The organism is Acinetobacter sp. S54, assembly GCF_016624945.1.
Classification (GTDB): Bacteria; Pseudomonadota; Gammaproteobacteria; order Pseudomonadales; family Moraxellaceae; genus Acinetobacter.
In genome coordinates this window covers 1-40,999 of record NZ_JACVUI010000019.1, presented here as the reverse complement: position 1 = coordinate 40,999, position 40,999 = coordinate 1, and the positions used below count along the sequence as shown (strand labels likewise).

Below are 40,999 nucleotides of genomic sequence, written 5' to 3'. Positions count from 1 at the left end.
CGAACCAGGGACCTGCGGATTAACAGTCCGTCGCTCTACCGACTGAGCTATTGGAGAATCTGATGCGCATTCTAGGCATATCTTGGGATTAGGTCAAGGGTAAAAACCTAAAACGACATTCAAGTGATTTATTTATCATCAAAACAGATGCTTATGCTGTTTTATTCAACAAAATTATTGTTTTTTAAGCTCTGGAGTTTTTGATTAAATAAAAAAAACCACCCTATATAGAGTGGTTTTTAGGAAAAATAAAAATTATTTTTCTACGCCTGCTGGTTGTCCAGCAAGTTTAGCATTTGCATAATCCCAGTTTACAAGGCTTTCAAGGAAAGTAGAGATATATTTAGGACGTGCATTACGATAGTCAATATAGTAAGCATGTTCCCAAACATCAATTGTCAATACAGCAACTTGACCATGTGCAAGTGGAGTATCAGCATTTGAAGTCTTAGTAATAGAAAGTTTACCATTGACTTCATCAGCTACTAACCAAGCCCAGCCAGAACCGAATTGGGTGGTTGCTGCTGTCGTAAATTCTTCAGCAAATTTTTCGTAAGAACCAAATGCTTCATCAATTTTTGCTGCAATTGCACCCGTCGGTTTACCGCCACCATTTGGAGCAATAGAATTCCAGTAAAACGTGTGGTTCCAAACTTGCGCAGCATTATTAAAAATACCCGCTTTAGATGCATCACCAGCAGAAGCTTTGATAATTTCTTCTAAAGTTTTACCTTCAAGATCAGTGCCTTTGATCAAGTTATTTAAATTAGTCACATAAGTTTGATGATGCTTATCATGGTGAAATTCTAAAGTTTCTTTAGAAATATGTGGCTCAAGTGCATCATAAGCATAAGGTAATGCAGGTAAAGTAATGGTTGTCATGTTCCAATTCCTTGCGTTAGCTGGGTAATAGAATTAAGTGGCTTTATTGTAAATGATTATTTATGCAAAAGGTGATCGTTTTAAATAACAATACACAATAAAGCCTTAATTAATACGTATATATAAATACATGTAATAAATACGTCTTAAATCGGATTATTCAACTCGACATAGTGATGTTCGATTGAAAAATGATCAGCTATTGCCTTTGTTAAACGTTGAACGCCATAACGTTCAGTTGCATGGTGGCCACAGGCAAAATAATGTACATTTAGCTCCTGTGCTTCATAAAACGTTCTTTCGCTGACTTCACCAGATAGATAGGCATCGCAGTTTTGTAATGCGGCTTTATTAATAAAGTCCTGCGCAGCGCCTGTGCAAAAACCGACTTTCTGAATGTAGGGTTTATTGGCAGGTAAGTGAACAATATTAAAATCAAAACAATGCTGTAATTTTGCTTGAAAATCTTCAGGGGATAATGGGGCTTCTAAATAACCAATATTTCCAATGGGATGACGTTCAGTGCTGTCTAAGGCTTCAATATTATTTAGTTGTAGAATTTCTGCAATAGCAGCATTGTTGCCTAAAACGGGATGAGCATCCAATGGTAGATGATAAGCGACTAATGAAATGTCATTTTGAATCAATTTTTTTATCCGATTTCCACGCATTCCTGTAATGGGGTACGGTTCGCCTTTCCAAAAATAGCCATGATGAACCAATAATAAATCGGCCTTAAGCTCAATAGCTGCGTCTACAGCAGTTTCAGATGCAGTAACAGCGCATACGATTCGCTTAACTTCTTTTTTTCCCTCGATTTGTAAACCATTCGGGGCATAATCTTTAAACTCAGCGCTTAAAAGTGTTTGATCGCACCATTGTATAATTTCATGTAAATTTGCCATGAATCATCCGACTTTGAATCATTCCAGTGAAGTCACATCAAAACATATTTTTAATAGTAACTAAAGCTAGACAAATCTTTTTTACCTTTTTTCAGTTATCTATAAGCTTATGCTTTACAATAAGTAAACTCTTTTTTCTTCAATAAATTAAATCAAACTTAGAGGATGTAAACGTGCGTCGTGCTTTTACATGGTTACCGTGGATACTTCTCATCATTGTCATTATTAGTTTTCTTTCGTGGCAAAAATTAAATCAGCCGAAAGCTCCTGTGGCAGCCGATGGCGTAAAAATGCCCGCTGAAAATGTCAAACCTTTAATTGATACTTCACGTGCGGGTGGGGTGGTTTCATATAGTGCTGCTGTAAAAGTAGCTGCGCCTGCAGTCGTTAATATTTTTACGACCCAAAAAATAAAGCAGGCTGCCAATCCTTTAATGAATGATCCAGTTTTTCGCGAATTTTTTGGAAATCAGTTGCCTAAGCAACCCAATCAGGAAAACGAAAATAGTCTGGGTTCTGGTGTCATTGTGCGTCCAGATGGGTATATTTTGACCAATAATCATGTAATTGCACAAGCTGATCAAATTGTTGTCGGACTCAATGATGGCCGACGTGCTATTGCTAAAGTGATTGGAACCGATCCAGATACAGATTTAGCAGTGATCAAGATTGAGCTTGATCAATTGCCAGTTTTACCGTTTAAATTAAGTGGCAATGAAGTGGGTGATGTTGTTCTGGCGATTGGTAATCCATTTGGTGTGGGCCAAACAGTGACTCAAGGTATTATTTCTGCAACAGGTCGGTCAGATTTGGGTATTAACACCTATGAAGACTTTATCCAGACAGATGCTGCTATTAACCCAGGCAATTCAGGTGGTGCATTGATTGATGTTGCAGGAAACTTGATTGGGGTAAATACTGCGATTTTTTCTCAGTCTGGTGGTTCTCTTGGTATTGGTTTTGCCATTCCTGCGCAAGTTTGTCAGCAAGTCCTAAATTCGATTTTAAAAGATGGTCGTGTGATTCGTGGTTGGTTAGGCATTAGTCTGGTTGCGCCAAATCAGGATCAGGATGATGTTTTAGCACCACGTCAAACTGGTGTTGTGGTCGCGGATGTGTTGCGTGGTGGCCCTTCGGATCAAGCTGGTGTTAAAGTAGGTGACAAAATATTGAAAGTGAATAATGAAGTAATTGATTCAGCATCACATTTAATTAACTATGTTGCTCTACAAGCACCTAATACTTTGGTAAAACTAGAGGTAGAACGCAATGGGCAGACCGCGACACTGGATGTCAAAGTAGGTGAGCGTAAAAACCAGAACCAAAGTTCACAGTATATTCCATTGCCAAAACGCTAATTTAACATGATAAAAATAAGCCTCATCATGAGGCTTATTTTTATAGGGTTGGATTATTTCTTGCGACGTCTAAACACAGGATGTAAAACTGCTGTTTCCTCTATCGCAGTTTCATTTTCTACTTTTTCATTTTTTGCTTTCTTCTTCTTTTTTTTCTTTTTCTTAGGCTCATCTTCAACTTCATCACCATCTTCGATGGCTTGCCAGTATTCGAGTTGTTCCATTACCACAGCGTAAATAGAGCCTTTGCTATAGCGACCTTTTTTATCAAGGACACCTACGGGTCGTGCCATCAAAATTTCTAGAGCTTGATCAATGGTTTCAATGGCATGCACATGGAATTGACCTGCTTCTACAGCTTCAATGACATCTTGACGTAACATCAAATGTTGCATGTTTTGACGTGGAATGATGACACCCTGTTTTCCAGTCAGACCTTGTAGTTTACATGCATCATAGAAGCCTTCGATTTTAGCATTGACACCACCAATTGGCTGAACCTGACCCAATTGGTTCATAGAACCAGTAATTGCCCATGATTGATCAATTGGAATTTGGCTAATCGCAGAAATTAATGCTGAAAGTTCGGCAACAGTTGCACTATCACCATCTACTTGTCCATAGCTTTGTTCAAACGCCAACGCCGCAGAAAAATGTAAAATCTGTGAACGACCGAAATGCGCCTTTAAAAAGCTCGACATCAGCAAGACGCCTTTGGCATGTAATGATCCACCTAATTCTACGCTGCGCTCAATATCCAAAATATCACCGCCGCCTTGATAAACGGAGGCGGTTAAACGTGAAGGCAGGCCAAATTCAACATCTGCATAATGTATGACAGAAAGCGCATTAATCTGACCCAAGCGATGACCTTGTGTTTCAATCAACTGGGTGCCACGTGATAAATCTTGCCAATACAGCTCACGTAAATAACCCAAGCGATATTGGCGATGATGTAAGGCTTGATTGACATGTTTGTCCGAAACCGTTTTGTCACCTGCGGTAAAAGCATGGTGATGTGCTTCACGAATCAAATCACCCAATGTAGAAGCATGTAAAGACAATGAGCTTTGGTCTTCTGCCTGACGGCTTGAATCAGTTAAAAGAGCAGATAATGCTGAACGATCAAAAGGCAGTAATTTATCAACTTGGACATAATCGGCAATAAGCTGCATGTATGCCTGCTCATTACTTTCATTGCGTTGTAATGTGTCAGTAAAATCGGCTCGAATTTTAAACACACTGCCCAGTTCAGGTTCTACTTCTAAAATTTCATAATAAATTTCAGGCTCTGCCAATAAAACCACTTTGATATCAAGTGGAATTGCTGCGGGCTCAATTGAAATACTACCTGTCAAAGTCAACATATGTTCAAGTGAGGACAGTTTTAATTGACCAGATTTTAAAGCACGTTTAAGTCCTTGCCATGCATAAGGTTGTTCAAGCAGTTGTTCGGCTTCCAACATTAAAAAACCACCAATAGCTTTGTGCAATGAACCGGGGCGAATCAGAGTAAAATCAGTTGTAATAGTTCCATTTTGGGTTAACTGCTCGACATGTCCAAGCAGGTTATAGTGCGTTGGAAAATCTTCAAAAATAACGGGTGCGCCTGCATTTGGCTTATTCGTGACAATGGTATTAGCTTGGTAGCGCGCTGGAACGCGATTAAACAGGGCAGGTGAAAAATCATCTTCCTCTTGCGCTAAAATCGTTTCAACATTTTGAATAATATCTTCGGCGTAACGCTGTAAATAATCTTCTAAACCCGCCACGCTCTGATTTTTTTTAATCAATAAATCAATTCTAGGTAAAACGACTTGTTTTGCAATGTCACGATTAAGTTCAGACACTTGATCACGTGCATCGTCCTCCAGATCACCTAGATGCAATCCTAAGCGTTCCAGCTTTTTATCCATATAACGCATATTGGATGCAATTTCAGCACGCTGTTTGGTGCTTAATGCATTGATTTCATTTTGAGTCATTTCCTGAACCTGATCATCTTTGACATGTACAGGCACGAAGCAATGTTCTTCATTACGTGAAATCAATTTTAGATCAAGCGTTTCACCTTCTTTGGTGAGCTCAACTAAAGCTTCCTGCTGTTCATCACCTGTTTCTTGGCGAATTTGTTCAATACGATTGTGATAGGTTTCAGCAGTAAAACGTCGTTCAAGTTGTTTTAATATGGTTTGCCAAGCCTGATGCAAGGCATTTTGAAATTTTGGACCCTGACCTGCTGGAAAACGTAAGGCAAGGGGCTGTCGTGCATTTTTAAAATTATTAACGTAAACCCAGTCATCTGGAGTTGGCATATTTTTAGCGTGTTGCTGGAGCAAACGCTTGATCATGGTGCGTTTACCTAGGCCTGCTGTACCAACTGCAAAAATGTTATAACCTGAATATGGAAGGGATATACCAGCTTCTACAGAAGCGCGTGCACGATCCTGACCCAGAAAATTATTCAGTGGTTTGAGACGCCGCGTCGACGACGGAATTTTTTCCAGATTGGTAATATGGGTGAGTTGTTCAGATTTTAAAGTTGTCTTTTCTAGTGTCGTTTTAATCTCAGTTCGCTCAAATGCTGATGGTAGATTATTGCTTTTTAGAGTTGTCGCTGTGGTCGTGGTTGAAGATAAAGTTGAAGCCATTTGATCGTGTCTTTGGGTCACAGGTGAAATCCAAAAAATAAACTAGAAGTAAGATTTAAAGGTATACAGGTTTAGGGCAAAATATCAAGCTTCGCAGCATTTTTTCTCAATTTAAATGACAAGCTTTTCACAAACAATATTGAAAGCTTGGGCATAACACGATTGAATAGGCTGTTTTATAAAATCTTTGGAAAATAATAACCGAATGACCACACAAACTACTGGATGGAAAGCTGCTTTTAACGCCTTTCTTGATCGCCGTGCCTTGATTATGTTGTTTCTGGGATTTTCTGCGGGTATTCCAATTCTGCTGATTTTTTCAAGTTTATCCCTATGGTTAGGGGAAGCAGGAATTGATAAAAGTGCCGTGACTTTTTTCAGTTGGGCTGCATTAGGTTATTCTTTTAAGTTTGTGTGGGCGCCATTAATTGATGAACTTCCAGTTCCATTTCTCACCAAAACATTAGGTCGTCGTCGTGCTTGGTTGCTTATTGCACAGTTACTCATCGTTGCTTCTATTTGTATCATGGCATTTTCAGATCCCTCTCTGGGACGAAGTTATTTGATTCAAATGGCTGTTGGCGCAGTATTGCTCGGTTTTTCGGCAGCGACACAAGATATTGTGATTGATGCTTATCGTATCGAATTAGCCGAAACTCAGATGCAAACGGTTTTAGCATCAACCTATAACGCAGGTTATCGTATCGGGATGATCGTGGCAGGCGCAGGAGCTTTGTTTTTAGCAGCTTATTTAGGAACTTCCAAAGGGAACTATATCTATGAAGCCTGGAAATATACCTATTTAACTATGGCTGCTGTGATGTTAGTGGGGATTATCACAACGCTGATTGTGCGTGAACCGCAGGTCAATCGAGTTTATAAAGACTATAAACGCAGTGATTATTATCGTTTAGTGTTTGTTTTTTTTGTTGCCGTAGCAACGTTTGTAGTGACTTATATCTATTCCGGAAATATTACTGATTTAATCGCTAGCGCCGCCAATATTACAGATACTGCTGCTTTATTTGGTCTTGAAGCATTGCGCTTTTTAACGGCCACTGCCTGTGCATTATTGATGGGCTATGTGTTAGTGCATGCTGGTGTAGTCAACAAGCAAATGGCCAAAGAAACGTGGGTCGCCCCCATACTAGATTTCTTTAAACGTTATGGTGTCAAATTGGCATTGGTGTTGCTACTTTTAATAGGATTTTATCGAATTTCAGACATCATTGCAGGTGTCATTTCTAATGTTTTTTATCAGGACTTAAACTTTAGTAAAGAACAAATTGCTGAAGCTGTGAAAGTTTATGGTGTTATTTTCAGCCTTATTGGTGGTTTTCTGGGTGGTTTACTTGCACAGCGCATGAACATTATGAAATTGATGTTTGTCGGTGCAGTTCTTGCCAGTTCTACCAATTTGATTTTTATCGGTCTAGTTAAATCAGGTCAACCTTTGGCAGATGTGCAGATCCATGTTGGATCACATCACTATACTGCTCAAAGTGATGAAGTGGGTTACTTTAAAGTGTCGATTCCAAATCAGGCTTTATTGGAAAATCATCACATAAATGTTCAAAGCCAGTTTGCACAAAATCAGCCCGATTCTATTTCTGTGGATTTACCTTACTTAAGCACTAACGTGGTTGGGCCTCAAATTCAACTGTTGCCCATTACCAGTGATAATCAACTATCTATACAAGAACTGAAGCAAAGTGTGGTGGTAAGAGGGCAGCTTTCGGGACTGAGTTCTGATCAGTTAAGTGCAGAACAACCTATTGCATTAAAGCTAGATGGAAAAAGCTTTAATGCAAAACTTGATGCGACAGGCGCATTTAGTGGAATTATTGATCATCAATCTCTAAAAAATTCACAGAGCAAAGTTATTACTGTGGAAGCGCTGTCACCAGTTGGTCAGGTTATGGTTCGCACTCAACGAAATTATGCCCTTGCTCATTCAGGTCAGGTACAGACATTGGATATTGAACTTGAGCCAATTGCTCCAGTTCAGACCGATTCAAGTGGAAGTACTGAACTCAAAGGCAAAGTAATCAAACCTTATAGTTCTACGTGGCTTTACTTTGCTATTATTGTCGATAATTTGGCCTCAGGGTTGGCAGGTGCAGCATTTATTGCATTTTTGTCTAGTTTGACCAGTGTTTCTTTTACCGCGGTTCAGTATGCTATTTTCAGTTCGTTGATGACATTGACTCCTAAATTATTAGGGGGGTATTCAGGCACCATCGTGACACATATCGGCTATCCTAAATTTTTCCTCATGACGACACTCATTGGAATCCCAATTTTAATTTTAGTGGTTTGGGTTGCAAAATTGTTGAGAGAACATCAAGCACTTGAACCAGAAAATACAAATGAATAAGGCTTGGTTTTATATGAGTCACAAGTTAAATCTAAAGAAATTGCTCTACGCAAAGTTGAGGCTGTTTTAATTGGGCTAAAAAACATATAATAACTCAGTGTATATTATTGATTTAAAAGCTAAGTTTTTAAATAAATACTGAACATTTTATTTGAAAACTGGCTTTATCAAGTAAGCTCGGTAACATGAAAATTTATTTCTTGGTAAATTTCATTTATCGGACTTTGTTGTGAGTGACCTACAGGATGTAATGCAATGTTGAAATTACTGGCTCTGGATCGTTTTACCATTTTATTGATTACCATGGTTATTCTGGCAAGTATTATTCCTGTGTCAGGACATACTGCCAGTATTTTTGAAGTGGTAACCAATGTTGCAATTGCGATTTTATTTTTCTTGCATGGGGCTAAGCTCTCAAGAGAAGCGATTGTGGAAGGTATCTTGCATTGGAAACTCCATGTGCTGGTTTTTGCCTTTACTTTTGTCGTATTTCCATTTCTGGGTCTAATGGCAAAACCAGTCTTACTTCCTGTATTAGGGCAGGAATTATACTGGGGCTTTTTGTTTATGTGCTTCTTGCCCTCGACAGTTCAGTCGTCTATTGCCTTTACTTCCGTGGCGAAAGGTAATGTTGCTGCAGCAGTGTGTAGCGCATCGTTTTCAAATTTAATCGGTATGTTTATTACGCCTGTATTGGTAAGTTTTTTTATTTTTGGGCAGTCTAAACATAACTACGATCCAACCGCATCTATCATACAAATTACGTTGTTATTGCTGGTTCCGTTTATATTGGGGCAAATTTTGCGGACATGGATTTATCCGTATATGCAAAAAGTACCCAGTATTGTAAAAACCTTTGACCAGGGCACTATTTTAATGGTGGTGTATGGTGCTTTTAGTAGTGCCGTAGTGGCGGGTTTATGGCATCAGATTAACTTACTAACATTGTTTTATCTTGTACTGGCATGTTCAGTTTTACTTACGATCATCATGCTTCTTGGATTATTTATACCTGTTTGGCTTGGATTTAATCGTGCAGATCAGATCACTATTTTTTTCTGCGGTTCCAAAAAGACACTGGCGAGTGGCGTACCTATGGCACAAATTCTGTTTAGTGGACAGCCTTTAGGTATGATTGTATTACCAATTATGATCTTCCATCAGATTCAATTGATGGTGTGTGGCGTCATTGCAAACTATTGGTCGAAAAAGCATGAACCTGTAACCTCAAAAGATAAAACGGTATTGGAATAATTCGCTATCTTGGTTTTTTTAGCGTATAATCTGCCCACTTGTTGTGCTTAGCTCTGACGGATTCGTCTCGGTGGGCCAAGAGAAATGGTCTGTTGTGGTGTTGATCTGCTGCGTTGTCTATTTTTAGTTGACCAGCCTTTCCTCAATTTAACATTCTTTTTGAATTGTAAGTTGAGAGTGATCAATTGCGATAACAGCTTAAGCCTTTCTTCAATTAGGAGTAATCGACCATGCGCGCCGATATTCACCCAAAATACGAAACATTAGTTGCAACTTGCTCGTGCGGTAACGTGATTGAAACCCGTTCTGCTTTAGGTAAAGAAACTCTTTATCTTGACGTATGTTCAGCTTGCCACCCATTCTATACTGGTAAACAAAAGAATGTGGACACTGGTGGTCGTATCGACAAATTCAAACAACGTTTTGCTGGTATGTCACGTTCTATCAAACGTTAATACTAGAAAATCTGAAACGAAGAATTTATCTTTTTTCAGTTTTCCAAAAAAAGAACCGCAAAAGCGGTTCTTTTTTTATCTGAGTTTTGTCGAAATTATTCGTCAGGATAAGCTACTTTTTTGAGTGCTTTAATATCTGCCTCTGGTGAACATAGCGAGATAAACTCATACCCATATCCACGTAGTAAATGACCTTTACGTACTGCAATCCATGTAGTGTTTAATCCAAAAATATCAGTTTTAATTTGTTTTAGTCGATAATCACGCTCTGCATCATAAGCGACGTCATTGACAATCCCAACCCCCATGCCTAGTTCCACATATGTCTTAATTACATCGGCATCGAGTGCGGACATGACAAGGTCAACATCAATACCCGCATCTTCAAAGGCTCTATCAATTTTAGAACGGCCAGTGAATCCGCCGTGATATGTAATAATTGGAAAGTTGGCTAAAGCTTCCAGTGAAATTTCTTTTTCCTGACTCAGGGGATGACTTTGCGGAACAATAATACTGTGTTGCCATTGATAGTATGGAACGCTGGCTAAATTTTCTTCAGTAGTGAGAGATTCCGTTGCAATACCAATATCAGCTTCGCCCTGAAGCAGCATTTCTGCAATTTCAGTTGGGCTGGCTTGTTGCAAAATCAAATGTACTTTTGGAAAAAGCTTTTTAAACTGATTCACGATCGGTGGAAGTACATACCGCGCCTGAGTATGTGTAGTTGCAACGGTCAGTGTGCCTTCATCGACTTTATTAAAGTCATCGGCAAGACGCTTGATATTTTCAGCATCGACCAACATTCTTTCCACGATACCCAATAATGCCTGTCCTGGTTCTGTAAGACCCAGTAAGCGCTTACCTTTACGGATAAAAAGCTGAACACCAAGTTCATCTTCTAAATCTTTAATATGCTTACTCACACCTGATTGAGAGGTATAAAGCGCTGCCGATGCTTCGGTTAAATTAAAGTTTTGACGAACAGTTTCTCGTATGATTCTTAATTGTTGAAAATTCATAATTTTTTATCTCTCTTTTGAGGATGCAACACATCCCCAAATTGAATCTAAGCGACTTGATCGGCAAATAAATGAAGTTGGGAAGCACTGACCCAAACACTCTGATTGGGTCTGAATTGATGCTGTCTTGCTTCTTCAGGGCTTAATGCGATTTCAATCAGATGCCCTTGACGATCCTGTAATTCGGCAATCACTTTTCCAGCAATCCATACTTCACGTACAAAAACAGCTTCAATACTGTTTTCATGAGGTTGGGCATGAATATGTAACTCATCTGGACGGGCAAATGCAATCACTTTACCGTGTGGTGTTTGAGCAATTGAAGGCAGAATGATTTTATTTTCGCCAATATGCACTACACCATCATGATATTCACCATCAAAACGATTGGCTTGACCTAAAAAGTCAAACACAAAAGGAGTTAAAGGCTTTTCATAGACTTCACGAGGTGAACCGATTTGTTCAACATTACCTTTATTCATGACAATAATTTGATCAGCGACTTCAAGTGCTTCTTCCTGATCATGGGTCACAAAAATAGAGGTGATATGTAGTTCATCGTGTAATGTTCTTAGCCAGCGACGAAGCTCTTTTCGCACTTTGGCATCTAATGCACCAAAAGGTTCGTCCAGAAGCAATACACGAGGCTCAACAGCTAACGCCCGGGCAAGAGCAATACGTTGGCGTTGACCACCTGACAATTGAGCTGGGTAACGATCTGCCAGAAAACCAAGCTGAACCAGATCAAGCAATCGGGTTACTCGTTTTTTGATTTCAGCTTCATTAGGCCGGGTATTACGAGGGCGAACACGTAAACCGAAAGCAATATTGTCAAATACGGTCATGTGGCGAAATAAAGCATAATGCTGGAATACAAAACCCACTTGACGTTCACGTACATGCACATTAGTTGCGTCATTACCTTCAAGTAAAACCTGACCTGAGTCGGCCGATTCCAATCCCGCAATAATACGCAGCAGGGTAGTTTTGCCACAACCCGATGGGCCAAGTAATGCCACCAGCTGTCCTTCTGGAAAATCCAGAGAAATATCTTTTAGTGCGTGGAATGCACCAAAGTGTTTTTCAATATTTTTAACTTGAATACTCATTGATCATTCCTCAAGAAGCTGCTGAATCATTTCGGTTGTTCTATTTTTCCTGACGAATTTCTACCCATGTTTTTAAAATCAGGGTAATAATTGCCAGAAAGGCCAGTAAAGATGCCACGGCAAAAGCTGCACTATAGGTATATTCGTTGTAGAGAATCTCTACATGTAAAGGTAAGGTATTGGTTTCACCACGGATGTGTCCTGAAACAACTGAAACCGCACCAAACTCACCCATTGCACGTGCATTACACAGAATCACACCATACAGGAGCCCCCATTTAATGTTGGGTAAAGTGACTTTCCAGAAAGTTTGCCAACCTGAGGCTCCTAGTACAATTGCAGCTTCTTCTTCTTCAGTGCCTTGTGCTTCCATTAAAGGAATCAATTCACGTGCCACAAAAGGTACAGTAATAAATACAGTGGCAATTACAATTGCAGGTACGGCATACAAAATTTTAATATCATGATCCATCAGCCACGGGCCGAACCAACCCTGCATACCGAATATAAGCACCAACATCAAACCTGCAATTACCGGGGAAACTGAAAATGGTAAATCGATCAGTGTGGTTAAAATAGATTTGCCACGAAACTGAAATTTTGCCACTGCCCAAGCCGCAGCAACACCAAACACCACATTCAGGGGAACGGCAATCGCAGCAGTGAGTAACGTAAGTTTTACCGCAGACAGTGTATCTGGGTTAATCAAGGCATTCACATAAACATCGACGCCTTGACGAAAAGCTTCTACAAACACCAAAACCAAAGGCAAAATGAGGCAGCTTAAGAAAAAGATTAAAGCCACAGTCAATAGGGTATAACGTACCCAAGTGGGTTCACGGGTTGAATCACGTGATTGTAATTTTTCAGCAAGAGCATTGCTACTGGTGACTAAACTCATTTCACAGTTCTCCCTGTACGACGACTCGCCCACGCCTGAATTAGATTAATGAGAAGTAAAATCACAAAAGAAATGACCAGCATCACAACCGCAATCGTCGTTGCTGCAGGGTAATCATATTCTTCCAAGCGAGAAATAATCATTAAAGGTGCAATTTCAGTTTTAAAGGGCTGATTACCTGCAATGAAAATAACAGAGCCATATTCACCTACACCTCGAGCAAAGGCTAAGGCAAAACCAGTAAGCAATGCCGGGAGCAAGATCGGGAAGATAATTCTACTGACAATTTGCCAGCGATTTGCGCCTAATGCAGAAGCTGCTTCTTCGAGTTCTGTCTCGATATCAGAAAGTACCGGCTGAACTGTTCGCACTACGAATGGAATGCCAATAAAAATCAAGGCAATGGTAATCCCGATTGGTGTATAAGCTACTTGAATACCAAGCGGTGTCAGATATTGACCAATCCAGCCAGTAGGTGCATATAAAGAGGTTAGGGCAATACCAGCAACGGCAGTAGGCAGTGCAAATGGTAAATCAACTAATGCGTCAATCAGGCGCTTCCCAGGAAAGGTATAACGCACCAGACACCATGCCAGTAGAGAACCAAAAACTACATTGACTAAAGCTGCAATAAGGGCAGTACCAAAACTAAGCTGCAATGACTTGAGGATTCGTTCTGAACTCAATATTTCCCATAAACCATCCCAACCGACACCAAACGATTTAATAAAAACGGCAGACAGTGGAATAAGTACTATGAGTGATAAATACGCTAGGGTAAACCCTAGTGAAAGACCAAATCCTGGCAGCACTCGGGATCGCTGCGACATGAGAACTCCTAAAGAGTACGCCTGCCAAGTAGCAGGCAAATCGAAAAAGTGATAAAAAGTTAAATTGCGTATTTGATCATTGAATGTTGATCAGAGTAAGGCACTATTCTATGAGGCTGTTTTTCCTCAAGAATATAATCAAAAATTTCTGGAAAAGGTCCAAAACCTGATGCCACATTGATATGACCAACTTGCCCAAGATTGACAGGTTTAATCTGCCATGCTTGAGCGAGACGCATGGCATCATCAAAATGTAACCATGGATCATTTTCACTAATAATGAGTTGAGTCGGCACATCAATACGTAACTGATGAAAGTAATCTGCATAATCATGGAGACTATTTCGGGCAAAGCCAGCTTCACCAAAGCGTGCAGGATTTGCAGGCGCAACCAATGTCAGATGTTTGACTTTTTGTCTTAAATTCGGATATTTCGCCAGCGCAGCCACACTGGTCAAACAACCAAAGCTATGTGCAACAACTTGAATCGGCTGATCAATTGAGCTCAATGTTTGCTGAAATTGTTCTACCCATTCATTTAATACAGGATGGTTCCAGTCTTTTTGTTGCACACGAGAGCAGCTGATCAGTTCACGTTGTAACCATGATTGCCAGTGTTGATATTCACTACCACCAACACCCGGAACGATAACTGTATGTACCATGACGCTGCTCCCGATAAACGCTGATTATTTCACGTTGTTTTCTTTTACGATTTGATCAAAAATGCCGCCATTATCAAAGTGCTGCTTTTGTACTTTGGTCCAGCCACCAAATTCTTTATCAATCGTGACCAATTTAAGTGGTTTAAATGTGCTGCTATAACGTTTTAAAATGTCTGCATTACGTGGACGATAAAAGTTTTTCGCTGCAATATCCTGTCCTTTTGGCGAGTAAAGGAAGTTAAGATAAGCTTTGGCTAGATTTTCATTGCCATCTTTTTTTACATTCTTTTCAACAATTGCAACGGGTGGTTCTGCCAAAATTGAAAGAGACGGAGTAATGATTTCAAACTTGCCCGGTTGTTCGCGCTGTGCTAAATAGGCCTCGTTTTCCCAAGCCAGTAATACATCCCCAATGCCACGTTCAGCAAAAGTTGTGGTCGCACCACGTGCACCTGAATCAAGAACTTTGGTTTGTTTATAAATCTGGCGAACGAATTCCCGTGCTTTAGCGTCAGAACCATATTGATGTTTCGCCCATGCCCATGCTGCTAAATAGTTCCAGCGTGCACCGCCCGATGTTTTTGGATTTGGTGTGATAATTTCTACACCTGGTTTTACAATATCGGCCCAATCTTTAATACCTTTTGGATTGCCCTTACGAACAAGGAAAACGATGGTGGATGTATAAGGGGTAGAGTTTTGCGGAAATTTCTTTTGCCAGTCAACAGGTAAGAGTTTTGCTTTTTCAGCAATTTCATCGATATCTGCTGCCAAAGCCAAAGTCACTACATCAGCTTGTAAACCATCGATTACCGCACGGGCTTGTTTTCCTGAGCCACCATGAGATTGTTTGAAATTTACATCCTGACCGGTACGCTGTTTCCAATACGCGCCAAACTCTTTGTTAAAGTTTTCATAGAGTTCACGTGTTGGATCATATGAAACGTTTAAAAAATCTGTTGCTGCAAATGATGAAACTGAAATCAACGCAGCCAAAACCCCTACCTTTAATTGTGCCAAACGCATGTTTTTCCCCTGATTCAAATAAATGTTGAGAACATGGATGCAGCATACTGCGAGTCTTTATTCATAAAAAATAATAAAAAATGAATTTTATATGAATAAAAAAGAAATAGAAAAAGCTTATGTGTTTTTAAACTAAGCTGGAAAATCAACGGGATGTTTAGCGATGTGGTGTTTTAAAAATGCAGAACGAGTCGAGTCATTAGATTTACAAGATCGTGCATTTCATTATGGAGATGGTTGCTTTACGACAGCCCGTATTTATCGGGGGCATTTTGAATTAAAAGCACGTCATATGTTACGTTTAAAAAATAGTTGTGATTATTTGTTTCTCAAGACAGATTTGTCGTTGATTGAAAAAACTCTCGTGCAATTACAATGCCTGAACGATATTTTAACTGGTACCCTTAAGATTGTTATTAGTCGGGGTGTCGGCCAGCGTGGTTATAGTTTGCCCACGCAAAATGCGGATATTTATGTTTGGTTTTATCCACAAGAATTTACTGAATGCCATCCTCAATTTATACAGACAGGTGTATTAAATCAGGTGTTAGGAATGACGATGCCACATTTAGTGGGACTAAAAACTTTAAATCGGCTAGAGCAGGTTCTACTAAAACAGGAGGCTGATCAACGACAATGGCCTGAAGCACTTGTAACGGATGTACAGGGGTTGATTGTTGAAGGTATTAGCAGTAATTGCTTTATTTATTTAAAAGATACATGGATTACGCCCGAACTTCGTTATAATGGCGTGCACGGCGTGATGCGGGCCGAAATTTTATCTCGAATGGAAAAAATGGGTGTGCCTGTCGCACATGGTTTTATCGATATGAATGAGCTGGAAAATATTCAGGCATTATTTTTTTGTAATGCGCTGCATCCGATGAAAGCTGTGAGCCATCTTGATGGAAAACCTTTAGATTCTCAAATATGTGTAGATCTTTTTCATACACTTCAACTGAACCAGATTCACTGATATGTCAAAACCTTCAAATAAGCCTAAAGCAAAAAATAAAAAAAAGCCTCCAAACAAAATAGGCTTTTTTAAAAAAAACAGAAAATGGCTCATGGCACTTTGCATTTTAGGTATTGGGGTTGTGAGTCTCGTTTGGACCAATCTCTTTAAAGACTATCCTGTAAAAGGCAAAAAAGAATTATTGGTGGTTGCCAGTGGAGACACGTATTCTCATTTTATTGAGCGTTTGGCGAGAGATAATCAGGTTTCTATACCGTTAATTCTAAAAATTTATCAGAAATTTTTTATTCATGACACGATGAAAGCAGGGGTATATGAAGTTCCTCAGGGAATGAGCATTCGACAGGTATTAGGCATGTTGTCTAATGCGGAAAATGCACAAATGATTCGGGTTCAAGTGATTGAAGGAACGACCTTCAAGCAATTGATTGCCAATTTGAAAAAAGATCCGTATGTGACTAAATCCGTGGTTAATTTACCGCAAGAGCAAATAGCAAAAGAACTGGGGTTGCCGTATTCACATCCTGAAGGTTTGTTTGCACCAAACACATATTTCTTTTCTAAAGGTGAAACTGATAAAAAAATCCTGTCGGATCTGTATCAACATCAGATGAAAGCATTGGATACCGCATGGCAAAATCGAGCAGCAGATTTACCTTATAAAAATAAATATGAAGCTTTGATCATGGCATCTATTATCGAAAAAGAAACCAGTTTGGATCGTGAGCTTGAGCAAGTTTCAGGGGTATTTGTACGCCGTTTAAAATTAGGAATGCGTTTACAGACTGATCCAACTGTTATTTATGGAATGGGTGACAACTACCAAGGTAAAATTAGTCGACAGGATTTGCGTACACCGACGCCTTATAATACCTATACCATGTCGGGCTTGCCCCCTACACCCATTGCCATGCCAGGGAAAAAAGCGATTGAAGCCGCTATGCATCCCGATCAATCTGACAATATTTATTTTGTTGCTACAGGCAATGGTGGACACAAGTTTAGTGCAACCCTGCAAGCGCATAATCAGGCAGTTCAGGATTATTTATCCGTGTTAAGGTCAAAAAACTAGGGAGTTAAAATGTTCATTAGCTTTGAAGGCACGGAAGGTGTAGGAAAAACTACGCTCATTCGCAAGATTTATGAGTATTTTGAACGGCAGGGGGAACAGATTGTATTGACCCGTGAACCAGGTGGCACACCACTTGCTGAAAGAGTTCGTGATCTATTGCTAGCAGTCAATCATGAAGAAAAAATGGCGCATGATACAGAGCTCTTATTGATTTATGCAGCACGGGCACAACATTTAGAACAGGTTGTCATTCCCGCTCTCAATGCAGGGAAAACAGTATTGAGTGATCGTTTCACCGATGCTAGCTATGCCTATCAATGTGCTGGACGAGGTTTAAGCAAGGAAAAGCTCAATATTTTGAATCAAACATTTGTATCTCGAATGCCAGATATTACGTTCTGGCTGGATGCACCGATTGAGCTAGGCATGTCGCGCGCCCGCGAACGTGGAGCTTTGGATCGTTTTGAGCAGGAAAAAGTTGATTTTTTTGAGCGAGTACGTCAAGGTTATCACGAGTTACATCAACTCCATCCAGAAAGAGTAAAGCGTTTGGATGCGATGCAAACCCCTGAAAAGGTATTTGAGGATGCATTAAACCATCTAAAATAGAATATTTAAATATAAAAATGCGCGAAATAATTCATTTTTTCGCGCATTGGCTTTTTAGAATTTTAGACTTAAATTACATTTACTAACGGTTGTTCTACTTCAAAAGTAGGAGGCGTCAGTACAGTTTTTCGTAGCTCATTTCCCAGCTCTGGATAATCCAGTGTGTAATGTAAGCCACGAGATTCTTTGCGTTGCATTGCACACCGTACAATCATTTCTGAAACCAGTACCAGATTTCGCAGTTCAATCAGATTTTTACTGACACGATAGTCCTGATAATATTCAGTAATTTCTCGTTTTAACATTTCGATGCGATGTAAAGCACGTTCTAGCCGTTTGGTGGTGCGTACAATGCCGACATAATTCCACATGGTCGAACGTAATTCATCCCAGTTTTGTAGGATAACCACATCTTCATCAGCATCAGTGACCTGAGATTCATCCCAATTGGGTACATCGGGTAATGTAAAACCATGATTAAATTTGTGCTGGATATCCTGTGCGGCGCTCATTCCGTAAACAAAACATTCCAATAGTGAGTTACTGGCCATGCGGTTAGCCCCATGTAAACCCGTATAAGATGTTTCCCCAATTGCATATAGGCCCTCAAGATCCGTTTGGCTGTGTTCATCCACAACCACACCGCCACAAGTATAATGCGCGGCAGGAACGACAGGAATCATATCTTTGGTAATATCAATACCCAACTCAAGTAAACGCGTATAAAGAGTTGGAAAATGTTCCTGAATAAAATCAGCGGGTTTATGAGTAATATCCAGCCAGACATGACGGATTCCCAAGCGCTTGATTTCATAGTCAATCGCACGTGCGACGATATCTCGGGGTGCTAATTCGGCGCGTTCATCGAATCGCAACATAAAACGTTCACCATCAGGTAAACGCAAATAGGCGCCTTCACCACGCATAGCTTCGGTGATCAAAAATGAACGTGCCTGTGGATGATACAAGCAGGTCGGATGGAACTGATTAAATTCCATATTTGCCACACGACAACCTGCGCGATAAGCCATGGCAATGCCATCACCAGTCGCAATATCAGGATTTGAGGTATACAGATAGGCTTTCATTGCGCCACCGCAGGCAAGGGCCGTAAAGGGGGCTAGAAATGTATGGACTTTTTCAGTTTTTTCATCCAGTACATAAAGGCCAACTGCACGATTACTCTGGTCCGTATGACCTAATTTATGCAGTGTAATAACATCAATCGCGACGTAATTTTCAAATATAGTCAGATTTTTTTGTTCGCGGGCACGTTGCACTAATGTCGTGGAAATCGCTTTACCTGTTGCATCTGCAGCATGAATAATACGACGCTGTGAATGCCCCCCTTCACGGGTTAAATGAAGTTGATCTTCTTCATCTAAAGTAAACTGAACTCCATGATTGAGGAGAAAATCAACCGATGGACGACCACCTTCCACTGTTTGTTTAACCGCATCTAATTCACATAAATGCGCTCCTGCAATCATCGTGTCATCAATATGCTGTTGAATGGAATCTGTTTCATCCAGAACCGCGGCAACACCGCCCTGAGCATAAAAAGTACTGGCTTCTGTCAGGGAAGATTTTGCTAAAACCGCAACGTTGTAATGACTTGGTAATGACAAAGCAAGGCTTAAACCAGCGCCGCCACTGCCCACAATAATCACATCAAAATGATGAGTTGTGTCTAAATCAGGCATGTCCATCAGCTAATTTACAAAAAGTTTGCTAATAACACGCTTTTTTTTAAGAAAAGGCAAGACTCGATATGCTTAAATCTAAATCGAAATTTCAATAAACTTTCAAATTTTAGAACGTCTAAATGATCCTAATATGGAAAATTTAATGCAATAATCACAATTTTTTATTCTTGGAATAATAAACATATTATTACGGAAATGGAGAAAAAGTTGTGTTAAAACAATTGGGTCTAACCTAAAACTAGTGTGTGAGTTTGTGCTACATGAATAGTCGCTATTTACAAAATGGAATGTATGCCATGGTGTTTACTATGGCAGCTGTACAAGCGGATGCTGCAACGCCTGTTGATTTTTCCAGTTTGGTCGAACAAGTCAGCCCAGCTGTGGTCAGTGTCAATGTTGTAAAAAAAATGACTCAGGAAGAGTTGTTACAACAACAAGTCCCAGAGATTTTAAAACGTTTTTTTGGTAATCAGGTCGTCATTCCACAACAACAGGTTCCTCAGGAAAAAGTCGGATACGGCAGTGCTTTTTTCATTAGTAATGATGGTTATTTACTCACGAACCACCATGTAGTTGAAGATGCATCACGCATTACTATTACATTGCAGGATCGCCGTGAAATTGATGCAAAAGTTATTGGTAGTGATGAACGTACCGATGTGGCATTACTCAAAGTTGATGGTACAAGTTATCCCGCTTTAAAAATAGGCAATGTCGATCAGCTTAAAGTAGGTGAACCTGTGCTTGCAATCGGCTCACCATTTGGCTTTGATTATTCGGCATCTGCTGGGATCGTGAGCGCAAAATCACGAAATATGCAAGGTGAAACCTCTGTTCCATTTATTCAAACCGATGTAGCGCTTAATCCTGGCAACTCCGGTGGGCCTTTATTTAATCAGCGTGGTGAGGTCGTGGGGGTTAATTCACGTATCTTTAGTGGTACTGGCGGGTATATGGGCTTGTCATTTTCTATTCCAATCGATGTGGCAATGGATGTAGTTCAACAGCTTAAAACCACTGGAAAAGTTACGCGTTCTTATCTAGGGGTCATGTTACAGGATATTGACCGTAACCTAGCCGATGCCTATAACTTACCGCGTCCAGAAGGTTCATTGATCAATCAGGTTGCGCCAGATTCACCCGCGGCTAAAGCAGGTTTAAAAGCGGGTGATATCATTATGAAATATAATGGTTCTCCAATTTCACGAACCTCTGATCTTTTAAACTATCTGAATCGGACAATGCCAAAACAAACGATTCAGTTAGAAATATTACGTGACGGTAAACCTCGTAGTATTTCTGCGACTTTAACTACTGCGCCAGATGACACACCAGCTACTTCTGAACGAGCCGCACAACAAAATGGTCCTGTGTTAGGTATGTCGATTCGTAACCTGACACCAGCGGAACAATCACGTTTAGATGTACGCGGGGGCATTCTGGTTCAGGATGTCACGCGTGGAGGATTGGCTGCACAATCAAACATTATTTCTGGTGACGTTATTACTCAGATTAATAACACTGCGATTCTAAATGCCAATGATTTTGCTAAGACCGTAGCCGCTTTACCAAAGAATACGGTAGCGCGAGTGTCAATTATTCGTCAGGGACAGCGTGCTATGCTGGGCTTACGAATCAAATAATCCTAGCTATAATGTTGAATAAGCCACTTTAAACGAAGTGGCTTTTTTATGGGATATTTCTAGTAAGATACAGTATAAATGTGAAGAGTAGCCTCTGTATGAGGATGGAAATTGGAACGAATAAAGAATGAGTGCGATTTTTGATTTAAAACTAGTGGTACAGCCTGAACACATCGATCAATTGGGACATGTGAATAATGTGATGTATGTGCAATGGATGCAGGATGTAGCCACCGCACATGTCGAGGCTTTGGGGTTGGGCCTGAAAGAATATCTTGAAATGAATCATGCTATGGTCGCAGTCGAGCATCAGGTACAATATCGAAAAGCAGCTTTTGCAGGTGAAGAAATTATACTTCGTACATGGCTAGATGCGATTGATAGCATCTATTTGTCACGTCAATATGTATTTTATCGGCCTAAGGATCAAACTGTTTTGTTTGTGGCAAAAACCAAATGGGCGTGTGTTGAGATCAGTACGGGTCGACCAAAACGTATGTCACCTACCTTTACACAGACTTACCAGCCTTTAGCCAAAGATATTAATCCGATAGATTTTACCATGAGTTACGGTTGAACGTTTGTTGTAACTTGAGCATACATTGACTTCTTTTTAGGAATTAAAATTAATTGGAGCTGTATTTTGTTGCAATTCAATGAATAGTTTTAAAAGCAGAATGATCGCACTATATTTTTAATCAGCGGTTGCTTATACTGTGCAGCAATTTAGGACAGTCCTTTTACATCTTGCATACTGTGTGAAGTATTGCATTTAAAGGTGTATTTTTTTTCAGAGTAATCTATGGCGTCGGCTAAAAAATCCGTTGATATCAAAAATATTCGTAACTTCTCGATCATTGCTCACATTGACCATGGTAAGTCAACTTTGGCTGACCGTTTTATTCAGATGTGTGGTGGTTTACAAGACCGTGAAATGCAAGCTCAGGTTTTGGACTCAATGGAGCTTGAACGCGAACGCGGGATTACCATTAAAGCTGCATCCGTAACGCTTTATTACACGCATCCGAATGGTCAAGAATATCAGCTTAACTTTATTGATACCCCGGGACACGTAGACTTTTCCTATGAAGTCTCTCGCTCGCTTGCTGCTTGTGAGGGTGCATTGCTAGTGGTAGATGCAGCGCAGGGCGTAGAAGCGCAATCCGTTGCCAATTGTTATACCGCGATTGAACAAGGTCTGGAAGTTTTACCCATTCTCAATAAAATTGATTTACCGCAGGCAGAACCTGAGCGCGTTATTCATGAAATTGAAGAAATCATCGGGATTGAAGCCACAGATGCACCAACTTGTTCTGCAAAAACAGGTTTAGGAGTTGAAGGTGTCCTCGAGCGTTTAGTCGATGTGATCCCGCCTCCAGAAGGTGATCGTGAAGCACCGTTACAGGCTTTAATTATCGACTCGTGGTTTGATAACTATTTAGGTGTGGTGTCTTTGGTACGGATCAAGCAGGGTCGTATCCGTAAAGGCGACAAGATGCTAGTTAAATCTACAGGCCAGATTCATCCTGTAACATCTGTCGGGGTATTTAATCCTAAACACACCGAGACCGATATCCTTGAAGCGGGTGAGGTAGGTTTCGTAATTGCAGGAATTAAAGATATTTTTGGGGCTCCTGTAGGCGATACAATTACGTTGTCTTCAACGCCTGAAGTTAAAACTTTACCGGGTTTCAAAAAAGTTAAACCGCAGGTGTATGCAGGTTTATTCCCGATTGATGCCAGTGACTTTGAACCGTTCCGAGAAGCTTTACAAAAATTACAGATCAATGACTCAGCGTTGTTCTTTGAACCTGAGAGCTCCGATGCATTAGGCTTTGGTTTCCGTTGTGGCTTTTTGGGTATGCTACATATGGAGATTGTACAAGAACGTTTAGAACGTGAGTATGATCTGGACCTGATTAGTTCTGCACCAACCGTAGTGTATGAAGCCCTTACCAAAAAAGGCGATACGATCTATATCGATAGTCCTTCAAAAATGCCAGATGGAAGTTTGGTCGAAGACCTCCGTGAACCGATTGCCGAATGTCATATTCTGGTTCCGCAGGAATATTTAGGTAACGTCATGACTTTATGTATCGAGCGTCGTGGCGTCCAAAAAGACATGAAGTTTCTAGGAAATCAGGTTTCCTTAACTTTTGAAATTCCAATGGCCGAAGTTGTTATGGATTTCTTTGATAAGTTGAAATCATGTTCACGTGGTTTCGCTTCGCTAGATTATAACTTTGTTCGTTTTGAGAGTTCATCTCTGGTTAAGGTTGATGTATTAATTAATGGTGAAAAGGTGGATGCCTTGGCCATGATCTGTCACCGTCAAGATGCTCGTCATCGTGGTATTGCATTAGTTGAAAAGATGAAAGACTTGATTCCACGTCAAATGTTTGATGTTGCGATTCAGGCGGCGATAGGTGCGCAGGTTATTGCCCGTTCTACTGTAAAAGCCATGCGTAAAAACGTATTGGCAAAATGTTATGGTGGTGACGTATCACGTAAGAAGAAATTACTTGCGAAACAAAAAGAAGGTAAGAAACGCATGAAACAGGTGGGGAGTGTAGAAATCCCACAAGAAGCGTTTTTAGCTGTATTAAAAGTCGATAGATAAGGCGCGGGAAGGCATTGCTTTACCCAGTCGAAAAACGAGCAGCGTTGCTGCGAGTGAGGTTTTGTGGATTTTGATTTTAATTTGATTCTCGTTCCAGTTACGCTGTTGTTTTTTATCGTATGGTTACTCGATAAATTGGTATTCAAACAACGTGCAACCAAAGGTCGTGAGAACGAAAATTTCCTGATTACATGGGCATATGATTTTTGGCCTGTTTTGGCAGTTGTATTAATTTTACGGTCTTTTTTGTATGAGCCATTTAATATTCCTTCGGATTCGATGGTTCCAACGCTAGAAACAGGTGATTTTATCTTAGTCAATAAGTTTGACTATGGTGTGCGTTTACCTATCATTAATAAGAAAATTATTAATGTTGGTGAACCTGAGCGCGGTGATGTGATCGTTTTTCGTTATCCACCGCAACCTAGCATTAGCTATATTAAACGTGTGGTAGGTTTGCCAGGCGATCATATTGTTTATGATCATGGGCAATTATCAATTAATGGTCAGAAAGTCCCTAAAGTTGCTACTGAGTTTCATCGTGAAAAAGATATTTTAGATACGCCAACGTCGATTTATCATAAAGAAACCTTAGGTGATCATACTTTTACCATGCGTGAGCTTGAAGGCGTAAATATCGCTCGTCAGGCACCATTTATCAATTATATAGAAAATGGTAAATATTCGAATCAAGATGGTTTATATTGGGAAGTGACTGTTCCGAAAGGGCATTATTTTGCGATGGGCGATAACCGTGACCAAAGTGCAGATAGCCGTTTCTGGGGATTTGTTCCTGAGGAAAATTTAACAGGTCGTGCTTTTTATATCTGGATGCATAAAGAGCCGGGCTTTAAAATTCCGTCGTTCAGTCGTAACGGCAAAATTGACTAAAAACACGATTAGGAATATTACAAATGCGTAAGTCTCAGCAAGGCGCTTCGTATTTAGCTATTTTATTTGGGGTAATTTTATTTGCGATGGCAGTCAAGGCTGCCGTTGCAATCTGGCCAGCGTATTGGGATGACCGGGTGATTAATAATCAGATTGAAGAGCTGGTAAAAAGTAGCCCTTCCGATATTACACCTGCTAAGTTTGATACTCAGATGAATCAGCGTCTGGAAATGAACAATATCCGAGATTTACATTTCAAAGATATTGCTAAAGTATCAACTCAAGATGGTCTAAACGTCAGTAAGAAATACGAAATAAGAAAACCATTCTTATTGAATATTGATTTAGTTCTAACATTCGAGAAAAATTTTGATCAAAGGTCAGTCCAAGCTAAGTGATCCTCGATTACCGAGCAGGATTGGTTATCAGTTTCAGCAAGCTGAGTTACTTCAGCTTGCTTTAACACACCGATCTGTCAGTCACAAATACAATTATGAGCGCCTTGAGTTTTTAGGTGATTCATTACTTGGCATGATTGTTGCCAATTATTTATATCAGACCTATCCGCATGAAAATGAGGGTCGGCTTACCCGTATGCGTGCTACACTAGTACGCCAGGAAGCTTTAGGCAAGATTGCAAACGATTTGAAACTTAGCCGGTGTTTAATATTAAGCACAGGTGAATTAAAATCGGGTGGTCATCATCGTGAATCGATATTAGCAGATACAGTCGAAGCCATCATTGGCGCAATCTATGTGGATAGCGGTGATTTAGAGTTACTGAAAAGTATTGTTTTAAAATGGTATACGCCTTATCTGGATCATATTGAGCCAAGTGATCAGCTTAAAGATCCTAAATCGCGTTTACAAGAGTATCTACAAGCACGTAAAAAACCTCTCCCTGTTTACGAGGTTGTAGATATTCAGGGTGATGCCCCTCATCAGCACTTTAAAGTCCAATGTTCGGTAGCTGGGCTACCTAATATTGTAGGTGAGGGTTCAAGCCGACGTTTTGCTGAACAGGCGGCGGCGGCAGAAATATTAAAGTTATTGGAGCAATAGCCTGCATGTCCATGCATTCTGATCAAGTCAATCCAGATTCAAATGAAAATCCTGAAAGTCAGGCCAATGAACTGATTGACCAATTCTTTAGTGACAAAGGTGTCACCATTCCTGCTGACTTTAGAAGTGGCTTTGTTGCGATTGTTGGACGACCGAATGTAGGTAAATCCACATTGATGAACCATTTATTGGGTCAAAAGCTATCGATTACTTCACGTAAACCACAAACCACACGTCATAAGATTGTAGGAATCGATTCACGTGAAAAGTCTCAGGCGGTATTTGTTGATACTCCAGGAATGCATAAAAAAGAAGTCCGCGCCATCAATAAAATGATGAACCGTGCAGCGCATTCGGCATTGCGTGATGTCAATTTGGTTTTATTCGTTGTAGATGCACAAAAATGGACTCAAAATGATGAATTGGTTTTGGAAAAGCTTAAAAATGCAGAAATGCCAGTCATTCTTGTCATTAATAAGTTAGATACGTTTGAAAATAAGAATGAAGCTTTACCGCTTATTCGTGAGCGTGCAAAATTGATGAATTTTGCTGAAATTGTGCCTGTATCTGCATTACGTGGTGCGAATCTGGATCACTTACGTGACACCATTGAGAAATATTTGCCTTTTCAGCCACCACTTTATTCGCTAGATCAAATTACAGATCGTTCTGAGCGTTTTTTGGCAAGTGAAATTATTCGTGAAAAAATCATGCGTCAGCTTGGTGAAGAATTGCCTTATGATTTAACAGTACAAATTGAGTCGTTTAAAACGGAAGAAGAAACCATTAATGAAAAGACAGGTCGTTTAAAACCCGCCTGTACCTACATTGATGCAACCATTTTCGTGGAACGTGCTGGACAGAAAGCCATTGTAATTGGTGAAAAAGGTGCAAAACTCAAGCGTATTGGCATGGAAGCACGCACTGATATGGAAAAAATGTTTGAGCAGAAAATCATGCTGACACTTTGGGTGAAAGTCAAAGGCGGCTGGTCTGATGACGAACGTGCGCTCAAGAGTCTAGGTTACAGTGATATTTAAAATATACGTGGATAGAGAATAAGTAATGACAGTCATAATGCGATGTGTTGGTGTTTTAGCCTGTGTGTTAATGCTACAGGGATGTATCACCAAAATTGTGACTGTCCCCGTAAAGGTCGCTTATGGAACCACCAAAGCTGTAGTGAAAGGTACGGCTGCTGTAGTAGAGGCAGTTATTCCAGATGGTGATGATGATAAAGACCAACAAAAAAAGGATGATTAACTTCGTCTATGCGTAATGAAGTGATTCATGGCTATTTGGTTCATCATCGAAAATATCGGGAAAAAAGCCACATCGTGCATCTGTTTACTGAAGAATATGGTCGTATGGACGGGATTCTCAGGCAAACACCTCCCCCTCAATATCAACCTATTACTTTACAAGCGACAGGCAAAGGTGATTTGAAAAATTTCACTAAGCTTGAGATTTTAAATCATCCAGTTTTTTTTCATGGTGACGCTTTTTTTGCAGGATTTTACTTAAATGAAATCCTGTTACGTTTATGCCCATTAGAAGAAGCGATGCCACAAACGTTTAGTCAATATCAGAAAACATTGGCACAGTTGCAGCTTTTGTCTTCACATCCACAGCCTGCTTTATTTTTAAGACAAATTCTACGTCAGTTTGAACATGCTTTATTGCAAGAATTGGGCTATGCGGTCGATTTTCATGTGGATTGTAACCAGCAACCTATTAGTACATTAATGTCTTATCAATTTCAGACAACAGAAGGTTTTTTGCCTGTTGCGAGTCGTAGTTCTGCCACGCTAATGGGTGAGCTAATTTGTTGCATGCATAATTATGTAGAGGGCGAAGAATTTTCTGCTGAACAATTGCAATTATTAGGTAAACTATACCGTCAAATGATTACATCTTTGTTGGGTGATCGGCCTCTAAAAAGTCGTCAACTCTGGATACAAAGTACACAATCACATTCTTAATTTTTTGCTCTCAGGATTTATCTATGGCTGCTTTGCTTGGTGTGAATATTGATCACGTTGCGACATTGAGACAGGCGCGAGGTACAACTTATCCAGATCCAGTTCAGGCGGCGTTGGTCTGTGAACAGGCAGGTGCAGAGGGTATTACCTTGCATTTGCGCGAAGATCGTCGGCATATACAAGATGATGATGTGCGCCGTATGCGACCCTTGTTAAACACTCATATGAATTTGGAAATGGCTGTAACTGAGGAAATGGTTCAATTTGCCAAAGAGATTAAACCACAACATGTTTGCTTTGTGCCTGAGCGCCGTCAGGAAGTGACAACTGAAGGTGGTCTTGATGTGGTTGGTCAACTAGAGAAGATTAAAGCGGCTACTCAGGCTCTCGCTGAAATTGGTTGTGAAGTATCTTTATTTATTGATGCAGATTTGGCGCAAATTGATGCTGCTATTGCTTGTGGTGCACCCACGATTGAGCTGCATACGGGGGCTTATGCCGATGCAGAAAATGAGCAAGCACAACGTGCTGAACTTGAGCGCATTATTCAGGGTGCAGAATATGCGGCCAGCAAAGGCTTAATTGTTAATGCAGGACATGGCCTTAATCTGGACAATGTTGCCCCAATTGCTGCAATTCCTCAAATTCATGAACTGAATATTGGTCATTCGATAATTGCAGAGAGTATCTTTGTTGGTTTAGCTCAAGCTGTACAACTAATGAAAACCGCGATTCAGGCAGCAAGATAAGAGTTTATAAATGTCAAATCCCAACTATGATGAATTAATGCAGCCTGTCATTGTATTTTTAGGTTGTAGAACTCCTCAAGCGTGGTTAGATGAAGCCATAAATCATCTTGATTTGTTGATGCAAGACCATGCAAATTGTGAAAAAAAAGCAGCAGGAACGGCCATGAACCTGATGTTCCGTTACAGTTTTTTTACTGATTTGCAGGTGAAACTAGCGCAATTAGTTCGTGAGGAAATGCTGCATTACGAGCAAGTGCTTGAGTTTATGAAAAAACGTGGACAGGAATGGAAAGCAGTTAGTGCAGGACGTTACGCAGGTGGCTTACGTAAAGAGATCCGAACGTATGAACCTGAAGCATTGATTGATGTCATGATTGTCGGGGCATTTGTAGAAGCTCGTTCCTGCGAGCGTTTTTATGCATTGGCACCTTTAGTGGATGATGAACTTGGGCGTTACTATCGTTATTTGCTGAAATCAGAGTCCCGCCATTTTGAAGACTATCTGGCTTTGGCAATGGAAGTTGCAACTACGGCTAAGATGAAACATCCAGAAGAAGATATTCAGCAGCGAATTGCACATATTCGGGACGTTGAAAAAAACTTAATTTTGTCAACGGATGATGTATTTCGTTTTCATAGTGGTGTGCCCGCTAAACTAGCTGCATCTGTCTGATTTTTCATAATCCAACCACACAAAAGCCAGTTTAAAAACTGGCTTTTACACTTTTTTGAACAGTAATTAGCTGACTATTTTCTTTTGAATATCATGATGTACTAAACTTCCCCATACTAGTCCTGCGATAAAGCAAATACTAAAATAAACACCAAAAGCAGTAATGGGTAGGCTTGGTTGATTCAAAAAGAAATAGCGATAAAGCAACATTAAAATAGTAAAACCACAGCCCCAGAATATTCCACCATAAAGCAAAATAAATCTGAATTTGTCATTCATCATAATGGTCTTAAACTATGCCTGCGATAAATGCCCTATATAATATATTAATTTTTTCTCAAATGGTGAAATTTATTACAAATTTATGAATAAAAGAATGTTGCTGAAAATCGCCGCATTATCGAGACAAAAATTCGGTTAAACTATGCGTTCTGATCAAAGTGAGTGTGTTATGCAAACCCTACAATCCAGACTTAAGCAGGAAAAAATTTTAACTCCTGAATTAAAGAAATGGTTGTATGCATCAGGCTCGCTAACTCAACAATTGACAGATTTAGCTTCGGGTCAATTTCAAGTTGAACCGACTAAAGAACATTTTCAGCGTCTCAGTTTTATTGATAGTAAATGGATGAAAATGCCGCATGCGCATACAGCATGGGTGCGTGAAAGTTTACTGTATGGCTGCGAGACCCAGCCTTGGGTTAAAGCAAAAAGTATATTTCCGATTTTAAGCCTACAAAAAAAAGCCAGAATCTTTCAGCATATTGGTACAAAACCCATTGGCAAATTTTTATTTCAGCGCACAAACCCAGCCTGTGAACGTCGAGTAATTTATCTGGAGGATGGTTGGACTCGACAAAGTTGTTATGTGTGGCATGGTTGTAAATTTATTGTCCAAGAAACATTTCTCACAACATTTGAAAACTTTATCCAGAAGCAAATTGAGCAGGGGTAAGCCATGGCAGCAGTGCAATCCATCACTTGGCGACAACGTTTAGAAGCCTATTATTATTTATGTCGTTTTGATAAACCAATTGGGACTGAGCTGGTTTTCTGGCCAACCATGTGGGCATTATGGATTGCGGCTGAAGGGATTCCTCCATTACATATTCTCTTCGCGTTTGTGTTTGGTACGATTTTTATGCGCGCAGCAGGCTGTGCTATTAATGATTTTGCTGATCGCGAAGTAGATGGTCATGTTGAGCGAACTAAAACCAGACCACTGGCTACAGGTATTATTCGGCCCAAAGAAGCGATAGCCGTGTTTTTAATTTTGGTCGCAGCCAGTGCGTGTATGCTGTTTTTTTTGCCAATTGCAACTTTTTATTGTGCTTTTGGTGCTCTAGGCTTAGCGTTTGTTTATCCCTTTATGAAACGTTACACCCACTTACCCCAAGTGGTATTGGGTATGGCATTTTCATGGGGGATTCCGATGTCATTTACGGCATTGGGTAAGCCACTAGATTGGACATGTTGGTTACTTTATTTTGGAAATTTATGTTGGACAGTTGCCTTTGATACACAATATGCGATTACAGATCGTGAATATGATTTAAAAATTGGTGTGAAATCCACTGCGATTCTTTTTGGTAAATATGATATTGAAATCATTTCGCTCCTACAGTTTTTAAGTCTTGTGTTAATTGGTACATCTTTATACCTTGCCGATATTTTGTATCCATGGGGACTGGTCGCTTTATTATTGGTTGCTGCTGATTATATTTATCAATGGTCAAAAACCAAAACTCGTGATCCTCAGTTATGCTTCTGGGCATTTCGGCATAATCGTTGGGTAGGCGTGATTCTATTTTTGGGTATTTTTCTGGCTTATCTATTTTAAAATATAATTTTGACCATCCAGTTAAAAAGTGTTCTATGCAGAGCACTTTTTTTGTGCATAAATAATCTTGCATAGCAGAGTATGCAAACTAAAACTTAAAAAACATAAAAAGGATATTTTATGAAACGGTCAAAAATTGCCTTAGCATTGGCATTTTCAGCTACGACATTATTCTTAAGTGCATGTAATGATAGTAATGATGACTATATTGGAGTCAATCCAGAACAAACCTATATTTCAGAGACGACTTATAACAAGGATCAGGTTACAGGCGCTGCATCTGTTAAAGTAATGACGTATAACATGGTCAATGTTCTGGGCAAAACTGCCAAGGCGACGGCAATGGTGATGTTTCCAAAAATTACTCAGCCTGCTGATGGTTATCGCGTTGTCGTTTGGGAACATGGCACGGTTGGGGTGGGTGATAGCTGTGCACCGAGCAATACGACCATCAATCCACGATTTAAAATTTTGGCGGACACTCTTTTAGCAGCAGGTTATGTCGTTATTGCACCTGATTATGAAGGGTTAGGAACACCAGGAATTCATCCGTATCTTAATTTAGGAAGTGAGGCTAAATCTGCAATTGCAGCAGTTAAGGCAGCCAAGGATCATTATGGTAGTCAGCTCAATGGAACATGGATGTCTGTCGGTCAGTCGCAAGGAGGGCAAGCTTCCTTAGGTACTGCTGAATATGCAAATAACGATGCAACATATTTAGGTGCGGTTGCAGGAGCGCCAGCATCGAGTTTGGGTAAAATTATTTTAGAGGTAGCGCCGGCGGCATTGGCCGATATAGAGAAGAAAGAAATAACTGCCAATGTCCCGTTAGCCAATCGTGTGTCGGTAGATTCTTATGCAACTTTGCTTGCCTATGCTGCGCTTACAGGCGTTGGTATCAAAGCATACGACACACAATTTAATTATCGAGATATTTTTCAGGAAAGAGCAAAACCTTTGGCTGAGTTTGCCGAGGGAACGACGGGCGAAAATGGACTTTGCTTAGATAATGACGATGCAAGTTTAAGTCTGATTGAAAAGTTTAAAACCGATATTATTAAATTCATGACGGATAATCCTGACAAAAAAGTCATGGATTATCCTGGTCTGGATACCAATAATTTTAAAACAAATCAAACGGTTCAAACCTTTTTGACGGCGAATCAACCCGGCACTAAACGTATAGATAAACCCGTTTACATCGTTCAAGGTACAGCAGATACTAACGTTCCATACCCTGTAACGCAGGCATTGGTTTCCAATTTAAAAGACACGTTGGGTTCACCCGATGTTGTACTTGATCCTGTTCTGAATGCAACGCATACCCAGGCGATTGTCTGTCGTAATCTACAAGTCTACAATTTTATTCAGGCTAAAATGCCCGCAAAAACAGGCATAACGCTTGATACGGCGGCTATTGATGCAAGTACGAGTCCTCATTGTACAGGGGTAGGGTTATAAAATAGGCTGATATTAAAAAATTTTATATGCAAGCTTGATTACAAGAAGAGTAGCTGTGAAACACAGTTACTCTTTTATTTTATAAGCTTAAACTTGTTAAAGAGACTAAATGAACATCAAATTTTTGTTTAAATCTTTTAAAATCGCATAAAAAAAGCCCACCGAAGTGAGCTAAAGGGCTAAACTGATATAACGTAGAGAAATATATCATATTTACTATATGTATCTATAATACTTTGGATTAGAGAAAAAGAGTTAAGTCTTTAGTCGTAATTACCGCAAAATGTTGAACGATACAGTCATCCCGCATATAACAGGCAGAGTTTTAAAAGATCGGTATATTTTTTTATTTTTCGATTTAACCGATGAATTAATTGGTTTTATGGGTTGAGTTGAAGATGTTGTAAAGCAAAATTCACCTGTTGTAATTGCTGATTAAGCTGCTGTGGTGGAATACGAGTTTCCTGTAAATGAGTGATCCATTGCATTTGACAGATTTTAAGTTGTTTAATATTCGAGGCACTCTTAATTTGTTCTAAAAGTTGTCGTGCCAATAGTCCACAATAACTAGATAATGTTTCTGCCATTAATGTTTTTACTTCATCAAATGCCATAACGGATAAAGGTTCTAGTTGTGGTTGCACGTTTTGAATAGTATCAATATTGATTGGGTATTCTTGGCTTGAATTAATTTGAGCCATTAAGGATGTTTCATCAGGAGTTACATCAGATTGTATGGCATCAGACCTCTCTGACGATTGATCATTGAACTCGGTCGTTAGCGATGATAAAGATGTTGCCTGTGTATCGAACTGAATCAGTCCCATCTCTTCAAGTTGATATAATAATTCAGGCGATGCTATTTTTTCTCTGAATTGATCACTTAACTTATTAAAATCCTCAGTACCAATTAAAAGGAGTAATCGGCGCTGTCTGACATTTAGGTTTAACTGACGGTTTTCGAGAGCCGTATGTCCTTGCGCAGTTTTATAATAATGAGACATCCCCAATTTATCCATTTTATAAATTGGGAATACCATAAAACGAGAAAATTACATTAATATGAAATAACTTATAAATCAAAAAATTAGTTTTAGATTGCGGTCTTCTCTAACGCTTTTTTGAGGTAGGGGTCAAGTTCTTCCTGACGCAATAGCCAATTTATATAATCATGGGGTAAATCGGAAATCAAGGTGCCCTTGTGTTTACCAAAGTTAATTTTAGTGGGAATACGTGCCTGTTCCGAAGCCTGATAAAGCTCTTCAATATCATTAATATTAAGATGATGAACAATATGCATCAGGATATTGGCAGTTAAAATAATGTCTGCATCAGCACGATGCGCGCCTTTAAGTAGTTCCCTCGCTTTGTCACTACCTCGCGAGATGAGATAAATTAAAGCAGAGATATTATGCGCATCTGCTTGAGGCCAAACTTTTCGTGCAAGAGCTAAGGTGCAAATTGCCTTAATATCTTGTGTTTCTACACCACATCGGGCAATCGCATTCATATCATAATCGACATTATGTCCAATAATATAAGTGGTATCAGCAGGTAAGACAAAAGAGGTATATAAAGGTTGATCGACAAGATCGGACTCAAGAATATGGTGTACAGCCATTGCTGCATAGGAAATCGGCTGATTGACCTGATAGAGTTGGTCAAATAGCTGAGTTTTATCCAGACTTAATTTACCCGCATGAACGTCTATAGGTGCATAAGCAATTTCGATAGGTAAACCATTGAGAGTATGGGTTTCGGTGTCCAGAATAATTGCAGTCATTAAATGAATAATCTCGGTACTACATCAAAAGTTAAATGTAGCATTCCTGATAAATTGTGAAAAGATTCAATTGTATTCATGAATGTTATGTTTCACTTTGTATAACTGTCTTGTTTCTATTGTTAAAAAGGGCATAATTTATAAATTGCATTGCCATGCAAAACAACAAGAATGTTGAATACCTTCAAAAGGATAAGAAAAATGAAAAAGACGTTGCTCACAGTCTGTACTCTTAGTCTAAGTATATTTTTATCAGCCTGTAATGATGATAATGACTGGGATGATGTTTTTAATCCTCCCTCAGATATTCCAGAAAATAATATTCAAAACCCAGTTGTTCGTACGGATAGTTATAGCATAACCGACATGAGTACAATTGCGGGTGAAAGTCTGGTCATGACTTATAAAATGTTGGGCATTAACAATAGCGAAGTTCAAGCAACAGCATTAATTTTCACACCTAAAGGAGCTCCACCAGTCGGCGGGTGGCCTATTGTTGCTTGGGCTCATGGCACAACAGGCGTTGCTGATAAATGCGCACCCAGTCGAACCGCAATGGATACTGATATTAAAGGTATGATTGCCCAGTTATTGGCGAAAGGTTATGTGGTAGTAGCCCCTGATTATGAAGGTTTGGGAGAACCTAGCGGGCAGGAATTGCATCCATTTTTAAATGTAAAAAGTGAAGCTTTTTCAATCACTGATGCGGTTGTTGCTGCACGCAATTATTTGGGTAGTAAAGTAAATAATAAATGGGTCACCGTAGGACATTCACAAGGGGGGCAAGCGGCATTAGGCGCTGCCCAATATGCATCCCGTGCCAAACTGGATTATAAGGGGACCGTTGCTGTAGCGCCTGCATCTAACCTTGATCTAATTTTAACTTTAGGTGAAGCCTCAGTAGCAAATCAACCTGCGACTACACAGATTCCTGTATATGCAAGTCTCGATACCTTTACTGCATTAATTACCGCAGGATTGCGCAACCCAAATCCAGATTTTAAATATACTCAGGTGTTTAAAGACCCGACAGCGCAGATTGCTGAAAAATATGCAGAGACTGAATGTTCAGGCGATATTGCTAATGCGTTCGGACTTAATATGACCTTATATGCTCAATCAACTGGAAGCTTAAATGGTTATGGGCGTACTCAGGATAATTTCCTTAATATTCCCACTGTGAAAAATTTTACTAGTAAGGATGGTCAGCCTTTAACTGTGAAAGTAACGACGCCGGTGACGATTTATCAGGGAAGCTATGACACCACTGTACCACGAATAGCCACTAACACATTGGTTGGTTCCGCTCAAGAAAAAGGAACAGTTATTCAATACAATACAGATGACAGTAGTACAGTGAAATGGGATCATGGTACTGCTTATACATTAAATATTGGCAATATTGTGCAAGACGTAGGGACGATGCTGTCCAAATAATCATTATTTTTATGATGCGTGGCTCATATAACTAACATGAGCCATTTTTATTTAAAACTGAGTAAAGTTCATTCTGCTTAATCTTAAAGTTCATGCTACAATAGCGCCCAATCTTAGCACGGCTTAAAAGCCCTAATTCATAGGACCCTCGCTAATGTTTGCCAACATTTCTCTTTCTGAATTTGATCCAGAATTAGCCAAAGCAATTGACGCTGAAGATGCGCGCCAAGAAGCGCATATTGAGCTAATTGCATCTGAAAACTATTGCTCTCCTGCGGTGATGGAAGCGCAAGGATCAAAACTGACTAATAAATATGCAGAAGGTTATCCAGGCAAACGCTATTATGGCGGTTGCGAATATGTAGATGTGATTGAACAATTGGCGATTGACCGTGCTAAAGAACTTTTTGGTGCTGATTATGCTAATGTTCAACCCCATGCCGGTTCACAAGCAAACTCAGCGGTATATTTAGCTTTATTAAATGCTGGCGATACTGTATTAGGAATGAGTCTTGCACATGGTGGTCACTTGACACATGGTGCTAAAGTTAACTTCTCTGGTAAAACCTACAATGCCATTCAGTACGGTTTAAACCCAGAAACTGGCGAAATTGATTATGAAGAAGTTGAGCGTTTAGCTTTAGAACATAAACCACGTATGATCGTGGCTGGTTTTTCTGCCTACAGTCGTGTTGTTGATTGGCAACGTTTCCGTGATATTGCAGATAAAGTCGGTGCTTATTTGTTTGTTGATATGGCTCATGTAGCTGGTTTGGTTGCTGCGGGTGTATACCCAAGCCCAGTTCAAATTGCTGATGTTACTACCACCACTACTCATAAAACACTTCGTGGCCCACGTTCTGGTTTGATTCTTGCTAAGGCAAATGAAGAAATCGAGAAAAAACTTCAATCTGCTGTATTCCCAGGCAATCAGGGTGGCCCACTGGTTCATGCAATTGCAGCCAAAGCAGTATGTTTTAAAGAAGCGATGGCGCCTGAGTACAAAACTTACCAGCAACAAGTGGTCAAAAATGCCCAAGCGATGGCAGAAGTATTGAGTGGCCGCGGTTACGATATCGTTTCTGGTGGTACAGATAATCATTTATTCTTATTGTCTTTAATTAAACAAGACATTACGGGTAAAGATGCTGATGCATGGTTAGGTAATGCTAATATCACTGTAAATAAAAATGCAGTTCCAAACGATCCACGTTCTCCATTTGTGACTTCTGGTATTCGTATTGGTACACCAGCAGTAACAACTCGCGGTTTTGGTGAAGCTGAAGTACGTGATTTGGCTGGCTGGATTGCTGATGTATTGGATAGCAAAGGTGATGAAAACGTAATCGCTGATGTGAAAGCCAAAGTTGAAGCAGTATGTGCAAAATTCCCTGTATATGCTAACTAAGTTATTTGCTTGAGAAGAAGCTCCCTCAAGGGAGCTTTTTTTATACGTGAATATTTAAAAATCAGAACTAAATTCTGATATAACGATAAGATTATATTTACGTGATTTATTTTGGAAAATCTATAAATTTAAGGAATTTATAAATGAAACAGCCCAATATTATTATTTCGTCTCAGGACCTACACCGTCTGGAAACGATGCTTGAACATCAAAATACTGAAACCGCAACGATGCAACATTTAGAAAATGAACTAGCGCGGGCAGACGTGGTCGATCCCGATCAAATCCCAGCCAATGTGGTGAGTATGAACTCAAGAGTGAGTATTACCATTGCGCCATCTACTCAGTCAGTTGAAGTTACGCTGGTTTATCCGCATGATTTTACAGGTGATAAGAGTCAGGTTAATATTTTGGCTCCTATAGGGGCTGCGATCTTAGGGCTTACGGAAGGGCAAACGATTGAATGGCCGCAGCCTGATGGCCAATTAATGAAGATTAAAATTGAAAAAGTCATTTATCAGCCTGAACGTGAAGGAAAATATCTGTAATTTAGTATTTTCCAAGTGATTTGAGCTGATTAGAACATTAAGATTTAACATAAAATCATCATGTTGATATAAAAATAGACTTTGCACCCAAGTAATTTGTGCATATGATGAGTTGAGAAAAACTATTGGTTGATTATGACTCAGTTTAATTCATTGATTCCGCTGGATCAGATTGAGATTGATCCAAAAGTACTATTGGCAATTAAACGTAATGATCTAGTGCCTATACTGGAAGATCAGTATCAGCTCAATCATTATGCGGATCAACTTATTCAGTCTCAATCTGTCTTGTTAAATGGCGTTGATCCTAAACTGAATCACCAACTGAGTCAGATCATTTCTCAATTAATTGAGAAGTTGGCACAATCGAGTAAAGTGCTAAAAAAACGTAAGTTTAATGGACTGCAAAAATGGTTAGGCATTGATATTGAATATGATCATGGGCAGCTTCATTATTTAAATGAACTGGAACGTTTAATTAATGAGGCTAGCTTTTTGAGCCAGCGTTTACAGGTTGAGATTCAAAAGTCACAGGCGCGTGTCCAACAGGTATTGGGTCTCCGTGAACAAATGGCAAAATACATTGTGGCGGCACAAGAATTCTTAATCGAATATCCTGCCTTTATCAAGCAACAACACCCACTGGATAATTTTGCGGAAAGATTATCTAAAAAAATAAACACGTTACAAACTTTACAAGCGAGTAATGATATTGCAATTACACAGATGCAGTTGGCTCAACAACTTTCTTTTACTTTACTTGATCGGTTTAAAGAGGCACAACAAGTGTTAATTCCAGCATGGCAATATCATCTAAAGCAAAGCATGCAAACGTATTCGGTTACTGAACTGCAGAAACTGGATCTTAGCCGTGAAAAATTGATGAATACTTTAAAAAAATCATTAGAGAAAAATAGGGCGGAATGATGTCAAAACTTGAATCTGACAATAAAAATGGATTAGTCGAGCAATCAACAGAATTGCAGAAATACGAGTTTGAGCGTCTGAATTTAAAAGAATTAGGGCTGAAATCAGAGGATTTTGCTCAAGTGCTGGATGCGCATCAGGCACTAGCCGACATGACACCTAGCAGTGTCTCAGAGTATGGTAAGGACATTGCCACTAAAACTTCAAGCTATACCGATGAGTTACTCAATCTGGTTCAAAATAAAGATCTTGATACGACTGGCCAAAAATTAAATGAAGTAGTTCAAGTTGCGCAGCAGCTAAATACATCCAGTATTTTAAACAAGTCTAAAGGATCATCAATTCCAATTTTAGGGGGATTGCTCAATAAAATTAAAGGAGCGAAACAGAACTTTGACCAACATTTTAATACCACAAAAGAACAAATCGATGTTTTGGTCAAAGAGATTGAACGCTCTCAGACAGGTTTAAAAACTCGTGTCAATACGTTGGATCATATGTTTGATGCCGTGCAAGATGAATACAAACAACTGGGGATTCATGTTGCTGCCGGTAAGATCAAGCAGCAGGAAATTCAGCAACAAATTTCACAGCTGAGTCAAAAAGAGCAAGATCAACAAAGCACACAGCAAATTTATGATTTAAATCATCTGGCCAATAATCTGGAAAAACGAGTGAGTGATTTGCAAGTTCTTCAGCAATCAGCCATGCAAACTTTACCTATGATTCGTATTATTCAGTCCAATAATTTAATGTTAGTGGATAAATTTTATGCGATCAAAAATATTACTTTACCGGCATGGAAAAACCAAATTAGTTTGGCAATTTCCTTACAGGAACAAAAAAACAGCGTGCAATTGGCTAAGAGTATAGATGATGCAACTAATGATCTGCTACGTCGTAATGCGGATTTGTTGCATCAAAATTCGGTTGATACAGCGAAAGCCAATCAACGCTCTGTAATAGATATCGAAACACTTGAACATGTACAAAATACCCTCATTAAGACAGTGAATGATGTTATTCAGATTCAAAAAGAAGGCATGCAAAAACGTGATGAGGCTGCAACAAGATTACGTTTACTTCAGGAAAATCTGAATCAGCTCGTGATTGAGTCGAGTCATGATACTTCTTCAAATAAGTAAGAGCATGAAGGCTAACCTATTCAAAGCCTGAGGAGAGTAGATTGTCACCCGTTGAAAATTATCCAGCGAATGTTCAATCGATAGATTCCCGATTAAGCCAGTTAAAGACGCGCCAACATCGGGTAATCTTGTTGAGTCTGACAGCAACTGTGATTTTTATGATTGCTTTAGCTGCGTCATTTACTCAGCAAACGCTGGTTTATAGTTTTTTTGATCTCAGTCAACAAATTGAACAATTACATATTCCTGTTGCAATAGGCAATGAACTGTTGATTCATCAGCAACCTGACTATTTTACTAGTCTGTTGTCATGGTTTGGCTGGCTGATTTTAAAGCTTTTTGTGGCATTCTTTGCTGCTTTTATTTTTGTTCGAATTTTAAAAAAATTTAAATTTTTTCAGGTTCGCTTCCGTTCACTCATTTTGCGTTTTGTTGCTTGGTTAATCGGCTTTATTCTGATTTGGTCAGGTTTAACCTATTTGCAGTACGATGCCAAGAGCGATGAAAGTAAGGCTTACGAAGATTTGGTTGCTTATGATAAGACTATTCAACAAAGCCAAATTGCCGATGATTTGAAAGATTCGGATGCGCCCAATCCAGTAAAAGATTATCTTCTGGCACAGACTGCATTATTGCATCGACCTGTAGATAAAGACGCAGCATTGCCTTATATCTCCAATTTGATTCGCTCGGAACGAGTAGACCCTCATTTTATGGAATATGGTTTTAAACCAGAACAGCTTTGGATAATGCAACAGCAAATCTATGGAAAAGCTGTAACACCAATAGCACAAAGTGTTCAAAAACAAGCGAATCAAGCTCAGCAACTTTCTGAAATAGTTCAGTTATTATGTTGGGGATTGAGTCTAGTGGCTGCTTTACTCGCGATAATAACTTATGTTTTGGCTATGAATCTTAAAAATCGGGCCTCTAGAATTGAACAAAAAGATTAAATATAGGTTTGTTCGGTAAAACCGATCGAACTAATAAAAACATACTGTTTCCCCTATGCAACCTTTTACCGTATCATCCTCA

At 39.6% G+C, this 40,999-nt stretch carries 40 protein-coding genes; 27 read left to right on the top strand and 13 right to left on the bottom strand.

The window, feature by feature from the left end:
* Positions 1 to 255 precede the first annotated feature (255 nt).
* Both IAE20_RS16045 and IAE20_RS16040 read right to left on the bottom strand, forming a co-directional pair.
* The gene (locus IAE20_RS16045) at positions 256 to 882 is read right to left on the bottom strand and encodes a superoxide dismutase (protein ID WP_200461859.1); all 627 of its coding nucleotides are present in this window, start codon (positions 880 to 882) and stop codon (positions 256 to 258) included.
* Positions 883 to 1,028: 146 nt separating this feature from the next.
* Entirely contained in the window at positions 1,029 to 1,787 is a 759-nt protein-coding gene (locus IAE20_RS16040; RefSeq protein ID WP_200482683.1) for a Nif3-like dinuclear metal center hexameric protein, read from the bottom strand.
* Between the two features lie 173 nt (positions 1,788 to 1,960).
* Between IAE20_RS16040 and IAE20_RS16035 the strand changes: the two genes are divergently transcribed.
* Positions 1,961 to 3,145 (top strand): trypsin-like peptidase domain-containing protein, encoded by a 1,185-nt coding sequence (locus tag IAE20_RS16035; RefSeq protein WP_200461857.1) that lies wholly within the window; start codon positions 1,961 to 1,963, stop codon positions 3,143 to 3,145.
* Between the two features lie 53 nt (positions 3,146 to 3,198).
* On the opposite strand, the gene IAE20_RS16030 is transcribed toward IAE20_RS16035, so the two are convergent.
* On the bottom strand, positions 3,199 to 5,796 hold the full coding sequence (locus tag IAE20_RS16030) for an ATP-binding protein (protein ID WP_227611111.1): 2,598 nt from the start codon (positions 5,794 to 5,796) through the stop codon (positions 3,199 to 3,201).
* A 205-nt stretch (positions 5,797 to 6,001) separates the two neighbouring features.
* On the opposite strand from IAE20_RS16030, the gene IAE20_RS16025 reads away from it, so the two are divergent.
* The 3 genes from IAE20_RS16025 to rpmE all read left to right on the top strand — a co-directional run bounded on the left by IAE20_RS16025 (position 6,002) and on the right by rpmE (position 9,882).
* On the top strand, positions 6,002 to 8,173 hold the full coding sequence (locus IAE20_RS16025) for an AmpG family muropeptide MFS transporter (protein WP_200482685.1): 2,172 nt from the start codon (positions 6,002 to 6,004) through the stop codon (positions 8,171 to 8,173).
* A gap of 255 nt (positions 8,174 to 8,428) precedes the next feature.
* Entirely contained in the window at positions 8,429 to 9,427 is a 999-nt protein-coding gene (locus IAE20_RS16020) for a bile acid:sodium symporter family protein (RefSeq protein WP_200461854.1), read from the top strand.
* 230 nt (positions 9,428 to 9,657) lie between these two features.
* The gene (gene rpmE / locus IAE20_RS16015) at positions 9,658 to 9,882 is read left to right on the top strand and encodes a 50S ribosomal protein L31 (RefSeq protein WP_004989885.1); all 225 of its coding nucleotides are present in this window, start codon (positions 9,658 to 9,660) and stop codon (positions 9,880 to 9,882) included.
* Positions 9,883 to 9,977: 95 nt separating this feature from the next.
* Here the strand turns inward: rpmE and IAE20_RS16010 are convergent, their stop codons facing one another.
* From IAE20_RS16010 to IAE20_RS15985, 6 genes are read right to left on the bottom strand one after another with little or no spacing between them, the layout of a single operon-like run.
* A complete protein-coding gene (locus tag IAE20_RS16010; RefSeq protein ID WP_200461853.1) occupies positions 9,978 to 10,901 on the bottom strand; it encodes a CysB family HTH-type transcriptional regulator in 924 nt (307 codons plus the stop codon).
* A 47-nt stretch (positions 10,902 to 10,948) separates the two neighbouring features.
* The gene (locus tag IAE20_RS16005; RefSeq protein WP_200482686.1) at positions 10,949 to 12,010 is read right to left on the bottom strand and encodes a sulfate/molybdate ABC transporter ATP-binding protein; all 1,062 of its coding nucleotides are present in this window, start codon (positions 12,008 to 12,010) and stop codon (positions 10,949 to 10,951) included.
* A 40-nt stretch (positions 12,011 to 12,050) separates the two neighbouring features.
* Complete coding sequence (cysW, locus tag IAE20_RS16000) at positions 12,051 to 12,911, bottom strand: sulfate ABC transporter permease subunit CysW (protein ID WP_200482687.1); 861 nt, start codon at positions 12,909 to 12,911, stop codon at positions 12,051 to 12,053.
* Positions 12,908 to 13,741, bottom strand: a complete 834-nt coding sequence (cysT, locus tag IAE20_RS15995; RefSeq protein ID WP_200461850.1) for a sulfate ABC transporter permease subunit CysT — start codon at positions 13,739 to 13,741, stop codon at positions 12,908 to 12,910. The genes cysW and cysT overlap by 4 nt, the downstream gene beginning before the upstream one ends.
* Before the next feature lie 59 nt (positions 13,742 to 13,800).
* Complete coding sequence (locus IAE20_RS15990; RefSeq protein ID WP_200461849.1) at positions 13,801 to 14,406, bottom strand: RBBP9/YdeN family alpha/beta hydrolase; 606 nt, start codon at positions 14,404 to 14,406, stop codon at positions 13,801 to 13,803.
* A gap of 24 nt (positions 14,407 to 14,430) precedes the next feature.
* Positions 14,431 to 15,432 carry a sulfate ABC transporter substrate-binding protein gene (locus IAE20_RS15985; RefSeq protein WP_200461848.1) on the bottom strand — a complete coding sequence of 334 codons (1,002 nt, stop codon included), beginning with the start codon at positions 15,430 to 15,432 and terminating at the stop codon, positions 14,431 to 14,433.
* A gap of 163 nt (positions 15,433 to 15,595) precedes the next feature.
* On the opposite strand from IAE20_RS15985, the gene pabC reads away from it, so the two are divergent.
* From pabC to tmk, 3 genes are read left to right on the top strand one after another with little or no spacing between them, the layout of a single operon-like run.
* Entirely contained in the window at positions 15,596 to 16,408 is an 813-nt protein-coding gene (pabC, locus tag IAE20_RS15980) for an aminodeoxychorismate lyase (RefSeq protein ID WP_200482688.1), read from the top strand.
* A gap of 1 nt (position 16,409) precedes the next feature.
* A complete protein-coding gene (gene mltG, locus IAE20_RS15975) occupies positions 16,410 to 17,480 on the top strand; it encodes an endolytic transglycosylase MltG (protein WP_200482689.1) in 1,071 nt (356 codons plus the stop codon).
* Between the two features lie 9 nt (positions 17,481 to 17,489).
* The gene (gene tmk, locus IAE20_RS15970; RefSeq protein WP_200482690.1) at positions 17,490 to 18,089 is read left to right on the top strand and encodes a dTMP kinase; all 600 of its coding nucleotides are present in this window, start codon (positions 17,490 to 17,492) and stop codon (positions 18,087 to 18,089) included.
* Between the two features lie 68 nt (positions 18,090 to 18,157).
* Here the strand turns inward: tmk and nadB are convergent, their stop codons facing one another.
* Positions 18,158 to 19,798: an L-aspartate oxidase gene (nadB, locus tag IAE20_RS15965; RefSeq protein ID WP_200482691.1), complete on the bottom strand. Its 1,641-nt coding sequence runs from the start codon at positions 19,796 to 19,798 to the stop codon at positions 18,158 to 18,160.
* A 257-nt stretch (positions 19,799 to 20,055) separates the two neighbouring features.
* Between nadB and IAE20_RS15960 the strand changes: the two genes are divergently transcribed.
* The 11 genes from IAE20_RS15960 (at position 20,056) to IAE20_RS15910 (ending at position 29,415) form a co-directional block, all read left to right on the top strand.
* On the top strand, positions 20,056 to 21,438 hold the full coding sequence (locus IAE20_RS15960; protein WP_200482692.1) for a Do family serine endopeptidase: 1,383 nt from the start codon (positions 20,056 to 20,058) through the stop codon (positions 21,436 to 21,438).
* A gap of 127 nt (positions 21,439 to 21,565) precedes the next feature.
* Complete coding sequence (locus IAE20_RS15955; protein ID WP_200461842.1) at positions 21,566 to 22,015, top strand: acyl-CoA thioesterase; 450 nt, start codon at positions 21,566 to 21,568, stop codon at positions 22,013 to 22,015.
* Between the two features lie 225 nt (positions 22,016 to 22,240).
* A complete protein-coding gene (gene lepA, locus IAE20_RS15950) occupies positions 22,241 to 24,058 on the top strand; it encodes a translation elongation factor 4 (protein ID WP_200461841.1) in 1,818 nt (605 codons plus the stop codon).
* 63 nt (positions 24,059 to 24,121) lie between these two features.
* Positions 24,122 to 24,949, top strand: a complete 828-nt coding sequence (lepB, locus tag IAE20_RS15945; RefSeq protein ID WP_200461840.1) for a signal peptidase I — start codon at positions 24,122 to 24,124, stop codon at positions 24,947 to 24,949.
* A gap of 23 nt (positions 24,950 to 24,972) precedes the next feature.
* A complete protein-coding gene (locus tag IAE20_RS15940; protein WP_200482693.1) occupies positions 24,973 to 25,347 on the top strand; it encodes a DUF4845 domain-containing protein in 375 nt (124 codons plus the stop codon).
* Complete coding sequence (gene rnc / locus IAE20_RS15935) at positions 25,319 to 26,011, top strand: ribonuclease III (RefSeq protein WP_200461838.1); 693 nt, start codon at positions 25,319 to 25,321, stop codon at positions 26,009 to 26,011. The genes IAE20_RS15940 and rnc overlap by 29 nt, the downstream gene beginning before the upstream one ends.
* Positions 26,012 to 26,022: 11 nt before the next feature.
* On the top strand, positions 26,023 to 27,051 hold the full coding sequence (era, locus tag IAE20_RS15930; RefSeq protein ID WP_200461860.1) for a GTPase Era: 1,029 nt from the start codon (positions 26,023 to 26,025) through the stop codon (positions 27,049 to 27,051).
* Between the two features lie 25 nt (positions 27,052 to 27,076).
* Positions 27,077 to 27,274 carry an NF038104 family lipoprotein gene (locus IAE20_RS15925; protein WP_200461837.1) on the top strand — a complete coding sequence of 66 codons (198 nt, stop codon included), beginning with the start codon at positions 27,077 to 27,079 and terminating at the stop codon, positions 27,272 to 27,274.
* 8 nt (positions 27,275 to 27,282) lie between these two features.
* Positions 27,283 to 27,993 (top strand): DNA repair protein RecO, encoded by a 711-nt coding sequence (gene recO / locus IAE20_RS15920; protein WP_200461836.1) that lies wholly within the window; start codon positions 27,283 to 27,285, stop codon positions 27,991 to 27,993.
* Between the two features lie 23 nt (positions 27,994 to 28,016).
* Positions 28,017 to 28,742 (top strand): pyridoxine 5'-phosphate synthase, encoded by a 726-nt coding sequence (gene pdxJ, locus IAE20_RS15915; RefSeq protein WP_200482694.1) that lies wholly within the window; start codon positions 28,017 to 28,019, stop codon positions 28,740 to 28,742.
* 10 nt (positions 28,743 to 28,752) lie between these two features.
* Positions 28,753 to 29,415 carry a tRNA-(ms[2]io[6]A)-hydroxylase gene (locus IAE20_RS15910; protein WP_200482695.1) on the top strand — a complete coding sequence of 221 codons (663 nt, stop codon included), beginning with the start codon at positions 28,753 to 28,755 and terminating at the stop codon, positions 29,413 to 29,415.
* Positions 29,416 to 29,481: 66 nt separating this feature from the next.
* Here IAE20_RS15910 and IAE20_RS15905 read toward each other — a convergent pair whose 3' ends face one another.
* A complete protein-coding gene (locus IAE20_RS15905; protein WP_120369561.1) occupies positions 29,482 to 29,697 on the bottom strand; it encodes a hypothetical protein in 216 nt (71 codons plus the stop codon).
* Between the two features lie 169 nt (positions 29,698 to 29,866).
* On the opposite strand from IAE20_RS15905, the gene IAE20_RS15900 reads away from it, so the two are divergent.
* From IAE20_RS15900 to IAE20_RS15890, 3 genes are all read left to right on the top strand, one after another.
* Positions 29,867 to 30,370, top strand: coding sequence for a chorismate--pyruvate lyase family protein (locus IAE20_RS15900; protein WP_200461833.1), 504 nt, complete (start codon positions 29,867 to 29,869; stop codon positions 30,368 to 30,370).
* Between the two features lie 3 nt (positions 30,371 to 30,373).
* A complete protein-coding gene (ubiA, locus tag IAE20_RS15895) occupies positions 30,374 to 31,255 on the top strand; it encodes a 4-hydroxybenzoate octaprenyltransferase (RefSeq protein WP_200461832.1) in 882 nt (293 codons plus the stop codon).
* 120 nt (positions 31,256 to 31,375) lie between these two features.
* Entirely contained in the window at positions 31,376 to 32,716 is a 1,341-nt protein-coding gene (locus IAE20_RS15890) for an alpha/beta hydrolase family protein (protein WP_200482696.1), read from the top strand.
* 380 nt (positions 32,717 to 33,096) lie between these two features.
* On the opposite strand, the gene IAE20_RS15885 is transcribed toward IAE20_RS15890, so the two are convergent.
* Positions 33,097 to 33,720, bottom strand: coding sequence for a hypothetical protein (locus IAE20_RS15885; RefSeq protein WP_200482697.1), 624 nt, complete (start codon positions 33,718 to 33,720; stop codon positions 33,097 to 33,099).
* A gap of 89 nt (positions 33,721 to 33,809) precedes the next feature.
* Entirely contained in the window at positions 33,810 to 34,499 is a 690-nt protein-coding gene (locus IAE20_RS15880; protein WP_200461829.1) for a putative quorum-sensing-regulated virulence factor, read from the bottom strand.
* 201 nt (positions 34,500 to 34,700) lie between these two features.
* On the opposite strand from IAE20_RS15880, the gene IAE20_RS15875 reads away from it, so the two are divergent.
* The 6 genes from IAE20_RS15875 to IAE20_RS15850 all read left to right on the top strand — a co-directional run bounded on the left by IAE20_RS15875 (position 34,701) and on the right by IAE20_RS15850 (position 40,917).
* Positions 34,701 to 35,936, top strand: coding sequence for an alpha/beta hydrolase (locus tag IAE20_RS15875; protein ID WP_200482698.1), 1,236 nt, complete (start codon positions 34,701 to 34,703; stop codon positions 35,934 to 35,936).
* A gap of 154 nt (positions 35,937 to 36,090) precedes the next feature.
* Complete coding sequence (glyA, locus tag IAE20_RS15870; RefSeq protein ID WP_200461827.1) at positions 36,091 to 37,344, top strand: serine hydroxymethyltransferase; 1,254 nt, start codon at positions 36,091 to 36,093, stop codon at positions 37,342 to 37,344.
* A gap of 143 nt (positions 37,345 to 37,487) precedes the next feature.
* Positions 37,488 to 37,892: a nucleoside diphosphate kinase regulator gene (gene rnk, locus IAE20_RS15865; RefSeq protein ID WP_200482699.1), complete on the top strand. Its 405-nt coding sequence runs from the start codon at positions 37,488 to 37,490 to the stop codon at positions 37,890 to 37,892.
* 135 nt (positions 37,893 to 38,027) lie between these two features.
* On the top strand, positions 38,028 to 38,819 hold the full coding sequence (locus IAE20_RS15860) for a tellurium resistance protein (RefSeq protein WP_200482700.1): 792 nt from the start codon (positions 38,028 to 38,030) through the stop codon (positions 38,817 to 38,819).
* Positions 38,819 to 39,964, top strand: a complete 1,146-nt coding sequence (locus IAE20_RS15855) for a toxic anion resistance protein (protein WP_200482701.1) — start codon at positions 38,819 to 38,821, stop codon at positions 39,962 to 39,964. The genes IAE20_RS15860 and IAE20_RS15855 overlap by 1 nt, the downstream gene beginning before the upstream one ends.
* Positions 39,965 to 40,005: 41 nt before the next feature.
* A complete protein-coding gene (locus IAE20_RS15850; RefSeq protein WP_200461823.1) occupies positions 40,006 to 40,917 on the top strand; it encodes a hypothetical protein in 912 nt (303 codons plus the stop codon).
* Positions 40,918 to 40,999 lie beyond the last annotated feature (82 nt).

Excerpts from the sequence above, each read along its gene's own strand:
- IAE20_RS15940 (WP_200482693.1), top strand. The coding sequence starts at position 24,973 with ATGCGTAAGTCTCAGCAAGGCGCTTCGTATTTAGCTATTTTATTTGGG.
- glyA (WP_200461827.1), top strand. The coding sequence starts at position 36,091 with ATGTTTGCCAACATTTCTCTTTCTGAATTTGATCCAGAATTAGCCAAA.
- IAE20_RS16030 (WP_227611111.1), bottom strand. The coding sequence starts at position 5,796 with ATGGCTTCAACTTTATCTTCAACCACGACCACAGCGACAACTCTAAAA.
- lepA (WP_200461841.1), top strand. The coding sequence starts at position 22,241 with ATGGCGTCGGCTAAAAAATCCGTTGATATCAAAAATATTCGTAACTTC.
- mltG (WP_200482689.1), top strand. The coding sequence starts at position 16,410 with ATGTCAAAACCTTCAAATAAGCCTAAAGCAAAAAATAAAAAAAAGCCT.
- cysW (WP_200482687.1), bottom strand. The coding sequence starts at position 12,911 with ATGAGTTTAGTCACCAGTAGCAATGCTCTTGCTGAAAAATTACAATCA.
- IAE20_RS15910 (WP_200482695.1), top strand. The coding sequence starts at position 28,753 with ATGTCAAATCCCAACTATGATGAATTAATGCAGCCTGTCATTGTATTT.
- rpmE (WP_004989885.1), top strand. The coding sequence starts at position 9,658 with ATGCGCGCCGATATTCACCCAAAATACGAAACATTAGTTGCAACTTGC.
- IAE20_RS15855 (WP_200482701.1), top strand. The coding sequence starts at position 38,819 with ATGTCAAAACTTGAATCTGACAATAAAAATGGATTAGTCGAGCAATCA.
- IAE20_RS16005 (WP_200482686.1), bottom strand. The coding sequence starts at position 12,010 with ATGAGTATTCAAGTTAAAAATATTGAAAAACACTTTGGTGCATTCCAC.
- ubiA (WP_200461832.1), top strand. The coding sequence starts at position 30,374 with ATGGCAGCAGTGCAATCCATCACTTGGCGACAACGTTTAGAAGCCTAT.
- IAE20_RS15960 (WP_200482692.1), top strand. The coding sequence starts at position 20,056 with ATGAATAGTCGCTATTTACAAAATGGAATGTATGCCATGGTGTTTACT.
- IAE20_RS15860 (WP_200482700.1), top strand. The coding sequence starts at position 38,028 with ATGACTCAGTTTAATTCATTGATTCCGCTGGATCAGATTGAGATTGAT.
- recO (WP_200461836.1), top strand. The coding sequence starts at position 27,283 with ATGCGTAATGAAGTGATTCATGGCTATTTGGTTCATCATCGAAAATAT.
- IAE20_RS15985 (WP_200461848.1), bottom strand. The coding sequence starts at position 15,432 with ATGCGTTTGGCACAATTAAAGGTAGGGGTTTTGGCTGCGTTGATTTCA.
- IAE20_RS16045 (WP_200461859.1), bottom strand. The coding sequence starts at position 882 with ATGACAACCATTACTTTACCTGCATTACCTTATGCTTATGATGCACTT.
- IAE20_RS15905 (WP_120369561.1), bottom strand. The coding sequence starts at position 29,697 with ATGATGAATGACAAATTCAGATTTATTTTGCTTTATGGTGGAATATTC.
- rnk (WP_200482699.1), top strand. The coding sequence starts at position 37,488 with ATGAAACAGCCCAATATTATTATTTCGTCTCAGGACCTACACCGTCTG.
- IAE20_RS15900 (WP_200461833.1), top strand. The coding sequence starts at position 29,867 with ATGCAAACCCTACAATCCAGACTTAAGCAGGAAAAAATTTTAACTCCT.
- IAE20_RS16025 (WP_200482685.1), top strand. The coding sequence starts at position 6,002 with ATGACCACACAAACTACTGGATGGAAAGCTGCTTTTAACGCCTTTCTT.
- nadB (WP_200482691.1), bottom strand. The coding sequence starts at position 19,798 with ATGGACATGCCTGATTTAGACACAACTCATCATTTTGATGTGATTATT.
- IAE20_RS15955 (WP_200461842.1), top strand. The coding sequence starts at position 21,566 with ATGAGTGCGATTTTTGATTTAAAACTAGTGGTACAGCCTGAACACATC.
- cysT (WP_200461850.1), bottom strand. The coding sequence starts at position 13,741 with ATGTCGCAGCGATCCCGAGTGCTGCCAGGATTTGGTCTTTCACTAGGG.
- pdxJ (WP_200482694.1), top strand. The coding sequence starts at position 28,017 with ATGGCTGCTTTGCTTGGTGTGAATATTGATCACGTTGCGACATTGAGA.
- IAE20_RS16010 (WP_200461853.1), bottom strand. The coding sequence starts at position 10,901 with ATGAATTTTCAACAATTAAGAATCATACGAGAAACTGTTCGTCAAAAC.
- era (WP_200461860.1), top strand. The coding sequence starts at position 26,023 with ATGCATTCTGATCAAGTCAATCCAGATTCAAATGAAAATCCTGAAAGT.
- IAE20_RS16040 (WP_200482683.1), bottom strand. The coding sequence starts at position 1,787 with ATGGCAAATTTACATGAAATTATACAATGGTGCGATCAAACACTTTTA.
- IAE20_RS15875 (WP_200482698.1), top strand. The coding sequence starts at position 34,701 with ATGAAAAAGACGTTGCTCACAGTCTGTACTCTTAGTCTAAGTATATTT.
- IAE20_RS15890 (WP_200482696.1), top strand. The coding sequence starts at position 31,376 with ATGAAACGGTCAAAAATTGCCTTAGCATTGGCATTTTCAGCTACGACA.
- IAE20_RS16020 (WP_200461854.1), top strand. The coding sequence starts at position 8,429 with ATGTTGAAATTACTGGCTCTGGATCGTTTTACCATTTTATTGATTACC.
- pabC (WP_200482688.1), top strand. The coding sequence starts at position 15,596 with ATGTGGTGTTTTAAAAATGCAGAACGAGTCGAGTCATTAGATTTACAA.
- IAE20_RS15885 (WP_200482697.1), bottom strand. The coding sequence starts at position 33,720 with ATGTCTCATTATTATAAAACTGCGCAAGGACATACGGCTCTCGAAAAC.
- IAE20_RS15925 (WP_200461837.1), top strand. The coding sequence starts at position 27,077 with ATGACAGTCATAATGCGATGTGTTGGTGTTTTAGCCTGTGTGTTAATG.
- IAE20_RS15880 (WP_200461829.1), bottom strand. The coding sequence starts at position 34,499 with ATGACTGCAATTATTCTGGACACCGAAACCCATACTCTCAATGGTTTA.
- IAE20_RS15990 (WP_200461849.1), bottom strand. The coding sequence starts at position 14,406 with ATGGTACATACAGTTATCGTTCCGGGTGTTGGTGGTAGTGAATATCAA.
- tmk (WP_200482690.1), top strand. The coding sequence starts at position 17,490 with ATGTTCATTAGCTTTGAAGGCACGGAAGGTGTAGGAAAAACTACGCTC.